This window comes from Sphingobium sp. FW305-3-2-15-F-TSA7, from assembly GCF_058787155.1.
Genome location: NZ_JBYSZM010000037.1, coordinates 1 through 57,671 on the forward strand (window position 1 = coordinate 1; position 57,671 = coordinate 57,671).

The following is a 57,671-nucleotide window of genomic DNA, read 5'->3' on the forward strand; positions in this document are numbered from 1 at the left end:
TATCCCGCCCCACCCTTCGCCCAGCCATCCACCGCCGCGTCCATCACCGACATCGGCATCGGCCCTGCGGTCAGCACCAGATCGTGGAAAGCCCGCAGGTCGAAACGCGTACCCATCGCCCTGCGTGCTCGTTCACGCGCGGCATGGATCGCATTTGCCCCCACCTTGAAGCTGCACGCCTGCCCCGGATAAACCGAATAGCGCGTCACCTCGCGATCGGTCGCTTCGCGCTGCTCGCCGACATTATCGACCATCCAGGCCACCGCCTGCGCCTTGGTCCAGCGATGATGGTGCAGGCCGGTATCGACGACGATGCGCGCGGCGCGGAACAGTTCGGACTGGAGATAGCCGATCCGGCCGAACGGATCCCCGGCATAGACGCCGAGTTCATCCGCCACTTGCTGGGCATAAAGCGCCCAGCCCTCGGTATAGGCGGAGAAGCGCACGATCCTGCGGAACAGCGGCAGCGCCGGTGCGCGCCGCAGCACGCTATATTGGAAATGATGCCCCGGAATGCCTTCGTGATGCGTCAGCGTCGGCAGGCGCCAGGTGACATGTTCGCCCGGCGTCTTCAGGTTGAGCGAATAGATGCCGGGCTGGCCCGGTGCGCCCTCCGAGTAGAAGGCGCCAGGTGCGCCGGCCTCGATCGCCGGCGGAATGCGGCGCACCACGATCGGGTCGACGGCGGTGATGCCGAACGCACCGGGCAGCAATTTGGTGACGGCGTCGAGATGCCCCTTCGCCAGCGCGATCAACTGTTCGCGACCGCCATCGTCGGGAGCCACGCGGAACCGTGGATCCGCATTGAGCGCGCCGATCCGCGCCATCACGCTACCCTTGGAAAGACCCTGCTTCTTCAGCAAAATGTCGATCTGCGCGAGCAGTGCCTTGCATTGCTCCAGCCCGATGCGGTGCAGTTCAGCCGGCGGCGTATCGACGGTCGTGTTGGACCGGACCGATGCGGCATAATAGGCGTCGCCATCGGGCAGCTTCCACACGCCGGCGCGATCATCGGCCTTGGCCGCCAGCGCCTTCAGCGCCGCCGCCTGCCGTTCGAGCGCGGGGGCGACGGCGGAGCGGAACGCATCCGATGCCCGCGCCGACCAGTCCCCCATTCCCTTTTCCGCGATCCGCTTCAGCGCCGGCGCCAGCAGCGCGGAGCCGAGCGGATCGCCGTCGCGCAGCCCTTCGATCTGGGCAACGGTGCGCGCGATCACGAAATCGGGCGGGATCACGCCGATGCCGGCGTCGTGGCGGATGCGGTCGGTTTCCTGGTCGACCGCGACCGCCAATGCCGATACCCGCGACAGCCAGGCATCGGCGTCGGCCCGGCTCTCGATCGGATGGCGCGTGCCGATGAAATCGGGCAGCCAGTAATAAGCGCCGTTCATCTGACTGACGACATAGGGGCTCGGGCGCAGATTGCCGTCGACAAAGCCATAACGCCCGAGCAGATCATCGAGCGTCTCATAGACATAGCGGGCGACACGCAGGTCGAGCGCGGCGCGCGAAGAAAGCGCGGCGGCATCGACACCACCCAATTCGCTCAGCGCCGTACGGATCGCGGCCCGGTCGTCCGATCGCGCCGCCAGCGAACGATCGTCGAGCCGGCTGCGCAGCGCCGCATTGGGCCCGATATCGAAATCATTGGCGGTCGCTTCCTCGGGTGACCGGCGAAGATAAGCCTCGCTATGCCGCTGGAGCAGCGCCGCGCATGCCGCATCGGCCGATCCCGCCGCAACTGCCGGCCGAACTGCCAGACCGGCCAGAACGGTCGCCGCCGTCCCTTCGAGAAACCGACGGCGATCCATCACACTCTCCACTGCTACGATATCAAGGCCTTGTCGGCCGCTCCCGAGATCAGAACTTATACCCCACGCTGACGCCGAAAGTCCGGAAAGACGGTTCGACCTGAACGCCGCTGTAGAATGCCTTTTCATAGGCATTGGCGAAATATTTCGCGTCGAACAAATTCTCCACATAGACGACGGCCCGGAACGCATCGGTTTCCACGCCCGCACGCAAATTCACATTGTGATAGCTGGGCGAGATGAAGGGATAGACCGGATAGCGATAGGCATAGGGATTGGAGATCATCGCATCGCGGAAATTCCATTCCGCCCGCAGGAAGCCCTCGAACGCGCCGGAGATCGGCACATTATACTGCGCCTGCGCACCCAATGACCATTTTGGCGCATTGACCAGCGCCTTGCCGGTCACGTCGATCACCACGCCGTCGATCAGCGCGTTCGGATAATCCTTGAAGCGCGTCTTGTTGTAGCCGACCTGGCCGCTCAGCTTGAACTGCTGGGTGATACGCGCGTCGAAGCTTGCTTCCACGCCATAGCTTTCCGCCGCCGCCGCATTGGCGATGCCGCTCACGCCGCGCAGCAACCCGGTGACCGGATCGATATATTGGAAACGGATCGTCTGCTGGACGTCCTTCCAGTCCATATAGAAACCGGTGATGTCGACGCGCAGCTTGCCGTCGAGCAGGTCGAACTTGGTGCCGAGCTCGTAATCCCACAGAGTCTCGGGCTTGAATTCATTGAGAAGATTGACGTTGTTGCTCGTTTGCGTGCCGCCGGACTTGAATCCGCGTGATGCCGTCGCGAAGATCATCCAGTCGGGATTCATCTTGTAGCTGAGCGTGAGCTTGGGCGAGACGTCGTCGAACTTGGCGATACGATTGTTGACGCCCGTCAGGATGGTGTTGGAACGCGTGACCGAATTGTTCTTGGTGGTCTCGCGCGAATAGCGCAGGCCGACGGTCGCGGCGAAGGCGTCGGTGATGTTGAACGTGCCCTGGCCGAACACCGCCCAATAATCGGACGAGCTCTTGCCGTCGGCGCCCGTCACTTCCAGCCCCGAACAATTGCCGGCTTGTGCCGCCGGGCAGATCGGGCTCGCCGCGCCGTGATAGGTCGACTGGTCGGAAACGCCCGTATCGCGGCCCGCCGAAATGCCGACGCTCCAGTCGAGGAAATTCTTGCCGGTCGACTGGACACGCAGTTCGCCGCTGGTGGATTCGCGCTTGAGCAGCAGATCCTCGTAGAAATAGTCGCGGCTGCCACCATCGACATCGCCATAATTGAACAATGTCGATTTGAGCTTGCCGAGCACGCCGGTCACCGAAACCGTACCGATGTCCCAGACCGCACGGCCGCTGAGATATTCGAAGGTGCTGCCCACACGCTGCGGGCGATTGAAGTTCACGCGATTGTCGTTGGTTGGGAAGAAGCCAACGCCGTCGGGATTGCCGATCATGCCTGCGGTCCTGCCGTAATAGACTGACGCCCAGGTCGATGTGACGAAGCCGGTCGGCACGCCGTTGCGCATGCCCAGCGTCTCGTCCGAATAATTATATGTGACGTCGAGCGTCAGATTGGGCGTCGGCGTCAGCCGCCCCTGGATGCGATAAGTGTAATATTCACTGTCATTGCCGCCACCGATCGAATTGATATTCTTGATATATCCGTCGGATTTTTCGTATTTTCCGGATGCGCGGATGGCGAGCAGCCCGTCGATCACGGGCACGTTGATCACGCCCTCGCCCCGGAAGGTCTCATAGCTCGAATAGCCCAGCTCGACGCTGCCTTCGAACCGGTTCACCGGCTTCTTGGTGATCACGTTGATCGCGCCGCCCACCGAGTTGCGGCCGAAATAAGTGCCCTGCGGCCCGCGCAGCACTTCGATCCGCTCCAGGTCGACGATCTGCGGATTGCTGGTGCCCGCCGCGACGTTGAACTCGTCGATGTAAAAGGCATAGGTCGCCTGGCGGACATCGGCATAAGGATTGAGCTGGTTGGAGATGCCACGGATCGACAGATCCTTGCGGTCGCGCGAACCGTTGCTCTGGAAACTCACATTGGGGGTCAGCGCGAAATAATCCTCGACGCTCTGCACATTCTGGTCCTGCAGCGTCTCGGCGGTGACCGCGGTGATCGCGATCGGCACATCCTGCAGGCTCTGCTCGCGGCGCTGCGCGGTCACGATAATGTCGTCGCCGGCCGGTGCCGCCGTTTCGCCCGCGGGCCGTTCCTGGGCCGCCGCCGGCGTGGCGACGATCGCCGCGGCAAGCACCGCCAATGCCGCATGGCCCACCAGGTGGCTGCGTCGATATCGTCCGATTGTCTCGCTCTTCATGTCAAAACCCCCTCGTCAGCCGGTGGCCATTGCCATCGGCTCGATGTTTTCAAACCTCTCCGGTGCGACCGCTCTCAGGCGGTCATTTCGTCCAGCATTGCGGGTCGAGCGGTCCCTTCTTGGGATCCAGCTCGCTCCGCACGAGGACGATGGAGGCGATCTTGCCGTCTCTCAGCACCGCATGTCCGGCCGCCAGCGAGCAGCCGACCTTGCCGTTCCGACGCGATCGGATGACATGATAGGTGTAGATCATGCCGTCCTTTTCGAAGACGTCCTTGAACGGCACGACGATCTCGACATCGCCGCCGCCGGACTGGATCCGCTGAAAATGCGTCGCCCACTGGTCGACGCCGTTGATCGCGGTCCGGCCTTCGAGCACCAGCGTGGCGTCGGGCGTGAAGAATTTGGAGAAATTCTTCGCCGTATAGGCGCCGGGCGTCTTGAAGGCCTGGTTCCACCAGACGAACATCTGTGAAAGCATGTCTGTCGCCGGGCGTTCGGCGATGGCGGGTGACGCAGTGGCCAGGCTGAAGGCGGCCGCGAGCACACACGCCAGGATCGGTTTCTTCGTCATGGACCCCCCTGATCTGATCTTTCGAAGGGTCTTATGTCCCCTCGTTGCGGAAATGAGTGTCCGTCAGTTGCATTGTTGTTGCAACGACATTGCAAACTCACATTCGTTGCGTTGAACGCAAAATAACCGAAATCACCGATCGATCTTTGCGTTCGGCGGAACGGTGGCGTCGTTGCGGATCACCTTGCCGCCCTTCATCACGAAACCGATGGTGCGCAGCGCGCGGATATCGCGGCCGGGATCGGCATCGACGGCGACGATGTCGGCATAATAGCCGGGCTTGAGCTGGCCGACCTCCTTGTCGACGCCCAGCATCCGTGCGGGCTCCACCGTGGCGGCACGCAATGCCTGGGCTGCGGTCATGCCCGCATCGACATAGAGTTCCGCCTCCCGAACTGTGGCCGTCGTTCCCTCATTGGGTTCCCAGGGATATTGATCGGTGCCCAGTGCGATATCGACACCGGCCGAGATCGCGTCGCGCAGCGCCTTGAAATGCGCCTTGCCCACCGAATCCACCCGCGCCAGATACCAGTCGGGCGATCCGATCTTGGCATAGAAGGCGCGCGCGCCGCTCTGGCTGACGACGATGGTCGGCACATACCAGACACCCTTGGCCTTCATTTTGGCGAAGACCTGCGGCGTCAGGAAATAGCCATGCTCGAAACAGTCGATGCCTGCGTCGATCGCCGCATCGGATGCGATCGGCGAGCCGGTATGGCCGGTCACTTTCACCCCGTTGCGGTGCGCGACCTCGATCGCGGTCTTCAACTCCTCGTCGGTGAAGGGTGATGCGCCGATATCGCCATGCGTGTCGGAAATACCGCCCGATATGCCGATCTTGATCCAGGTCGCGCCGCGTTTCACCTGTTCGCGCACCGCCTTGGCGAAGGCGGCGGGACCATCGACCTCGGTCTTGCCATGGCCACCGGTCGCAACGATCGAAGAGCCGGCGCTATGGATGCGCGGTCCGTCGAAGGTCCCCGCGTCGATCGCCTTCTTGACCGTGAAATCCACACCGGCATCCGATCCGGTCAGGCGGATGGTGGTGACGCCCGACCAGAGCGATTTGCGGGCGTTGTCGAGCGTGCGCAGCGCCATCGAATCCGGCGTTTCGTTGTGGATACGTGCAGCGCCGGGCAGGTTGAGCGCCAGATGGACATGCATGTTCATCAGTCCCGGGATCAGCCATTTGCCGTGCATCGGCACGATCTTCGCGTCCGCGGGAACCGGCGTGCTCGCGACCGGGCCGATCGCGGTGATGCGCTCGCCGTCGACAAGCACGACCGCGTCGCGCAGCGGCGCCTTTCCGGTCAGGTCGACGACATTGCCGCCGACCAATGCGGTCACCTGCGCCAGCGCGGGCGACGCGGCGAGCATCGATACCAGCGCCGTTGCAGCGAGCATTGCGTGCTTCATGACCAACCCCTTCCCTGTCGTCGGATCAGCGCGATATGGTCGCGGGATCGGTATCGTTGCGGTAGATCGCGCCGCCCTTCATCACGAAGCCGATCGTGCGCAGCGCGGCGATGTCGCGCACCGGATCGGCGGAAACGGCGACGATGTCGGCATATTGCCCCGGCACGATGCGGCCGACCTGCTTGTCGATACCCAGCATCTTCGCGGGCTGGATCGTCGCGGCCTGCAGCGCCTGAAGCGGGGTCATGCCCGCCTTCACGTACAGCTCCGCCTCGGCCACGGTCGCAGTGGTGCCGCCATTGGGCTCGAACGGGAACTGGTCGGTGCCGAGCGCCACGTTCACGCCCATGCGGATCGCCTTCTGCAAGACTGCCCAATGGTCCTTGCCCGTCGATGCGACGCGCTCCAGATACCAGTCGGGCGATCCGATCTTCTTGTAGAATTCATAGGCGCCGGGCTGACTGACGACGATGGTCGGGACCAGCCAGACGCCCTGTGCCTTCATCTTGGTCAGCACTTCATCGTTCAGATGATAGCCGTGCTCGAAACAGTCGATGCCGAAGCGCAGCGCCTGGAGTGCGGCCTCCGAAGACCCGTTATGCGCCGTCACCTTCACGCCGTTGCGATGCGCCACCTCGATCACCGTCGACATTTCCGCATCGGTCATCGGCGCCGCCGCGATGCTGCCATGCGTGTCGGAAATGCCGCCCGAAATCGCGATCTTGATCCAACTCGCGCCGCGCTTGATCTGCTCGCGCACCACTTTGGAGAATTCGGCGGGGCCGTCGGCCTCCAGCGAACCATGGCCACCCGTCGGCACGATCAGTTCGCCGGCGGATTCGATCCGTGGGCCGACCGCCTGCCCCTTCGCGATCGCGCGCTTCAGCATGAAATCGATGCCATGATCCTCGGCGGTCAGGCGCACCGTCGTCACGCCGGCCAACAGGCTGCGGCGCGCATTGTCGGCCATGCGCAGCGCTTCCTCGCCATCCTTCTCCTCGAGCAGTTCGGCGCCCGCGGCGCCGGGCAGTTTCAGCCCGAAATGGACATGCATGTTCATCAGGCCCGGGATCAGCCACTTGCCCTGCATCGGCACGACCTTCGCGCCGGCAGGAACGCTGACCGAAGCAGAGGGGCCGACCTGGAGGATGCGATCGCCCTGGACGATCACCGTCGCATCCTCGATCGGCTTGCCGCCGTCGATCGCGACGACTGTCGCGCCGACCAGCGCGGTGGTCGCGGGTGCCTGCTGCGCTGTAGCGGTTCCCGCCATAGCGATCGATGCCGCAGCCGCGACGGTCCAGTGCCGAAATCTCATGATGAAACCCTCCCTCCGGTTCTGACCGGTGTCTTTTCCAGACTGCGGGAAAGGCGGGAGAAAACAATGTGCAAAGTGACGCAAACTCTTTGCGTAAAACGCAACGCAAACTCAAATTCGCATCAAAAAAAGCAAGGATTGAGGCTGAGAATGACGGAAAACTGCGGCCCCATCCATATATTTGCCGCCACGTCCGTCCGGCGCGCGGCAGTTGCATTCTCGCCATGGCGCGACACCATCGGGTGAAGCGAAATAAGGGGCAACCGATGATCGACGGGCGAGGCATTGTATCGCGGCGACTGATGCTGGGGATGTTGGCGGCGACGGCAATGACGCCCGTTCTTCCGGCTTTTGCCCAGGCGGACAGCGCCGCGACGCGTCTTCGTGCCCTGCTCGAACGCAGCGAGGCCGCCGATGCCGCGCTCGATCCGATGGGATCGGTGCGCAAGGGCAAGGCGAATGCCGGCCCCCTCTTCGTCGACCCGCTGAGCGACGGCTATGCCCGGACACTCGGCGCCAACAAGCGGCGCGACCTTGCCGAACTCGCCGCGATCCCGCGCGACGCGCTCGGCCCGGTCGATCGGATCGCTTATGATGTGTTCGACTATCGGACACGCCAGACGATCGAACAGTTCGACACCGGCCTGTTCGACGTCCAGCGCAAGGCGCCGCTCAATCCGTCTTTCGGCCTGCAGGTCGAATTTCCCGACTTCGTTTCCAGCGGCGCGGCGCCCTTTGCCGATATCGGCGATTATGAGAACGGCTTGAAGCGCCTCGACGGCTTCGCCGGCTATCTGGAGAACAGCGTCGCCTGGCTGAAGCGCGGGCTTGCCGATGGCTATGTCCAGCCCAGGATCATCGTGACCAACATTTTGGCGCAGGTGGACGCCATGCTGGCGCTGCCGGTCGAGAACAGCCCATTCTATGCCGGTGTGCGTCGCATGCCCGAAAGCATCGCCGCGGCGGATCGGGATCGCCTCGCCGCCGCCTATCGCGCGAAGATCGCCGGCCCCGTCTATTCCGGCTACCGGCTCTGGCAGAGCTATCTGCGCGACATTTATCTGCCCAAGGCGCTCGAAGCGCCGGGCTTGTGGGCGATGAAGGACGGTGCGGCGCTTTATGGCTGGGATCTCGCACGGCACACGACGACGCGGCGCAGTGCCGCGGACATCCATGCGCTCGGCCTTTCCGAAGTCGCGCGGATCCGTGCCGCGATGGAGGATGTCCGCGCGAGGATCGGCTTCAAGGGCGACCTGAAAGCCTTTTTCGAACATGTCCGCACCGATCCCGGATATTATTACAAGACACCCGACGAGCTGCTTGCGCGCTTCGAGGCGATCGAGGCGAAGATCTGGCCGGGCATTCCCAGGCTGTTCCACGAGCGGCCCAAAGCCCCGTTCGAGGTCCGCCCGCTGCCCGCGCTCGGAGACCAGCGCGGCACCGGCTATTATCGCCCCGGCCCGCCCGATGGGGTCTCCCCAGGCATATTGTTCTTCAACATGTCGATGCTCAACACCCGCCCGATCCCGACGCTCGAAACGCTGACTTTGCACGAGGGCATTCCCGGCCATCATTTCCAGATCACGCTGGCGCGCGAGAATGAAAAGCTGCCGCCACTGCTGCGCTACGGATCGTCAACCGCCTTTTCCGAAGGCTGGGGACTCTATGCCGAATCGCTGGGCCCCGAACTCGGCATGTTCGGCGATCCGATGCAGTTGTTCGGCCATCTCGATATGGAGATGCTGCGCGCGGTGCGGCTGGTGGTCGATACCGGCATCCACGCCATGCGCTGGGATCGGCAGCGCGCGATCGACTATATGCTCGACAACACCTCGATGGCGGCGCGCGACGTCGCGGTCGAGATCGACCGCTATATCGCCTATCCCGGCCAGGCCTGCGCCTACAAGATCGGCGAGCTCAAATTCCGCCAGCTTCGCGAAGAGGCCAAGGCGAAGCTGGGTGCGGCGTTCGATATCCGCGACTATCATCATCAGGCCATCGGCACCGGCGCATTGCCGATGGACGTACTCGACGCGAAGATCCGGCGATGGATCGATGCAGGCGGCGGCAAGGGGTGAGCCCGGCCCGTGAAAATGAGGATTCCCGAATGACACCCCCCGCAGAAACCCCGCCCCGCCGCCGGCCGCATCGCTGGCTGCTGCTGATCCCGTTCATCTGGCAGGTCGGCATGGTTCCCTTCGTCAACGATATTGCCTGGCGGCCATTTTCGCTGCCTTTCCCGATGGTCTGGCAGATGGTGGGCATCGTCATCGCCTCGATCGTCATCGCGATCGTGTTCGCGATCGACAAACGCCATCCCGAATTTCCGGAAACCGGGTACGACGCGGTGGAGGACAGGCATTGATCCTCGCGCTCACACTCTCGATCGTGCTCGGCACCATGGCGGGCGCGCTGCTCTACAGTCGTCGTCAGGCGCGGGCACGCACCCTGGCGGACTGGGCGGTCGGCGGGCGCCGTTTCGGCGTGCTCATCTTCTGGTTCCTCAATGCCGGAGAGATCTACACCACCTTCGCCGTTCTCGGCATTTCGGGTTTCGCCTGGGCACATGGCGCCCCCGCCTATCTCGCCTTCACCTCGGTCTCGCTGTCGGCGACGCTCGGTTATTGGCTGATGCCGCGCATCTGGGATGTCGGACGCCGGCGCGGGCTGGTGACCCAGGCCGATTTCTTCGCCGATCATTACCGTGCGACCTGGCTGGGCGTCGTCGTCGGCATCGCCGGCATCGCGGCGCTGGTCGTCTATGTCCAGATCCAGATCGTCGCATTGAGCCTGATCGTCAGGCTGACATTGGGGCCGGAGGTTTCGCCGCTGTCGGCGGCACTGATCGCCGCCGCGGTGATGCTTGCCTTCGTCTATTTCGCCGGACTGCGTTCCGCCGCTTTCGCGGCCGGCGTGAAGGACGTGCTGATGCTGCTGGTCGTCGCCGGGCTATGCCTGACCGTCGCGAGCAAGGTCGGCGCGTCGTCCATGCTCGACGTCTACCGGCTGACGCAGGACACCCATCCGGGCATCGGCAGCTTTCCGGGGCTTCAGCCCGACGCCGGCATGTCGACGACCTGGCTGATGACCGCGGCGCTCAACGTCGCGCTGGGCAACTGGATCCTGCCACATATGTTCCAGCTTTGCTTCTCTGCCGGAAGCGAGGCGACGATCCGCCGCAACGCGATCTGGCAACCGATCTACTCGCTCTCCTATTTCTTCATCATCCTGATGGGCTTTGCCGCGCTTCTGGCGGGAACCGTGCCCGAGGGTGGCGATACCAATGCGGTGCTGCTCCAGTTCGTGGCGGACCGCTATCCGCCATGGGCGATCGGCATCTTCGCCGGCACTGCCTGCCTGCTCGCGCTGGTGCCGGGTTCGGTGCTGCTGCTGACCGCCGGATCGATCTTCAGCCGCAACGTCGTGCTGCCGCTGAGACCGGCTATGAGCGATCGTGCCGGGCTGCTGGTGTCGCGCGGCGCGATGATCGTGTTCGCCGGGATCGCGATCTGGCTTACCCTGGGCGGCTCCAGGTCGCTCGTCGAGATCGGCCTGTCGGCCTATGCCGCGATCGGCATGCTCGCGCCGGGCGTCTATTTCGCCTTTCTGTGGAAACGCGCGCACGCCGCCGGCATTTTCGCGGGCATCGTCGCGGGATATCTCGCATTGCTGCTGCCCCAGGCACAGGCGCTGTGGAATGAAATCCTGCCGCAATGGGATCACGGCCTGATCGCGATGGCGATCGACGCCGCGGTGGCGGCTGCGGTCTGCCTGGCCTGGCCGCGCCAGACACTGGCGCGTGAGCCGCAAATCGCCTGATGGCCGAGTCGGTTATACCCAGGTCTTCAGTTTCGCTTCCAGGATAGCGAGCAACCGCGCCGGTGCGCCTTCCAGCTGCCGGCCAAGCCGATGGATCAGGCTGACGGTGCTGTGCTCCAGCTCGTCGTCGAGCAATGGGCGCGCGACCAGCGAGCCTTCCTCGAGCTCGGCCAGCACCGAGATGCGCGGCAGGATGGTGAGTGCGCGTCCGGCCTTGGCGATCTCGCGCATCATCTGGATCGACGTCGTCACCAGCCGCGGCTCCAGCCAGACATGCGCGCGCTTCTGCGCGTCGTTGAGCGTGCTGCGGATGCGGAAACCGCGCGGTGGCAGGCAAAGCTCATAGTCCTTCAGGTCGGCGATGGTCAGCGCTTCCTTTGCCGCTGCGGGGTGCTGGGGCGCGCACAGCACCACCAGCGGCTGCGCAACCGCGGTGCGCGTGCGGATCTTGGGTTCGCTGGTCGTGTGCAGGATCATGCCGATATGCGCTTCGTCATCGAGCACCATGCGCACGATCTCCGAACTGGGGCAGCTCGTCACCGTGATGGCGATGCCGGGATTGCGGCGCTGGAATCCGTCGATCGTCCTCGTGAAGGGCGGTCCGAAAAAGCCCTCGCCGATTGCCAGGTCGATGCGGCCGGTCTTCACCTCGCGCAGTTCCTGAAGCTGGTTCATCAGCGCTTCACGGTCGGCGAGCTGGTTCTTGTGATATTCGAACGCCAATTGCCCCGCCTCGGTCAGCCGGATCGACCGGCGGCCGCGCTCGATCAGCGCGATACCCATCTCGTTTTCGAGCTGCGCGATCTGCCGGCTGATCGAGGAAACCGCGACGCCGATCTTATCGCTGGCCAGCCGCATCGATCCCAGGCTGGCGGCTTCGTAGAAATATTGAAGTGCGTTGTCCCACATCCGCGTGACGCTCCATCCTGCCCCAGGATTCCACCATGGCGACAGTGTTGCGTATTTCGCAACCAAATTCGCCTTTCGTTGCCCTTGCTGCCAATGCACCTTGCCGTATCGAAGCGTCCGGGGTCCATTGGACCACGCGTCGCAAGCAAGGGGGAAAGCCGATTTCAACCACCAAAAGATCGCGCGTCGACTGGCGCGGCTATATCCCTGCCATCACCACGCCGTTCGATCAGGCGCATGAACTCGATCTCGCCGCGCTTGGGCGGTTGCTCGAATGGCTGCATGCGGAGGGCATGCACGGGCTGCTGATCGCGGGCACCACTGGCGAATGGCCGAGCATGTCGGCGGCGGAGCGCAAGCGCCTGTTCGACGCGGCGGGCAATCAGCTTTCGGGCAAGCTCCATCTGCTGGCCGGGTGCAGCGCCTTCACCGCCAAGGAAGTGATCGACCTGGCCGAACAGGCCGCATCGAGCGGCTTCGACGGGATCATGGTGACGCCCCCACCCTATTTCTGCCCCTCTCCGTCGGAGATACTGGGGTTCTATTCGGACATCTCCAACGCCTCGCCACTGCCGATCTGCGTCTATAACTGGCCACCGGGCACCGGGATCGACATGTCGCTCGATCTGCTGGAGCAGTTGGCCGATCTCGAGAATGTCGTCGCGATCAAGCAGTCGACGGGCGATCTCCGCCGTTTCGTGAAGACCTTCTTCGCCTTGAACGAGCGCGTCCGCGTCTTCGGCCATTCGATGGACGAGCATGGCCTGGCGTTGCTCCAGGCGCGGGGCGGCGACGGCACGATGGGCGCGGGCGGCGTGCTCGGCCGTATCCATCCCGATTTCTACAACCATCTCTGGGCGGGCGACATCGACGCGGCACGCGAATGCGGCCGCAAGGATCGCGTGATCCTCGATGAATGGTACACCTCCGATCTGGTCGGCCGTTTCGGCTCGGGACCGGCGATCCTCAAGGCCGCGCTCAACGTCCAGGGTCTGCCCGGCGGCCATGTCCGCCCGCCGCTGCAGGACGTCTCGGTCGAGGACATGGATCGAATCAGGGAGACTTTGGTCGCGCTCGGGCGCATCTAGCTTTTATGAGGCGGGTGGACGTGGCGATCGTGGGTGGCGGGCTGGTTGGCTGCGCGACCGCATGGCGCCTCGCCGCGGCCGGCGCCTCAGTCGAACTGGTCGAGGCAACCGACATCAACGCCGGCGCATCGGGCCAGAATGCCGGGTCGCTGCATTTCCAGATCGAGCGCCGCTTCCTCGAGAATGGCGAGGCGCTGGCGGAGCAGGCCGCCGATATCGTCGCGCTCAGCCGGATCGCGGTCGAGGATTGGCGCGGGCTCGAGACCGCGCTGGGCGCCGATCTCCATGTCTCGATACAGGGCGGGCTGATGGTTGCGGAGACGCCCGATCAGGTCGCGCTGCTCGAACGCAAGGCGGTGCGCGAACAGGCCGAGGGATTGAAGGTCCGCACGATCGATGGCGACGCGGCGCGAGCAATTGCCCCTTATCTGTCGCCCTCGGTTCTGGCCGCCAATCACAGCGGCGACGAGGGTCATGCCGATCCGCGCACGGTCACCCCTGCACTGGCCGCCGCGGCCCGCTCGGCCGGCGCGACGATCCGGACACAAAGCGCAGTGCGTTCGATCGATCGCCGGGCAGGTGGCGGTTTTTCCGTCACCGGCGACGGTTTTTCGCTGCATACTGATCAGATCCTGATCGCGGCCGGTGCCTGGACGACGGCGCTGTGTGCGCTCGCCAATCTCCATATGCCGCTTTATCCGGTCGCGCTGCTGATGAACGCCACCGAGCGGACTGCGCCGATGGTGCCGCATCTCGTCCAGCATGTCGGGCGCCGGCTGTCGCTCAAGCAGACCCATGCCGGCAATCTGCTGATCGGCGGCGGATGGCCGTCGCGGCTGGCGCAATCGCCGGGCGGCGGCTTCGACCTGTCGCGCCGTGCGACGATGATCCCGGACTCGCTGTCGGGCAATCTGCGCACCGCGATCGATGTCGTTCCCGGCCTGGCGCGGCTCAACCTGATCCGGAGCTGGACGGGCGTCACCGCCATTTCCGCCGACCAGCTGCCGATCGTCGGGCAAGTGCCGCGCATGCCGGGCCTTTGGGTCGCGGCCGGCGGCTCCGCCTTCACGCTCGGCCCGACCTTCGCGCGGCTGATCGCGGCCGCGATGGCGGGCGAGTCCGCCGATGCCCTCGCCATCGTCTCGCCCGCCCGCTTCGAGCATCTCAACGGGTTCATGGGATGAGCGGTTCGCGCATCTCCGGCGAAACGCGCGGCGCGGCGATCGCGATCGTCGTCGACGGCGCGTCTGTTCCCGCCTTTACCGGGGAAACGCTCGCGGCAGCGATGCTCGCCGCCGACCGGACGGCCTTTCGGCGCGACACGCACGGTGCGCCGCGCGGACTGTTCTGCAACATGGGCAGCTGCTCCGAATGCCTGGTCACGCGCGTCACCGACGGACGGCGCATCCGCGCCTGCCTGACCGAAGCGATCGACGGGCTGGAGATCCGCACCGATGGCTGACATGCTCGATGTCGCGATCGTCGGCGGCGGCCCGGCCGGCCAGGCAGCGGCGCTCGCGCTCGCCGGCCGGGGGCTCGACATCGCCATCCTCGACGAGCAGCCTCGGCCCGGCGGCCAGATCCTGCGCCAGCCGCCCACTGCCTTCACGGTTCGCAACTGGCTGCAGGGGCGCGGCTATGCACCGCTCAAACGGCTGCTCGCACGGTTCGAGGCACTTGAGGACGTCACCTGGTTCGGTGGTCATTCAGTGCTAGACCTATCCGCTACGGCCGCTGGCCATGATCTGCTCGCCACAACCGGAAATGGCGTGCGTCAAATCGCCGCGCGCCATGTGCTGATCGCGACAGGCTGCCAGGATCTCGCCGTCCCCCTCCCCGGCTGGACATTGCCCGGGGTCCAGCCTGCAGGCGGTATTCAGGCCTTCGTCAAAAGCCAGCGTCTTGTACCCGGCGAACGGATCCTGCTGGCCGGCACCCATCCATTGCAACTGATCGTCGCAGAGCAGATCGTTCGGGCCGGCGGCAGTGTCGCCGCGGTGCTGTTCGCGCAGCCGCGCGACGCGATGATCGCCACCGCGATCCGCCATCCGCTCGCAGTGCTCCGCCGGACCACCGATCTTGTCGCAGCCGCTTCCGCCATGGCGACGCTGCGGCGTGCCAAGGTAGCCATCCAGTTCGGTGCCGCACTGCATGCGATCATCGGTGATGACGCGGTGACTGGTGCGGCGACGTCGAACGGCATGATCGCCTGCGACACTGTCGGCCTGTGCTACGGTTTTGTGCCGCAATCGGCATTGCCGCGTATGGCGGGCGCGCAGATGCGTGCCGCGGGCCCTGCCGGCGGTTGGGCATGCACGCACGATCGGTGGATGCGCGCATCGGTGGCCTCACTCTCGGTCGCTGGGGAGACGATAGGCGTGGCCGGCGCGGCAGCGGCGGCGGCGAGCGGTGCGATCGCTGGGATCGGCATCGCGCTCGACCTGGGCCTCATCGCGGAGGGCGAAGCCGGACGCCGCGCCACGCCGTACCGCAAGTCTCTTGCCGGTCACCATGGCTTTGCCGCGATGCTCGACGCTGTCGCCGATCCCACGGACTATCTACCCGCACCCGACGCGGAAACGCTGCTTTGCCGCTGCGAGGATGTGGCGTTCGGCGCGGTGCATGACGCGATCCGACAAGGTGGTTCCGCCAATGCGATCAAGCTCGCCACACGCTGCGGCATGGGCGCGTGCCAGGGCCGTAATTGCGAGCCGATATTGCTGCGGCTGCTCGATGCGGCGGGTCGCCATGACGATCCCGGTTTCACCGCGCGTTTCCCCGCGCGTCCGGTCGCGATCGGCGATCTTGCCGCGCCCGATTGATCCATTGCGTTGCGGGCAACGATATTTGCGGGATCGTTGCGTTGCACGCGCAATCCATGCCCGACACATTGCACGGGTCATCCATCGGAGTTTGCCATGAGCGGAGCCCCCGAAAAGCCCAATTTCCTGTCGGTCGATCATATCTCATGGACCGTGCCCGACCTGGAGGCCGCGATCGCCTTCTATCGTGACGTGATCGGTGCAGAGGAACTGTTCCGCATGGGGCCGCTCGATGCCGCGGACATCCCCGTCGACGAACAGGGGCGCGACTGGATGGAGACGCATGTCGGCGTCAAAGGGGCCAGGCTGACGCTGGCGATGCTCAAGCTCACCGACAATCTCAACTTCCAGCTGGTCCAGTACGACAAGCCCGACGATCGCGGACAGACGCTGCCGCGCAACTGCGATCGCGGCGGCCATCATCTGGGGCTGAAGGTCGACGATGTCGACAAGGCGATCGCCTATCTGGCCGCCCATGGCTGCACGCCGCTCGAGACGATCCATATCGACGCCGGGCCGTTGGCGGGCAAGAAGAACGTCTATGTGCTCGACCCGTTCGGCCATCAGCTCGAAATCGTCGACTGACCATTTTTCCGGAGACCAAAACGCCATGACGAACAGCAAGATCAATCCCGCCGGCCTGTACGACGCGGTCGGTTACGGTTTCTCCCACGCGGCGCTCCAGGAAAGCGGCCGGACGCTGCATCTGGCGGGCCAGGTCGCATGGGACAAGGACTGCAATGTCGTCGGCGGCGATGACCTTGCCGCGCAGACGCGCCAGGCGCTCGCCAATTTGAAGACCGTGCTGGCCGAGGCCGGCGCGACCCCGGCGAATATCGTTCGGCTCAGGACCTATGTGGTGAACCACAGCCCCGACAAACTGGGGGTGGTGCTGCCCGAGATCGGCGCATTCTATGGCGATGCGACGCCAGCGCCCAACACCTTCCTCGGCGTCGCGGCACTCGCGCTGCCCGATTTCCTGATCGAGATCGAGGCAACCGCAGCGCTGGATTAAAAGGTCGCTCCCGATCGGGCGGATCGATGCGTCCGATTGTTACGAAGAGCTTGGTGTTTTGCGCGGAGTTCGTCAGGAAGCCTCGAACGCCCTGACGAACCATATCCGCCGCCTTTCGGCCCACCAAGAAGGACGACTATTGGAAACCATCACGATTGTCCTGCTGCTGCTGCTCGCCGTCATCCTGAGCGGCATATTCTCGCGCATGGTGCCTCTGCCTCTGCCGCGCCCCTTGTTCCAGATCGCGCTGGGCGCTCTGATCGGATTGGCCGCAGACTGGCGCGTGACGCTGGATCCGGAAATCTTCTTCCTTCTTTTCCTGCCGCCTTTGCTGTTTCTCGACGGCTGGCGCATCCCGCGCGAGGAACTGTTCAAGGATGGCAAGACCATCGTCGAACTGGCGCTCGGCCTGGTCGTGTTCACCGTCATCGGCATGGGATTCCTCATTCACTGGATGATCCCCGCCATGCCGCTGGCCGTGGCGTTCGCGCTGGCCGCGGTGGTGTCGCCGACCGATCCGATCGCGGTGTCGGCGATCGCCCAGCGCGTGCCGATCCCCAAGCGCATGATGCACATCCTGGAGGGCGAATCGCTGCTCAACGATGCGTCCGGCCTCGTCTGCCTGCGTTTCGCCATCGCGGCAGCGCTGACCGGCGCCTTTTCGGTTCAGGACGCCGCACTCAATTTCGCCTGGGTGGCCTTGGGCGGCATTGCAGTGGGCGCCGGTGTCACCTGGGCCGTGAGCCGGGCGAAGCAGTGGATATCGCGCCGCTATGGCGAGGAAGGCGGATCGCAGATCCTGATCAGCCTGCTCATTCCCTTCGGCGCCTATCTCATCGCCGAACACCTCCATTGTTCGGGCATCCTGGCGGCCGTCGCAGCAGGCCTCACAATGGGCTTCGTCGAGGCCCGCGGCGAGCTTGAGGCGGCGACACGGATCAGGCGCAACACCGTCTGGGACGTCATCCAGTTCACCGCGAACGGGATCATCTTCGTGCTGCTCGGCGAGCAATTGCCCGCGATCCTCGCCAGCTCGGCGGAGACGGTGCGCATGACCGGTCATCATGAACCATGGTGGCTGGCGATCTATGTCGTCACGATCAATCTGGGGCTTGCCGGCCTGCGTTTCCTCTGGGTCTGGCTGTCGTTCCGGATGACGCTGTTTCGGTCCGGTCAATGGCGCACCAAACCAAACTGGCGGATCGTCGCCGCCATGTCGTTCGCGGGCGTGCGCGGCGCGATCACATTGGCGGGCGTTCTCACCTTGCCGCTGGCGATGGACGACGGATCGGCCTTCCCGGCACGGGATCTTGCGATCTTCCTTGCCATGGGGGTCATCATCACCTCGCTGATCGTTGCCAGCATTGGATTGCCCTGGCTTCTCAACGGCCTCGAAATGCCGGCCGAGCATGACCTGCAGGCCATTGAGGACGCCGCCCGGATCAGGGCGGCGGAAGCCGCCATCGCCGAGATCGAGAAGGTTCAGCACAGCCTGGCCGAGGGGCGGAATGACGCCGACCTTTACGTCTCGGCGGCCGCCCGGCTCATGGACGCCTATCGCCAACGGATCGAAAGCCGCGCGGGCAATGCCGAGAGCAACGCCCTGGAGCGGCGATCCGAAGAGATCGAGCGAAACCTGCGCCTCGCCGCGCTGAAGGCCGAGCGCACCCAGATTTTCCGGATGGTTCGCAAGCGGGAGTTGGGCAGCGAACTTGCCCGCAAGCTGATCCGCGAACTCGACCTGCTCGAAGCGCGCTACGCCATGGCGACCTGAGCCCCTTATCGCGCCTTTGCCACGCTCCGGTTCGCACGGATGAAATCGACGATCGTATCGACCAGGCCCGGTGCCAGCGGAAGATCGGGGTTGGTGTAGGTGGCGTGGTTCGCCGCCGGATCGGCGGGCGCGACTTTCAGTACATGGTTCATGCCGTCGATCAACGCGACCTTGATACCGGGCCGGGCCTGCCCGAGCCGCTCGGCATCGGCGACCGCGGTCTGGAGGTCGGTGGTGCCCTGAACGACCAGGATCGGGCCGGGATAGGCGGTCGCCAATGCGGGCGGGTCGGCGGCGAGCATGGAGATCAGGAAGGGCTGGACGCTGGGACGAAAGATCGGCAGCAACCCGGGGTTCATGCCGTCCGCCGACACGGTTCGCCCCGCTTCCAGTTCGGCAAGGATACGCGTCGCTTCGTCGAGCATCGGCGCAAACGCTGGAAGCGATCGGAACTGCGCGCGCAAGATCTCCCCCAGCGGCCGGCCAACCGGAGAAACCAGGATCAGGCCGCAAATCCCCTCGCTCTCCTGTGCGGCGATCAGCGCGTGGAGCGTGCCTTCGCTATGACCCAGCAGCCAGACGCAGCGCGCGCCGGTGCGTTCGCGCAATGCCTTGGCCCAGGTGCGGGCATCGGCTGCATAGGTCTGTACGCGCAACGCGTTTTCCGATGTCATCGCCGCGGCGCTGGCGGCAATGCCGCGCTTGTCGACACGCAATGCGGGAATTCCGGCGCTTGAAAGCGCTTCGGCCAGCAATCGATAGGGCGCGGCGCTCACGCCGAGCGGGCTGTTGCCGTCGCGATCGGTTGGCCCCGAACCCGCCAGGATCAGCACCGCCACGCCGCCGGTCCCGGGCTTGGTTGGCGACAATAATGTGCCGTGAAGCTGCCCGGTTCCCTCGCCGACCGTCATGTCGGCCGGTGGTGCAACCGTGGCGGCGGCGGCGAGCATCGCCAAAGACGAGATCATCGACATCATATTTCCCTCCCGAAATCCGGCACAGCGGATTTGCCTGCAAGAATCATGATATCATAATTATATCACCATACGGTCCGCAAGCGGAATCGGAAGCGTGATCAGAAAGGCGGTTGTTCCGGAACGGCGGCGCCGTCGGTCCGAGGGTCGGAGGCACCGTAATGCACGGCCTTGCCGTCGCGTGTCTCAACGGCATTGCCGCGTCCCATGCCTTCGAAATAGCGCGGCCAGACCTTGATCTGGTGCCCCTGCCCATTCAGCGCCGCGACGGTCTCCGCCGGAATACCGTCCTCCATCCACAAACCGCAGCCTTCGAAATCGAGCTTTGTGAAGCGCGCGGCGTCGAGCGCACCCTGGATGTTCATGCCGAAATCGACGATGTTCGAGACGAACTGCGCATGCGCCTGGGCCTGGTTGAAGCCGCCCATGATGCCGAAGGCGATGTGGCGGTCGCCCTTTTCCATATAAGCCGGAATGATGGTGTGGAGCGGCCGCATCCGCGGGCGCAGCGAATTGGGGCGGCCGGGCTCGAGCGCGAAGCTCTTCCCGCGATTGTGGAGCGCGAAGCCGGTGCCGTCGGCGACGAGCCCGCCGCCAAAAGCGCTGGCGACGCTCTGGATCAGCGAGACCTGATTGCCCTCCTTGTCGACCACGGTGAGATAGGTCGTGTCGCTCGACTGTTTCGCCAGCGCCGCCTTGATGTCGGAGGGAAGCACATTGCACTGGGCGCGCTCGCCGATCGTCGCCGCGCGCTGTTTCGCCAATGTCTTGGAAAGCAAGGCCTCGACCGGGATCGTGCTGGCGCGCGGATCGCCGATGAATTGCTGGAGATCGGCATAGGCGAGTTTCTTCGCCTCGATCATCGCATGCAGCGCACGCTGGCTGTTATGCCCCCAGGAAGCGAGCGGAAAGGTCTCCATGATATTGAGCATCGACAGCGCCGCGATGCCCTGACCGTTGGGCGGCAGCTCGTAGATCTTCCAGCCGCGATAATCGGTGCTGATCGGCGTGACCCATTCGGGCTCGAAACTGGTCAGATCCTCGGCGGTCATGAAGCCGCCCAGCTTGCGCTGCAGCGCCAGCAACGCATCCGCGGTCGCACCGCGATAGAAACCGTCGCGGCCATTCCGGGCGATCCGGCGTAGCGATTCCGCCATGTCGGGATTGCGGACCAGATCGCCTACGGCCGGTGCCTGCCCGCCAGGCAGGAAGGCTTTGGCGAAAGCGGGATCGCCGGCAAAGGGCATGCCGGTGTTCTTCCAGTTCAGCGCGTCGTTCTCGGCAACGCCGAAGCCGTTTTCGGCCAGTGCGATGGCGGGCGCGAGGCTCTGGGCCAGCGGCAGCTTGCCCCAGCGTTTGGCCAGCATGTCCCAACCCGCGACCGTACCCGGCACAGTCACCTGATCGATGACCCGAAGCTTGTCGATCTTCCGCTTCTTTAGCGCGTCCAGGCTCATCGCCGCGGGCGTCCAGCCGCTGGCGTTCAGGCCGTAGACCTGCCTGGTCTTGGCGTCATAGACGATCGCGAACAGATCGCCGCCGATGCCGTTCATCATCGGCTCGATCACGCCCAGCGCCGCATTGGCGGCGATCGCGGCATCGACCGCGCTGCCACCCTTTGCGAGGATCGCGGCACCGGCCTGTGACGCCGCCACCTGACTGGTCGCGACGATGCCATATTGGGAGACGACCATCGATCGCGACTGGGTGCGTGCAGGCTGGCTGGGTGCTGGCCGTCCATCCGGCGGAAGCTGCGCCACAGCCGGCATCGTCGCAACAAGCGACACGATCGCCAACCCGCCTGCAAGCCACCGTTCCGCCATTTTACGGCCGCCGCCCATCACGCATCCTCCCGTTGAACCGGGGGCAATGCTAGGGCCGGCAACATCCTCGTCAAGATCGAATTTTCCATTTGGAAAATCCGCTGCGACGAGTCCTATTTGACGAGCAGGATGCGGCTGTTCGCGGGATACACCCATTCGAGGCCACGTTCGGTGACGACGCCGTCATCCTCCAGCGGGATCTTGATCTTGCGGCTGCCCCATTCGGGCACGACGGTGTAGACGAACAGCTCGACGGACAGGAAATTGCTCGGGCGGAGCTGATAGGTCATCCGCAACGGATTGAAGTCCGCCATCGATGGTCCCGATCCATGGCCGAAATCGCCGACCGAATGGCTGCCGATCACGACATCGGTCGCCTTGGGATCGTTGCCGGGATTGTCATAGCCCGGCGCGAGCACGAAACCGGGCGTTTCCGCGACCCGCTTGTTGACCGTCGCCAGCGCCTCTCCCGCGGTCACCCCGGGCCGGATGACATCCAGGATCATCCGACGGACCTGCAATGCGCGGTCGAAGGCGCGCTGGACGCCGGCGGGCGGCGCATTCTCGCCAGGCTTCAGCACATAGGCCATGCGCTTCATGTCGGTGTAGCTGAGCAGGTAATTGACGCCCCAGTCCATGGTGATCAGGTCGCCTGGCTGGATGACATGATCGCCGGACACCGGGCCGCGTTCGCCGGGACCGAGGATATAGACGCTGGGCAGACCGAACGAATTGCCCAGCCCTTCCTTGTGGAGCTGTTCCATCATCCACCAGGCGACGTCGCCGGTGGTGGTATGGCCGGGCTTGATGACTTCGTTGGACAGTGCGCGTTCGGCGATGGTGCGCGAATATTCGCCGGCTTTCGCAAAAGCCGCGATCTCCGTCCCGGTATGGCGAGATCGGAATTCGGAGACCAGTTTCTCGGCCGACACCAATCGCGCCGAGAGATCCGGGCCCAGCGCCCCGCGCAGCTTCTCATGAAGCGAATGGCTCAGTCCGTCGGCGGTACCGATCTCGGTCGCGACGTTGATGCCGATGCGCTTCGGCGCCCGCGCCTCGACAAAGGCGCGCAGCGTATCGGGCGACGCCTTGATGTCATAAAGCGGGCATTGGTCGAATGCGGCACCGCCGATGCCGAAACTGGCGCGCTCGATCCGGCCGCCGCCGCGATCGGTGAAGACATAATAGCCGATATCGCCGACATAACCGCCGCCGAGCATCTCGGCATTGGGGTCGGGATGCCCCTCCCGCATCGCGACGATCCACATGTCGATGCCGTTGCCACGCATCGCCTCGGGCAGGATCAGGTCGAACTTGTCCTTGCGGATCTGGCAGAGCTGGTCCCAGCGGCGCTTCGCTTCCTGTGCGGGAGCAGCCTGGGCCAAGGCGGCAAGCGCCAGCACGAACAACAGCGGCTTGCCGACGCGACGTGCCATCACAAACTCCCCCTATGGATTCTCGCATAGAGGGGTAGCGCTGCCCAGGGGCGGATGGCAAGAAATTAGGTTAATAATCACACGATTCTATTCGACATTCCGCCAGCGCCAACCGCCCTACTCGATCAAGCCGCCACCCAACGCGACGTAGAGCGCGACGAGATTGTCGGCCTGGGCGCGACGGATCTGGATCAGAGCCTGTTCGGCGACGAACAGGTTGCGCTCGGCATCGAGCACTTCGAGATAACCGGCAACGCCTTCGCGATAGCGTGTACGCGCCAGATCGGCGATGCGGCGGGTGGCGAGCGTACCGCGTTCCTGCGCAGCGACCTGTTCCGCCAGATAATGACGCCCGGCCAGCGCATCGGCCACTTCGCGGAAAGCGCCCTGGACGGTGCGCTCATAGGTCGCGACCGCGATATTCTCGCGCGCCTCGGCGACGGTCAGATTACCCTTGTTGCGGCCGAAATCGAAGATCGGCAGGCTGATCGCCGGGCCGAAGCTCCAGCGCAGATTGTCGCCGCCCAGGAGATTGCCGAGATCGGCCGATGCGAAGCCCAGCGCGCCGGTCAGCGATATCGACGGGAAGAAGGCGGCCCGCGCAGCGCCGATATTGGCGCGTGCGGCGCGAAGCCGCTCCTCCGCCCCCATGATGTCGGGACGCGCGACGAGCAGATCGGACGGCAGGCCGGCGGCAAGCGCCGGCGACTGGGTCTGCTGCGCCAGAGGCAACGCGTCGGGCAAAGCCTCGGTCACCGGACCGCCGGTCAGCACCGCCAGGAAATTGGCGCTCTGCGCCCGCGTCAGTCGCAGGGCGGCAAGCTCGGTTTCGGCCTGGGTTAGCAGCGTTTCGGACTGCCGATAATCGAGCGCGGAGGTCACGCCCGCGTCGAGCCGGCGCTTTGCGATGCGAAGCCCGTCCTGGCGGCTTTTCACCGTCGCTTCGGCAAGCGCGGTTCGCTCGCTTGCCTCGCGCAGCGCCAGATAGGTGCTGGCGACGTCGCGGACCAACGTCAGGCGAAATGCGCGTTTCGCCTCGACCGTCGAGAGATATTGGCGTCGGGCCGCTTCGGACAGGTTGCGTACCCGTCCCCAGAAATCGAGTTCGAAACTGGTGACGCCAACGCCGACAGAATAGCTGTTGGCAGTGACGGCGTTGGGAAGGCCGGTGACGCCCGCCGGCGTGCGGCTGCGTGTCGCATCGGCGCTGCCGGCAAGCGTGGGCAGCTGATCCGCGCGCTGGATGCGATAAAGCCCCCGTGCCTCCTCGATCTGCGCGACCGCGACGGCCAGGTCGCGGTTGCGCTTCAACGCCTGGGCGACCAGCACTTCCAACTGCGGATCGGCGAAGAAATCGCGCCATCCGATTTCGGTCGCGCGCCGGCCGGGAACGGAATCGCCCGAGAATTCGGCAGGATAGTCTCCGGCCGTGGGCAATGCAGGCCGCTCATGCGGCGGCGCGAGATTGCATCCGGCCAGGATCAGCGCGGCGCCGACGGGAACGAACTTACGCATGACCCGGCTCCGGTTCGTGATGGCCCTTTTCACCCGGCGCGGGCGGACGCCGCTTCGAAATCCAGCGGCGGACCGCCAGGTAGAAGAGCGGGATGAAGAAGATGCCGAAGATCGTCGCCGCGATCATCCCGCCCATCACGCCCGTGCCAACGGCGCGGCGGCTGGCGGCACCGGCTCCGCTGGCGATCACCAGCGGCACCATGCCGAGGATGAAGGCGAGCGAAGTCATGATGATCGGGCGCAGCCGCAGCTTCACCGCTTCCATCACCGCATCGAGCGTCGATTTGCCTTCGGCTTCCTGCTCGATCGCGAACTCGACGATCAGGATCGCGTTCTTTGCGGCGAGGCCGATGATCGTGATCAGGCCGACATTGAAATAGATATCGGCATTGAGCCCGCGCAGCATCGAGAACAGCACCGCCCCCAGCACGCCCAGCGGCACCACCAGCAGCACCGAGATCGGCACCGACCAGCTTTCGTAAAGCGCGGCAAGCAGCAGGAAGACGACGACCAGCGACAGGCCGAGCAGCAGCCCGATCTGACCCGCCGATTGCTGTTCCTCGTACGAGATGCCCGTCCATTCGAAGGTGAACCCGTCGGGAAGCTGGCTTGCCAGCCGCGCCATTTCCGCCATCGCCTCACCGGTTGAGCGGCCGGGTGCCGGCGTGCCGGAGATCGTCATGGCCGGATAGCCGTTATAGCGCTGCAGCTGCGGCGGCCCCGCCGTCCAGTCGACGCTGGTGAAGGCACCGAACGGCACCATCTCGCCCTGCGCGTTACGGACCTTGAGGTCGAGCACGTCCTGCGGCGTCATCCGATATGGCGCGTCGGCCTGGAGCAGCACGCGCAGCACTCGGCCGTCACGCGTGAAGTCGTTGGCATAGGCGCTGCCGAATGCGAGCGCGAGCGTGGCGTTGACGTCGCCGACCGACAGGCCCAGCGCGCGCGCCTTGATCCGGTCGATATCGACGCGAAGCTGTGGCGCATCCTCCTGCCCTTCCGGCCGGACGCCGGTGAGAACCTGGCTCTGTGACGCCATGCCCAGCATCTGGTTGCGCGCCTGGAGCAAGGCTGCCGGCCCGTTGCCGCCACGATCCTCGAGCTTGAAGGTGAAACCGCTTGCCGTGCCCAGTTCGGGAATGGACGGCGGATTCAGCGTGAAGACCATCGCTTCCTTGATCTGCATCAGCGCGCCCAGAGCCTTGCCCGCCAGCGTGTCGGCGCTGTTGTCCTTGCCCTTGCGCTCGTCCCAGGGATGGAGCGAGATGAAGCCCATCGCGTTGTTCTGGCCCTGGCCGAAGAAGCTGAAGCCGCGCACGAACACCATGTTCTTCACCTGCGGCTGACTTTCGAAGAATTTCTTCGCTTCGCCGATCGCCACGTCGGTGCGTTCGCGCGTCGCGCCGGGCGGCGCCTGGATCACGGTGATGACATAGCCCTGATCCTCCTGCGGCAGGAAACCGCCCGGCAGGCGCTGGAACAGGATGAAGGTGATGCCGACGAGCGCCACGAACACGACCAGCCAGCGCAGCGGCGCCGACAGGATCTTGCCAACACGCCCCTGGTAGCGATCGGTGATCCGCGCAAACCAGTCGTTGAAGCGACCGAAGAAACGATTGGTCGCCGCCTGGAACCGGTTCGAAGGCTCCGCATGGTCCGGATCGTGCGGTTTCAGCAGCGCCGCGCACAAGGCAGGCGTCAGTGTCAGCGCGAGCAGGGCGGAGAATGCGATCGAGATGGCGAGCGTGACCGAGAACTGCCGATAGATTCCCCCCGTCGATCCCGGGAAGAATGCCATCGGGATGAACACCGCGATCAACACCAGCGTAATGCCGATGATGGCCGAGGTGATCTGCCCCATCGCCTTCACCGTCGCTTCATAGGGTGACAGCCCTTCGTCGCGCATGATGCGTTCGACATTCTCGATTACGACGATCGCGTCATCGACGAGGATGCCGATCGCCAGCACCATGCCGAACAGCGTCAGCACGTTGATCGAGAAGCCGAACAGCCAGAGCCCCAGGCACGCGCCGGCCAGCGCAATGGGCACGACCACCGTCGGGATGATGGTGGCGCGGAAATTCTGGAGGAACAGGAACATGACCAGGAAGACGAGCGCCATCGCCTCGACCAGGGTCTTGACGACTTCCTCCACCGAAATGGTGATGAACGGCGTGGTGTCGTACGGAATCGACCAGGTGATGTCGGGCGGAAAGCCCTTTTCCAGCTCGGCCATGCGCGCTTTCACGCCTTCCGCCGCCTGCAGCGCATTGGAGCCGGAGGTGAGCTGGACAGCCAGGCCCGCCATCGGCTTGCCGTTGAGCTCGGTGCCGAACAGATAGGATTGCGCACCCAGTTCGACACGCCCGACATCGCCGAGCGTGACGGCCGAACCATCCGGATTGGCGCGCAGGATGATCGCGGCGAACTGCTCGGGCGTGGTGAAGCGGCTCTGCGTCTTGATCGTCGCGTTGATTTCGGTGCCACGCGCGATCGGCTGGTCGCCAAGCTGGCCGCCGGGCGACTGGCTGTTCTGTTCCTGAACCGCGCCGAGCGCCTCGGCGGCAGAGAGATTATAGGTCGCGAGCTTGGCCGGATCGAGCCAGATGCGCATCGCATATTCGGACGAAAAGGCCTGGATATTGCCGACGCCCTCGACGCGGCGCAGTTCGTCGACGATCCGCGTGCTCGCGAAATTGCCGAGCTCAAGCGTCGGCGTGCCGCCGCTCTTCGACGTGATCGCGACGATCAGCAGGAAGCCGGGATTGGCCTCGTTGACCTGGATACCCTGGCGACGGACCTCCTCGGGCAAGCGCTGCTCGACCCTGCGCAGACGATTCTGCACGTTCATCTGCGCGATATCGACGTCGGTACCGGCGTCGAAGGTGACGGTGATCGTCGCGGTGCCGTTCGAATTGGACGTCGACGCCATGTAGAGGAAACCCTCGACGCCGTTCAATTCCTGCTCGATCACCTGGGTGACGTTCTGCTCGAGCGTTGCCGCGTCGGCACCGGGATAAGTGACGGTGATCGCCAGCGACGGCGGCGCGACGGTGGGATATTGCTCGATCGGCAGGCCGCGCAGCGCGATGATGCCCGCCAGCAGGATGCCGAGCGCGATCACCCAGGCAAAGACCGGGCGATCGATGAAGAAGCGGGGCGCCATCATCGGACCGGACTCAACGCTTGGCCGGTGCGGCGATGGTCACCGGCTGGCCGGGCATGACCTTTTGCAGGCCTTCGACGATCACGCGATCGCCGGCCTTGAGCCCGTCGGTGATCACCCATTGGCTGCCCTGAAGCCCACCGAGCTTCACCGGCCGGGCAACCGCGACATTCTTGGGGCCCACCACCATGACGCTCGCGCCATCGGCCGAGACCCGCACGGCGCGCTGCGGCACCAATATGCCGTTGGGCCTGACGCCGGCCTCCAGTCGCGCGCGGACGAACTGGCCGGGCAACAGGAGCTGGCCTGGATTGGCGAATTCGGCGCGCAGCGCGGCGGTGCCGGTCTGCTCGTTGATCGACAGGTCGAGGAAATCGAGATGGCCGGTGATCGGAGAGACGCTGCCGTCCTCGAGCACGAGCTTCACTTCAACCCGGCCCAGCGCCGGCACGGTGAGCTTGCCTGACGACATGTCGCGCCGCACGGCGAGCAGATCGGAGCTCGACTGCGAGAAATTGACGTAGATCCGGTCGATCTGTTCGATCGTGGTGAGCAATGTTCCCGCCGCAGCGCTGACCAGCGCGCCCTCGGTCACCTGGGCACGCCCCACCCGGCCCGAGATCGGCGCGGTGACGGTGGTGTAGCCCAGGCTGAGCCTGGCCGAATCGAGCTGCGCGCGCGCCTGGGCGACATCGGCCTGGGCGGTGCGCAGCCGCGCGACGGCGGCGTCATATTCCTGCTTGCTGATCGCCTGATCCGCGATCAGCCCCTGATAGCGCTGAACATCCTGCTGGGCGTTGGCGGCGGTCGCCTGCGCGCGGGCAAGCTGCGCCTGCACGGCGTTGAGGCCGGCGCGCAATTCGCGCGGATCGACCTGGAACAGCGGCTTGCCGGCGCCGACGTCGCTGCCCTCCTCATAGAGTCGCGCCTGGACGATGCCGTCGACGCGGGCACGGACCTCGGATGTGCGATATGCCTGCACACGACCGGGGAGTTCGATGACGTTCGACACCGACTGGGGCTGGATCGTGACGATGGACACCTGCGGCGGCGGTGGCGTGGGCGGCGCTTCCTGTCCGCACGACGCGAGCGCTGCCGCGGCGAGGGCAGCCGCCGCGATCCGGAGTGGGAAAACACGCTTCATCAAACTTCCCCTGTCGGCACGTCACGCAATGTTGCGTTGCAACAAGATTGGACGGGCGCTTTAGTGTAATGTACATTACAGTCAATGACCAATCCGATCAAAGCCATATTTTCGTGACCGTCGTCGCGCCCCTCCCCGCCTCTTCCGCCGATAATCGGCGTGAGGAACGCCGGCTCGCGATCGTCGAGGCTGCCGAGTCGCTGTTCCTCGAGCGCGGCTATGAGCGGACCAGCCTGGCCGCGATCATCGAGCGCTCCGGCGGATCGCTGGCCACGGTCTACGAATTGTTCGGCAACAAGCAGGGGCTGCTTCATGCGGTCGTCGAACGCCAGAGCGGCCCGGATCTCTGCCGGATGGAAGAGGGTACCGATGGCGGCGAATCCACTGCCGTGCTGCTGATGCGTTATGCGCACCAGCTTTACGAACATATGATGATGCCGCACGTGATCGCGCTGATGCGCGTCATCATCGTCGAATCGATGCGCGATCCCGATTTCTCGCGCGCATTCCATCGCGATTTCCATGTGCCGGTGGTCCAGGAGATGGCGGAGATCTTCGCGCGCTGGACCCGTGAGGGCCGCGCCGACATCGATCGCCCCGAAGCGGCGGCGGAGCTTTTCTGGGCCACGATCATCAGCGACGCCCAACTTCGCGCGATGACCGCGATCGCGCCGCCGCCGCTGATCGAGGCCGGGTTGGATTGGCGCCTGGCGCCCTTCCTCGGCCATTTCAGATTCCGCTAGAGCGATTTCCAAAAAAGGCAGGGACCGGTTTTTCGGCCGGGAAGCGCTCAAGATATGGCGCCGAGAGCCTTTCCCCTTCACAACTCGAATCGGACATTTCCGGGCGATTGGACAAGATTCGTCAATCACGCCGATTGAGCCCGGTTCGATCCGGGTCTAGCGAGACCGGATGACCGATCTTTCCAGCCTGATCCAGCCCGACAAGGGCCAGTCCGCCCGCTTCATCCATCTCGTCGATCCCAAGGGCTATGACGAATGGGTGAAGGCCCAGCCGCCACGGCATCGCGCCGCGATCGAAGCGCAGAGGCTGAAACCGACCGGCTTTGCCAGCGCGATCCTGCCGGGAGACAAGGTGGAGGATTGGTCGGTCGTCAGTGTCGTCGCCGATGTTGCAGCGCTTTCCCCCTGGTGCCTTGCCAGGCTGGCGGAAACGCTTCCCGAAGGAAAATATCGGCTGGCGCACGGTGAACCGGGCCCCGCCATGCTGGGTTGGCTGACCGCGCAATATCGGTTCGAACGCTATCGCAAGGACGACAAGGCCACCGGGCCGCGCATTCTGCTGACCGGCGATGTCGCACGGATCGAGGAGACCGTACGCATTGCCGCCGCAACCGCGCTGGTCCGCGACATGGTCAACAGCGCGGCGGCCGATTTGGGGCCTGCCGAATTGCAACATGCGACCGAAGCACTTGCGAAAACGCATGGCGCGACGATCGGCGTCACCAAGGGGCATGACCTCGAGACCGGCTATCCGATGGTCCATGCGGTCGGCAAGGCCGCGGACAAGACGCACGCGCCGCGCCTGATCGAGCTCGAATGGGGCAATCCCGCGCATCCGCGTGTCGCGATCATCGGCAAGGGCGTGTGCTTCGACAGCGGTGGGCTCGACATCAAACCGAGCGCCGGCATGCGACTGATGAAGAAGGATATGGGCGGCGCCGCGCACGCACTCGCGCTCGCACGGCTGGTGATGGAACATCGCCTGCCCGTCCGGCTTCATCTGCTCATTCCCGCGGTTGAGAATGCCATCTCCGGCAATGCCTTCCGTCCCGGCGATGTGCTTCGCAGCCGCAAGGGATTGTCGGTGGAGGTCGCCAATACCGATGCGGAGGGCCGGCTGATCCTCGGCGACGCGCTGACCAGGGCGGCGGAAAACGATCCCGCGCTGATCGTCGATTTCGCGACCCTGACCGGTGCCGCACGTGTCGCGCTGGGCCCCGATCTTCCAGCATTGTTCGCCAATGACGATGCATTGGCCGATGCCCTGCTCGCCGCCGGCACCGCCGAGGACGACCCGCTCTGGCGCCTGCCGCTCTGGCCGGGCTATGCCGAAATGCTCAAATCCGACATCGCGGATCTCAACAATGCGCCCGATGGCGGCTTTGCCGGTTCCGTGACGGCCGCGATGTTCCTCGAACGCTTCGTGCCCAAGGATACACCTTGGGCGCATTTCGATACGTTCGCCTGGCGCCCCGCCACCAAGCCCGGCCGACCAAAGGGCGGAGACGCTCTGGGGCTGCGCGCCGCCTGGGCCATGATGAAAGCGCGTTACGGATAAGCATTTCTCCCCCGAAACGAGACTGCTGCGCGATAAAAGCAACCCGATCGGGAAACCGCAGCGCCAGTAGCGCGTTATGCCATGACGTAGCCGTTCCGATCGGCGCGACAGGCAGAGCGAGGTGATGGCTCGGTGGTTTACGAGGCGATTCTGACAAGCTGGATGAGGACGCTGACGGATTATGTCCGCTCCGGCGAACCCGATCTGACCAATCGACAGATGGCGCTCTTGCTCGTCGTCTACCTGAAACCGGGACCGCATACGGTGCGCGGGCTTGCCCGTATCCTGAATGTTTCGAAGCCGGTCGTGACGCGCGCCTTGAATAAACTGGGCACGCTCGGCTATCTGCGCCGCCAGCGCGATGATGCGGACCGCCGCAACATCTTCGTCGCGCAGACGCGTGAAGGGACAGAATTTCTTGAAGGCTTCGGTGAACTCATCGACAACACGAACGGAGCGCGCTCACGCGAAACCATGTGACCGGTTCGGCCTGACCGGCCCTTCGGTGATCCTCGATCGCCGGATCAACGCCGTGCGCGGCGACGTCGCCGACATCGCGCTCGCCGGCACGCTCTTTGCCCCCCACTATGCCTGTCCAATGAGCCGGAACTGCGCCGTGCCGTCAACGCCGGTGCGCGAGCGGCCGAGCGACGATGCAGCGCGGGTGTCGGAACTGCTCTATGGAGAGGCGTTCGAAGTGCTCGACCTCAATGGCGGCTGGGCCTGGGGCTATTGCCGCGCCGACCATTATGTCGGCTATGTGCGCCAGGATGCGCTGACCACTGCGCATGACGGGACCTGGCGGATCGCGGCTCCCGAAACCCGCGCCGATCGGGGTGACGTCCTGTTCATGGGCTCGATGATCGAGGGCACCGTACAAGGCGATGTGATCGAGACCCCGCTTGGCGCGATCGCGCTCGGCGACGTGGCGGCCCCCGACGCGACCTTCGATCCCGTGGCGGTGGCCGAACGCTTCCTGGGCGCTCCCTATCTGCTGGGCGGCCGCACCCTGCGCGGCATCGACTGTTCGGGGCTCGTGCAGCTTGCATATGCCATGGCGGGCGTTGCGCTGCCGCGTGACAGCGATCTCCAGGCCGCTATGGGGACTCCGCTTGCAGTCGGGGAGAACGCTCAGCGCGGCGACCTGGCTTTTTTCCCCGGCCATGTCGGGATGATGATCGATGGAGATCGCATGATCCACGCCACCGCACATAGCGGCAACGTCACTATCGAGCCGTTGGCCGATGTCGAGGCGCGCACGAGCGCGGCGACGGTGCGGCGGCCATGACGCGCGTTTTCATCGATGGCGCCGCGGGCACGACCGGGCTGGAGATCCGCGAAAGGCTGGCAGGACGGAGCGACCTGTCCGTCACCGTGCTTTCCGATGCGGATCGCAAGGATGCCGCGGCACGGCGCGGCGCGCTCAATGATGCGGACGCCGTGATCCTCTGCCTGCCGGACGATGCTGCACGCGAAGCGGTTTCGCTGATCGAAAATCCCGCGGTCAAGGTGATCGATGCCTCGACCGCACACCGCACGGCTCCGGGCTGGGCCTATGGCTTTGCCGAGATCGAGCCCGAGCGCCGCGCCGAACTGTCCGGGGCAACGCGCATCTCCAATCCGGGCTGCTACCCTACCGGTTTTCTGGCGCTTGTCCGCCCGCTTGTCCGCGTCGGGCTGATCCCGGCGGACTGGCCGTTCACGGTCAACGCCACTTCCGGCTATTCGGGTGGCGGCAAGTCGATGATCGCGGCCTTTGAGGATGCAGCGGCGCCGGACGCGACCGATACCGCGTTTCGCATCTATGCGCTCGGGCTGGGGCACAAGCACGTCGCCGAAATGCAGGTACAGGGCGGCCTCGCCCACCCGCCGCTGTTCATGCCCGCCGTCGCGCGCGCCTATCGCGGCATGCTGGTCGAAGTGCCGCTGCAATTGTGCGCCATGGCGAACGCGCCGAGCGCCACCGCGCTGCGCGCTGCGCTTGCCGAGGCCTATGCCGGCAGCCGGCTGGTCTCGGTGCATCAGGACGGCGATCCCTCGCTGCTGACACTGGAGCGTTCCGCAGGCACCGACCGGCTGGAGTTGTTCGTCTTCGTCAATGAAGCGGCGGGCCAGGTGCGCCTGGTCGCGGCGCTCGACAATCTCGGCAAAGGCGCCGGCGGTGCCGCTGTCCAGAATCTCAACCTGGCGATCGGGCTCGACGAATATGCCGGGCTGCGGCTGTAGAGGGATCCAGCGATCTTGAAATGCTCGTTATTGCGAGCGGGGCGACCGATGCCGGGTTGCTTCGCCGCTTGTGCGCTTCGCAATGGCGATCGACTTTACCGGAGCTTGCCTTGATCGCGGCTTAGGCGCATTTTTCCCTGCCTTGGGCAACAAGGGGGGATATCATGAATGAAGCCGCCATCGTCGCGCCGACATGGTTCTGGATCGTTGTCGCCGTCTTCATCCTGTGGGGCCTGATGGGATGCTGGGCCTGCTATAGCCAGATGACGATCGCGCCCGAGAAGCTTGCAGCCCTTCCCGAAGCGCAACGCGATGCCTGGACCGCCCAGCCTGGCGTCATCAAGCTCGCTTATGTCGTTGCCGTCGGGGCCGGGCTTGCCGGGGCGGTGCTGCTCGCGATGCGCATGGATGTTGCGCGATGGGCGTTCGTCATATCGCTGGCCGCAGTGGTGCTTCAATTCGGCTGGTTCTTCGGCCCTTATCGCGGCGGCCAGAAGCTCGGCTGGGGATCTGCGGGTTTTCCGCTGTTCATCGTGGCGATGTGCGTGATCCAGATCTGGTTCACCTGCTTCGCCGCGGCGAAGGGCTGGATCGGCTGAACATCATCCGGCCCATCGACGATGGGGAGGAATATCACATTTCGCCCTTGGATCGGCGCAGCGCATACCATTTCTGCACATTGGCGTTGTGCTGGGCCAATGTCTCGGCGAAGACGTGGCCGCCGCTGCCGTCCGCCACGAAGTAGAGCGCCCGGCTTTGCTCGGGATCGAGCACCGCGGCAATGGATTCGGCGCCGGGGTTCGCGATCGGCCCTGCGGGAAGGCCGGCCATCGCATACGTATTGTAGCCGTTCATGGCATTCAGCTCGGAACGCAGGATGCGCCGGCCGAGCGGCTTCCCCTTCGTCACCGGATAGATGACGGTCGGATCGGCCTGCAGCTTCATCCCCGTGCGCAGGCGGTTGCCATAGACCGAGGCAACCATGCGGCGTTCGCCCGGCACGCCGGTTTCCTTCTCGACGATCGAGGCCAGGATGATCGCTTCACGCGGACTCGATACCGCGCTGGTCGGCTTGCGCGTCGCCCAGAGCGCAGCGAGCTTCTTGGTCATCGCATCCTGCATCCGCTTGAGCACCGCGGCGCGGGGCTCGCCGCGCTCGAAGCTGTAGGAATCGGGCAGCACCGACCCCTCGGGCGGAACCGGCACCGATCCGGTCAGCAGCTTCTCGGCCATCAGCTTTTCCTGGACCAGGATCGAAGGCATGCCCGGCGGCACGGTCACGAAACGCTGCAGCGTCTTGCCGCCCTGGAGCATCTTGAGCACGTCGGACGCGCTGGCGCCCTTGGGCACGCGATATTCGCCGGACTGGATCGGGGCATCGTCCCCGAACAGCTTGGCAAAGGTGAGGAACGTGTCCGCGGAACGGATCGCCCCGGCCTGCTCGAGCGTCCGCGCGGCGCCGGTCAGCGACGATCCGTCCTTGATGATCACGGTCAGATTCTGCTCGGCCGGCCCCGGGCCGCCCCAGCTGCGCAACAGGTAGAGCCCAGCCAGTGCGACCGCGATCGCGACGACGAGGCCGAGGCAGCCGGCCTTCTTCACCTTGTCAGACCGCCCGCATCACCAGGCTGGCGTTGGTCCCGCCAAAGCCGAAGCTGTTGTTGAGGATCGCCTTCACCCGACGCTCCTTCGCGACATGCGGCACCAGATCGACGCCTTCGCAGCCGTCGCTGGGATTGTCGAGATTGAGAGTCGGCGGCACGATCTGATCGCGCATCGCCAGGATGGCGAAGATCGATTCGACCGCACCCGCGCCACCGAGCAGATGGCCGATGGCCGATTTGGTCGAACTCATCGACAAGCCGGAAATATCGCTGCCGAACAGCCGCTTGACCGCCCCCAGCTCCAGCTCGTCGCCGAGCGGCGTCGAAGTGCCGTGCGCGTTGATATAGTCGATGTCGGACAGCGACAGGCCCGATTTGCGCATCGCCATCTCCATCGAGCGAAAGGCGCCCGAGCCCTCGGGATGCGGCGCCGTCACATGATAGGCGTCGCCCGACAGGCCGTAACCCAGCACTTCGGCATAGATTTTGGCGCCGCGCGCCTTGGCGTGCTCATATTCCTCGAGGCAGACGATGCCCGCGCCCTCGCCCATGACGAAACCGTCGCGTTCCTTGTCCCAGGGGCGGCTGGCCCGGGCCGGCTCGTCGTTGAAATTGGTCGACAAGGCACGCGCCTGCGCAAAGCCAGCGATACCCAGCGGGCACAGTGCACCCTCCGAACCGCCCGCCAGCATGATGTCCGCGTCGTCCATCGCGATCATCCGTGCCGCGTCACCGATGGCGTGCGCGCCGGTCGAGCAGGCGGTGACGACCGCATGATTGGGGCCCATCAGCCCATATTTGATCTGAACCTGACCGGTGATGAGGTTGATCAGGCGGCCATGGACGAAATGTGGGCTGACGCGGCGCGGCCCCTTTTCGTGCAGGACGATCGATTCTTCCTCGATGCCCGGAAGGCCGCCGATTCCCGATCCGATCGAACAGCCCGCGCGATAGCGCTGCGCCTCGGTCAGATCCGCAAGCCCCGCATCCTCATAGGCCTGGCCGGCGGCGTCGATGCCATAGATGATGAAGGGATCGACCTGACGCTGGACCTTGTGGTCGACGCGCTTGCCAGGATCGAAGCCATATTCATGGTCCGCAGGCTTCACTTCGCATGCAATGCGGCAGACATAATCGGTCGCGTCGAAACGCGTGATCTGTCCTGCGCCGGATTTACCCGCGATCAGGTTCCTCCAGACGGTTTCGACCTCCGCCCCGAGCGGCGTCACGAGGCCCAGTCCGGTTACGACGACGCGGCGCATAGTCTCACTCCGATAGAAATTCCAAAGCAAAACGGCTCCCCGGCCCTGATGAACCCGGGTCGGGAAGCCGCTTCTATATCCTTGGGCGGCCGAACGGCCAGCCGATCAGCCCTTGTTGGCGTCGATATAGGAGATCGCGTCCTTCACGGTCGAGATCTTCTCGGCCGCGTCATCGGGAATCTCGACACCGAATTCTTCCTCGAAGGCCATGACGAGCTCGACGATATCAAGGCTGTCCGCGCCCAGATCGTCGATGAAGCTCGCGTCTTCGGTCACCTTTTCGGCCTCGACGCCGAGATGTTCGACGACGATTTTCTTCACGCGGTCGGCGGTCTCGCTCATGAGGTCATCCTTTTCTTAATGGGTGTTCAGCTTCAGGACGCACCTAATGTGCCACTGCGCCGCTGGCAAGAGGGCCGCGGAGCAGCTTCACGGATCGCGCTAATTCGCAATGAATTTCGCACGATCGACTTCAGCCACCGCAAGCAAAGCCGCGAGAATGCCCAGATGCTCGCCATGCATTTCGGTTTCCACCTTCAAACCCGCCGCTGCGACGGCGCCCATATAGGCGGCGATCGTCGCATCGGGAATCGGATCCTGTTGAAAGCTGGCACGCATATCGTCGGGCAGAGCACGGAAAATGCGCGTCACCGTGACCGGGTCGAATCCGTCGCCGGCCAGTGCGCGTTCGGCACCCGGGACAGTGAGCGCTGCGATGACGTGGCCGATCGCCGCCTCGAACGCCACGTCGGACCAGCCATGTTTCTGTTTGCAGGCGGCTGCCTGCGCGGCGACGGCCTCGACCGCTTCATCTCCGGGCGGCCGTGCCGTCTCCGCGTCGATCGATTGAAACAGATCGTCGGAAAGCTGCCTGGGAATCGATGGATCGAGCCCGTCCGCAATGCAGCCCAGCGTTGCGGCGTCAGCGGCCAGCGCCGGCACGGGCGACAACAACAAGGCAGCCAGGGTCGCGCCGGCGAGCAACTTGATCCTCATCGCGCTTCCCTTCGATCGATCGCCCGGCTTGGGGGACGATCAGAGCATGGCCATCCCGCCATTGACGTGCAAGGTCTGGCCGGTGACGTAAGATGCCTCACGACTGGCCAGATAGACCACCGCCGCGCCGATATCGTCACCTTCGCCCAGCTTGCCCGCCGGAATCCGCCCGAGCAGCGCATCCTTCTGCGCTTCGGGCAGAACATCGGTCATCGCCGAGCGAATGAAGCCGGGCGCGACGCAATTGACGGTGACGTTGCGACTGGCCAGCTCCTGCGCCACCGCCTTGGACATGCCGACCAACCCGGCCTTCGACGCGGCATAATTGGCTTGCCCGGGATTGCCCGTCGCGCCGACGACCGAAGTGATCGAGACGATACGTCCGAATCGCGCCTTCATCATCGGTTTCGACGCGGCGCGGACGAGGCGGAATGCGGCCTCGAGATTGACGCGGATCACGGTTTCCCATTCCTCGTCCTTCATCCGCATGGTCAGGTTGTCACGAGTCACGCCGGCATTGTTGACCAGGATATCGAGCTGCCCCAGCGCTTCGACCGCGCGCGGCACGAGTCCGTCCACCGCCGCGCCATCCGAGAGATCGCAGGCGAGCGCGACATGATCGCCGCCGAGTTCGGCACGAAACGCCTCCAGCTTCTCCGCATTGGATCCCGAAAGCGCGAGCCGAGCGCCCTGCCCGGCCAGCGCCTTCGCCACCGCCGAGCCGATTCCGCCCGAAGCGCCAGTCACCAGCGCGGTCATTCCCGTCAGATCGAACATCTTCCGTTTTCCTTCCTGTCGCTCCAGCGAAAGCTGGAGCCCATATGATGCATTCGCCCGCACCGTAGATCGCATGGATGCCAGCTTTCGCTGGCATGACGTCGGTGGGAACGGCGACGCGCGAAACCTAAAGCGTCTTCAGCAGGGCCTCGATATCGTCCATCGACACCAGGCTCACCGCCTCCACGTCACCGACCGCGCTGCGCTTGACCATCGGGCCGAGCACCTTGCCGCCGAACTCGACGAACTGCGTGACGCCGGCAGCCTCCATCGCCACCACCGATTCGCGCCAGCGCACGCGGCCGGTCACCTGTTCGACCAGCAGGCCGCGAATGATATCGGCATCGGCCGCCGGCGCGGCGGTGACATTGGCATAGACCGGGACCAGCGGGGCGCGGATCGCGGCGACGGCAAGCGCCTCGGCCATCGCATCGGCGGCGGGCTGCATCAGCGGGCAGTGGAAAGGCGCGGACACAGGCAAGAGGATGCCCCGCTTGATGCCGTGATCCTTGACCAGCGCGACGGCGCGCTCGATCGCGCCCTTATGGCCTGAAATCACCACCTGTCCGGGATCATTGTCGTTGGCGACGGTGCAGACCTCACCCTCCGCGGCCGCATCGGCCAGCGCCTGGGCTTTTTCGATATCCGCGCCGAGCAAGGCCGCCATCGCGCCGATGCCCACCGGCACGGCGGCCTGCATCGCCTGTCCGCGCAGTTTGAGCAGCCGCGCGGTGGTCGCGACATCGAAGGCATCGGCCGCGCACAGCGCGCTATATTCGCCCAGGCTATGGCCGGCGACGAACTCCGCCTTGTCGGCCAGCCTGACTCCACCTTCCTTCTCGACCACGCGCAGCGTTGCGATCGCGTTCGCCATGATCGCCGGTTGGGCATTCTCGGTGAGCGTCAGCTGATCCTCGGGGCCCTCGGTCATCAGCCGGAACAGATTCTGCCCAAGCGCCTCATCGATTTCCTGGAACAGCTCGCGCGCGACGGGACTCGCATCGGCGAGTGCCTTGCCCATGCCGACCGCTTGGCTGCCCTGCCCCGGGAAAATGAAGGCCTTCATCGCAAATTTCGCTCCTGTTACAATTCGCGACACAAAATAATTTGGCGCGTAAAACCGGTTGCGGCAGGGACTAGAGAGAGGAATGACGGCACGCAAGCCGCATGAATTTCATTTCCCGTTCAGGCGGAAAACGGAGTCAATCCACGGGTGCGTAGCAAGCTGATCCTTTCACTGAGCCTCGCCCCGCTGATGGCGGGGTGTGCGGCCGGGCCCGATTACCGGCCGGCGGCTCCCACGCAATTGGGCGTTCCCGATGCCTATAGCCAGGGCGCCGGGCAACCGCTGTCGCCCGATGCGATGGCAAGCTGGTGGACGCAATTGGGCGATCCCACCCTCGATACGCTGGTCGAACGTGCGATCGCGGCCAATCTCGATCTTGCCCAGGCGACGGCACGATTGCGCCAGGCGCGCGAAGCGCTGGTGCAGGCACGCGCGGGGCTGCTCCCCACGCTCGATGCGTCGGCGGGAACGGGGCGCAACTTCAGCAGTCCGGGCACGGATCGCAGCAGTTTCTCGCTGGGCGGCGACGCTGCATGGGAGATCGACATTTTCGGCGGTATCGGCCGCTCGGTCGAAGCGGCGCGCGCCGATGCCGAAGGCGCCGGTTATGATCTCGCCAATGTCCGCGTCGCGATCGCCGCCGAGGTCGTCACCAATTATATCCAGGCCCGCCTGTCGCAGGAACAGCTGCGCATCGCGCGTGAAACGCTGACCAACGACTCCGAGAATCTCGATATCGCCGGGTGGCGCGTCCAGGCCGGGCTGGTCTCCTCGCTCGATCAGGAGCAGGCGCGGGCCCAGCGCGCGCGGACGGCAGCCTCGATCCCGAGCCTCGAGACCCAATATCGCGGCGCGCTCAACCGTATCGCGGTGCTGACCGGCGAAGCACCGGGTGCAGCCACCGCCTCGCTCGAGGCACCCGCACCGATCCCGTCCGCGCCCACCGACATCGCCACCGGCATCCCCGCCGATACCTTGCGTCAGCGGCCCGACGTCCGGTCCGCGGAACGCGCTCTGGCCTCTGCGACCGCGCGGATCGGCGTCGCGCAGGCGGACTTGCTGCCGTCGCTCAGGATCACCGGCAATATCGGCACCAGCGCTTTCTCGCTCGGCGGTCTCTTCGACACCGTCACCGGCGGCCTGTTCGCCAACATCGCCCAGTCGATCTTCGATGGCGGCCGGCGGCGTTCGGTGGTCCGTTCGCAGCAGGCAGCGGCCGACGCGGCCTTTGCCGGTTACAAGCAGACCGTCCTCACCTCGCTGGAGGATGTCGAGAATGGCGTGAACGCGCTCAATGCGTCGCGGATCCGCGCCGGCGAGTTCACGATCGCGCTCGACGCCGCCAGCAATTCGGCGATCCTGGCGCGCAGCCAGTATCGTGCCGGCCTGACCGATTTCCAGACGCTGCTGCAGACCGAGCAATCCCTGCTGTCGGCGCGCAACAGCATCGCCTCCAGCCGCGCCGACCAGGCGCTGGCGGTGGTCCAACTCTATCGCGCGCTCGGCGGCGGATGGCAAAGCATGGACGGAATTGCCCGATGAACGACACGACCAATGGCATTGGCAACACCGCCGGACTCGACGATTTCCTGGGCGTCCAGCCCGGCAAGCCATGGCGCAAATGGGCGGTGCGCGGCGGTGCCCTGGCACTGCTGGTCGTCCTGGTCCTGCTCGTCGCGCGCTGCTTCGGCGGCAGCGAAGAGCCGAACTATACCACCCGCGAGGTGCGCAAGGGCGACCTGACCGTCACCGTCTCCGCCACCGGCAATCTCAAGCCGATCAACCAGGTCGATGTCGGCTCCGAACAGTCGGGCCTGATCACCAACGTCTATGTCGACGTGAACGACCGCGTCACCAAGGGGCAGTTGCTCGCAATACTCGATCCGTCACGGCTGAACGATGCGGTGACGCAAAGCCGTTCGCAGCTTTCGGCCTCGCAGGCCGGGGTCGCGCAGGCACAGGCGCAGGAAGCGCTCGCGCGTGCCACGCTCGCTCGTCAGGAGGAAGTCTTCAGGCTGTCGGGCGGCAAGGTGCCGTCCAGGACCGAGCTCGACACCGCGCGCGCCAATTTCCGTCAGGCACAGGCCCAGATACGTTCGGCTCAGGCCCAGGTCGAAGTGTCGCGCGCGCAGCTTTCCTCCGCCCAGTTCAATCTCAGCCGGGCGCGGATCGTCTCCCCGGTCAACGGCGTAGTCCTGTCGCGCGATATCGAGCCGGGTCAGACGGTGGCGGCATCGTTTAACGCGCCCGTGCTGTTCACCATCGCCGAGAATCTCCAGCAGATGGAGGTCGAGGTTTCGGTCGACGAAGCCGATGTCGGCCAGGTCAAGGACGGCCAGGAAGCCACCTTCACCGTCGACGCATTTCCCGGCCGCCACTTCCCCGGCCGGATCACCCGCGTCAATGTGGGCTCCAATGCCGCGAGCAGCAGTTCATCATCGTCGTCGGCGGCTTCATCGAGCACCGGCACCGTCGTCGCCTATACAGCCGTCCTGTCGGTGCAGAATCCCGACGAGACGCTGCGGCCGGGCATGACCGCGACCGCGGACATCGTCACCAAGCAGCTCCAGAACGTCGTGCTCGTTCCCAATTCCGCGCTGCGCTTCAATCCGCAACAGGCCGGCGGCAGTCAGCGTGGCGGCATCACCAGCCAGATCGTTCCAGGGCCCCGCCGTTTCGGCAATCGCGCCACGCGCGAAGTGAGTTTCGGCGCAGGCAGCCGCCAGACCGTCTATGTGCTGGGTGACGACGGCAAGCCCAAGGCGATCAATGTCGTCATCGGCGACAGTGACGGCAACCGTACGGTCGTCACAGGCGGCGACCTCAAGGAGGGCATGAAAGTCATCACCGGCCAACTCGCGGCCGGCCAGCAGGCGCCCGAGACCGATCGCACCGATGAAAAGAGCGGTCAGCGCAATGGCGCCGGACAAGGCAAGGCAGACAACGCCGCGACGCCGGCGGCCAGCTCCGCCACGTCGGCGCCCAGCACGATCTCGCAGCGCGACAGTGGCGGCACCGTTGCCGCCGCGCCCGGCACGCCCCCGGTACAGGGCGGAGCCGCCGTTCCAGACGGCCAGCGCCTGCGCGACATGACGCCCGAGCAGCGTCGCGCCTTTCTGGACAGCCTGACGCCCGAACAACGCGAGGCATTCCGCAAAAAGCGGGAGGAACGCCGCCAGCAACGCGGGCAATCCGGTGGAGCGGCCGCGTCCGATGGAAAATGATCCGATCATTCGTCTGCGCGGGGTCACCAAGACCTATGGCAGCGGGCCGACCGCCTTTCAGGCGCTGAAGGGCGTCGATCTCGATATCCAGCGCGGCGATTTCGTCGCGGTCATGGGCCCGTCGGGATCGGGCAAGTCGACGACGATGAACATTCTCGGCTGCCTCGATGTGCCGAGCGGTGGATCGTTCGAGTTCAAGGGGCATCGCGTCGAAGCGCTCGACCGCGATCAGCGCGCGCTGCTCCGCCGCAAATATCTCGGCTTCGTCTTTCAAGGGTTCAATCTGCTGAGCCGCACCACAGCGCTCGAGAATGTCGAGCTGCCTTTGCTCTATCGCGGCGAGGACAAGAAGACGCGCTACGATTCAGGCATGGCTGCGCTCGACAAGGTCGGGCTGAAACCATGGTGGGACCATACTCCGGCCGAATTGTCGGGCGGACAGCAACAACGCGTCGCCATTGCGCGCGCGATCGTCACGCACCCGGACGTGCTGCTCGCCGACGAACCCACCGGAAATCTCGACAGCGAGCGCTCGGTCGAGATCATGGAATTGCTGACCGACCTCAATCGCAACAGCGGCATCACCGTGCTGATGGTCACGCACGAGCCCGATATGGCCGCTTTCGCGCGCACCATCGTCCATTTCAAGGATGGGTTGGTCGAGCGCACCGAAAAGGGGAAGCGGGCATGATCCTCGGCACCACCGTCACCCTCGCCTTTCGTGCGATCCTGCGCCACAAGCTGCGGTCTTTCCTGACGACGCTCGGCATCATCATCGGCGTGTCCGCGGTCGTCACCATGACCACGCTCGGCAATGGCGCGACCGCCGCGGTGCGCGAGCAGATCGCAAGTCTCGGCGCCAATATCCTCCAGCTTCGTCCCGGCCAGGGTTTCGGTCGTGGCGGCGGCGGGCCGCGACCGCCGGACTTCAAGCCCGAGGACGTCACCGCCATCGCCAACCAGATCACGGGTGTCCGTGCGGTCGCGCCGCAGGCGCAGAGTTCCGGCACCGCGATCTACGAAGGCAATAACTGGTCGACCACCGTCAACGGCACGACCGCATCCTATTTCGAGGCGCAGCAATGGCCGCTGGAATCGGGCCGGCTGTTCATGCCCGAGGAAGAGGAGGCTGGAAAACCGGTCTGCATCATCGGCAGCACGCTGCGCAAGAATCTGTTCAAGCAGGCCGACCCGGTCGGCCAGCGTTTCCGTATCAAGGGCGTGAGCTGCCAGGTGATCGGCGTGCTCGCGACGCGCGGTCAGGGCGGCTTCGGCCAGGATCAGGACGATGTGGCGGTGATGCCGATCAAGTTCGTCCAGCGCCGCTTCACCGGCAATCGCGACCTGGGGTTGATCATGGTCGCGGTCGACGATGCCTATGACTCGGCAGCGGTCCAGGCATCATTGGAAGGATTGATGCGTGAACGGCGTCGGATCAAACCCGGCGACCAGGACAATTTCAACGTGTTCGATACCAAACAGATCTCGGACACGCTGACCGGCACCACCACCATCCTGACCCAGATCGTGGCCGCCGTCGCCGCCATCTCGCTGCTCGTCGGCGGCATCGGCATCATGAATATCATGCTGGTCTCGGTGACCGAGCGGACGCGCGAGATCGGCATCCGCCTCGCCATCGGCGCGGTGGCGCGCGAAGTGCTGCTTCAGTTCCTGGTCGAGGCGATCGTGCTGTCGTGCCTGGGCGGGTTGATCGGCATATTCCTCGCGCTGATCGCTTCGATCACGATCGCGCCGCTGATGCAAGTTCCCTTCATTTTCGATGTGAAGATCAACCTGTTGGCCTTTCTCTTTTCTGCGGCGATAGGTGTGGTCTTCGGCTATTTTCCGGCGCGCCGCGCTGCTCAACTCAACCCCATCGATGCGCTGCGCCATGAATAGGCAAGCGATTCGCACCCGAAACGACCGGCGGCTGGAAACGGTCCGATTCGGGGCTTTGAGTGATTATTCAGTATTTTCAGGTGGATGGCTGATTTTTCGGTCCCGCTTCGGTACGCTTGATCGCGAAGGCCTCGCGGAAAAACTTGCGAAATTACATGGTTTTCGGCAAGATGATCGAAGTTAGCCGTTCGATGCTGTCCGATTGGCTCCGTGACATTCTACCCGGTTCTTCGGGTGGCCGGCCCTGTCGGGATGGGTCGGGCTTGACCGGCATGATTTAGGGGTTTGAGAATGATCCGATCAGAACTCGTCCAGCGGCTTGCCGGCGAAAATCCCGACCTTTCGATCAAGGATGTCGAGCGCATCGTCGACGTGTTCTTCGACGAAATCACCGCACGCCTGGCCGAAGGCGGTCGCGTCGAGCTGCGCGGCTTCGGTGCCTTTTCCACACGGTCGCGCACCGCGCGTGTCGGGCGCAACCCGCGTACCGGTGAATCGGTGGATGTCGACGCCAAACGCGTCCCCTATTTCAAGCCGGGCAAGGAAATGCGCGAGCGCCTGAACGTCTAGAGCTGGAGCGGATTAGTCCAGCGAGCTGATCCAACCCACGTCATGCCAGCGAACGCTGGCATCTATGCGCGATCTGGTCAGCAGACCCCAGCCTTCGCTGGGGTGACGCCTTGGTTCGGACTCTTTACTGCGCCCCTCAGTTCTTCAGCCGATACCCTGTCCGGAACATCCAGCCGACCACAGCCAGGCAGATCGCCAGGAACGCGAAGACCGCGATCAGGCTGACCTCGATCGCAACGTCACTCTTGCCGAAGAAGGTCCAGCGAAAGCCGCTGATCAGATAGACGACCGGATTGAACAGCGTCACCGTCCGCCACGCGGCGGGAAGCATGTCGATCGAATAGAAGGCGCCGCCGAGAAAGGTCATCGGCATCACCACCAGCATCGGCACGACCTGAAGCTGTTCGAAGCTCTGCGCCCAGATGCCGAGAATGAAGCCGAACAGGCAGAATGTGACCGCCATCAGCACCATGAACCCCACCATCGCCAGCGGATGCGCCACCTGCACGTCGACGAACAGATGCGCCGTCGCGAAGATGATCGTCGCGATCACCAGCGACTTGGTCGCCGCTGCGCCGACATAGGCGATCACCGTTTCGATCGCCGAGACCGGCGCCGACAGCAATTCGTAGATCGTGCCCGACCATTTGGGCATGTAGATGCCGAAACTGGCGTTGAAGATGCTCTCGGTGAACATCGTCAGCATCATCAGCCCGGGCACGATGAACGCGCCATAAGGCACGCCGCCGATCTCGGTCATCCGCGACCCAATCGCCGAGCCGAAGACGATGAAATAAAGCGAGGTGGTGATGACCGGCGTGATCAGGCTGGTGAGCACCGTCCGCCCGAAGCGCGCGACCTCGAACTTGTAGATCGCCCAGACGCTGTGCGCGTTGAACCCCATCACTTGCTCCCCGCCGTGTCGTCATGGACGAGGCTCACGAAAATCTCCTCGAGCGAGCTTTGCCGCGTGTTGAGATCCTTGAAGCCGATGCCGAGATCGCTCATCCGCCGCAGCAGCGACGGGATGCCCGTGCGCTCGTCATGCGTGTCGAACACATATTCGAGCTCATGGCCGTCGTCCTTGAGCTCCAGCGCCCAGTCGGACAGTTCGGCGGGCAACGCGGTCATCACCTCGGACAGGTTCAGGGTCAGCGTCTTCTTGCCGAGCTTCTTCATCAGCGCGCGCTTTTCCTCGACCAGGATCAGCTCGCCCTTGCTGATCACCCCCACCCGATCGGCCATTTCCTCGGCCTCCTCGATATAATGGGTGGTCAGGATGATGGTGACGCCCTTCTCGCGCAGCTCGTGGACGAGCCCCCACATATCGCGGCGCAGCTCGACATCGACGCCCGCCGTCGGCTCGTCGAGGAACAGGATCTCGGGCTCGTGGCTCAGCGCCTTGGCGATCATCACGCGGCGCTTCATGCCGCCCGACAATTCCATGATCTTCGACTTGCGCTTGTCCCACAGCGACAGGTCGCGCAGGATCTTCTCGATATAGGCCGGGTTCGGCGCCTTGCCGAACAGTCCGCGCGAGAAGCTGACCGTGGCCAGCACCGTCTCGAACGCGTCGGTATGCAATTCCTGCGGAACGAGACCGATCTTGGTTCTGGCCGCACGATAATCGCGGACAATATCGTGGCCGTCGGCGATCACGACGCCGGAGCTCGGCCGGACGATGCCGCAAACGATGTTGATCAAGGTGGTCTTGCCCGCGCCGTTCGGCCCGAGCAACGCGAAGATCTCACCCTTGCGAATCTCCAGGTCCACGCGCTTGAGCGCCTGGTGGCCGGATTTGTAGGTCTTGGTGAGATCCGAGATCGAAATGATCGGCTGCATCGGACGCTATCTAGGCGCTCCGCAGCGGCGCTGCAACGGCATGTGGCATATCGCAAGCAAGGTCGAACCCGTTGGGGGGCCAAGGCCGAACGCCCGCCCGCGCTTGTGCGAGGGAAGCCAAGGCGACGGACGTCGCCGCGGGCGCCCGAGGCGAAAACAAGCTGGTGCCCCCTCCCGGACTCGAACCGGGACGCCATCAGGCCCGGCATTTTAAGTGCCGTGCGTCTACCAATTTCGCCAAGGGGGCGCCGGCGGCTCTCATGGAGCGTCGAGCCGCTCAAGCGCAAGAGGGCAACACAGATTCACAGGCGTCATCGGGCATATGTGCTTTGCGCGAACAGCCGATGGGCGTAGGAAGGTGCATCGCCGCACCGACGGGCCCGCAGGCACGCGACGACCGAGAGACACGCCGCTCCCGCTTGCAAGCGGGAGACTTGCGTTGATCCACACCGATATCACATCACCGCCGCGCAGCCGGCCAGCCGGCGCCAATGACGGCGTAACGGCCGAACCGCAGGCCGCGCCATTCCTGTTGGAGCGCACCGAACCCGGCCGGTTGGCGGTTGAAGACAAGGTTTCTGCCGGTATAGCCGGCGACGGCGGATTGATCGGCCAATATCCCTGGAGATCCGTGCCGCTGCACGTATCGAACGATCTTTCACCACCCTATTTCGATATATTCCGCGCCCAGGAAGTGAATCTCACGACGGTCCTGCGAACCGGTGGGGACTGGCGCTGGCGCTTCTGTACCGCCAGTGGCGCCGTGCTGGCAGCAGGTGCCGGCTATCGCACCGAAAATGCCTGCGTCGCAGCGGTGGACGCATTGCGGCAGGCGGCGGGATCGGCGGAGATACGACGTCGCCCGCAAGGACCATCGCTACCGCGGGACGCCTGAGGCGCGCTCCATGCGGCAATCATCTTCCGGACGGACGCCAAAGCGCCCGCCCGGAAGGCTATGTTCGACCTGGCCCTGCGGCGTCGGAAACGCGCGCAAGGCCGATCGAAATCAGAGGGACTGGAGGTTGACGGCGGACTGCTTGCCGCGCTGATCGGCCTCGACGTCATAGCTGACGCGCTGGTCCTTGTTCAGCGTGCTCATACCCGCGCGCTCGACGGCGGAGATGTGGACGAAGCTGTCATTGCCGCCATCTTCGGGCTGGATAAAACCATAACCCTTGTCGGCATTGAAGAATTTTACGGTACCAATAGGCATATGTCTTCCCTTCAGGAAAATAGAAAGAAGCCTCGGAAAACTCTTTCCGAAGCGCCAGTAGCGTGAAAAGGAAGATTGAGCCCAAGGGGATAATTTTCCGTCGCAGGCGACGATAGCGTCGTCTTATATATCAGCGACATATTATTTTAGCAATGCTGGAAGGAGCGCGGATTTATTTCCGCGCTTCGAAGCGAGCCGATGCATATTTCTCGCCAGATCGTATCATATCGGATAGGATGACATATCGCCGGTCTTCGGATGCAAGCGCCCGGCGGCAGAGAGACCAAAGTGCTCCCGCTTGCGATCAAGGGTAACCACCCGTGTCGCCTGAAGACGAAAACGAGGATCTTGCCCAAGCCGCGCCCAGCCCGGCAAACGCGACGTCCGACGCAAGCGATGCGCCAGATCCCGCTGCGCGAATGAAGCTGGTGATCGCCTATCGCGGTCGAAAGATCGAAATGGGGCCGGACACGGATTTCGAGCGGATCCGCGGATATCGCGAAAGTCAGGCAAGCCACCCCCTGCATCTGCCAGACGATGGCGGATCGCCAAGCACCTGATTCGCAATCTCTGCGGCCCCCGCGGCGATCGCCATGGATGAAATCGGCGGCCCCATTCGTTGACGGAGCGTGTCGATGTTTGGCACGGTTCGAACAAAGGTAGCGTATCATGAGGCATTCAGCCGTGGGATGGCCCCGCGTCGATGGCGATGGCGGCGCCAAGATCCTCGTTGGCATCCGCCTCGAGCGGGAACTCATCGACGCACTGGATGACTGGATCGCGCGTGAAGGCGTCGCGATCACCCGGCAGGAAGCCATCCGGCGAATGATCGTCAGCCGCCTAGGCTGACCGGCGCGAGCGCCCCCCATCCGCCATTTGCCGCGATGGCGGGGTTACGGTAACCCGGTGGCTGCAACCAAACGGCCCACAGGTGATCCAGCGGTGACAGTTCATGCGTAGTCGCGCCCGGATTCATAAGCATCTCCCCGGAAGATCTTGTCTGCTGTGCGCGCGAAAGCCGATCGACTGATGACGCGTGTCCGAATCATCCACGGGATCATCGCAGCGTCCCTCGCCATATTGCTTGCGGGTTGCTGGAATCAGGGCGAGCTCGACGGGCCCGTCCGCGTGAGCGTTATTGGCCCCGCCCCCGAACTCAAGCTCATCGGGCGCGACGAGGCCAAACCGCCCCAGGCGGTGCTGCTGCTCGCAGTGGCGCAAGGGCTGGTCGCGCTCGATGCCTCAGGCCGGATCGAACCGGGGCTGGCGCAGCGCTGGATCGTTTCGGATGACGGGCTGAGCTATATATTCCGCCTGCGTCGTGCCGAATGGCGCTCGGGCCGTCCCGTCGTCGCAGAGGAACTGGCACACAGCCTGCGCGCCGCGGTAAATCCGGGCGAAGGCAACCGTTTCGCACCCTATTTCAGCGCGGTGGACGAGATCGTCGCGGTCACGCCGGAAATCCTGGAGATTCGGCTCAGCCGCCCGCGCCCCCATTTTCTCGATCTGCTGACCCAGCCCGAAATGGGCTTTCTGGCCCGCAAGCATGGCACCGGGCCGTATCGCATCGCGAACCAGAGCCATGGCGCGATCGCGCTTACGCCGATCGCCGATCCCGATTTCCCCGAAGAGCAACAAGCGCGCTATCCCGTCGCATTGCGCGCCGAACGCGCCGCGCGCGCGCTGGCGCGCTATGGCCGCGGGCAAGCCGATCTTGTGCTCGGCGGGACCTTCGCCGATCTCGCGGTCGCGCGCGCGCTCGATCCGCCGGCGACGCAACTGCGCTTCGATCCGGCCCGCGGCCTGTTCGGGCTGGCGGTGACGAGCGAGAAAGGCTTTCTGGCGAGCGCCGAAAATCGCAGCGCCATCGCCATGGCGATCGACCGTGACGCGCTGGTCGCGGCCTTTTCCGTACCGGGCTGGCGGCCGATGCTTTCCATCGTTCCGGACCGGCTGGAAATGCGCGCCGGCCCCGCACTGCCCGAATGGGCGGCAATGGCGATGCCCGAACGCATTGCGCTTGCACGCGCACGGGTCGCCGCATGGCGGGGCAATAATGCGGAATTTCCACGATTGCGTATCGCACTGCCCGATGGACCGGGCGCACGATTGCTGTTCACGCGGATCGCCATCGATCTCGGCCGCATCGGCATCATCGCGCAGCGCGTATCGGTCGATGCTCCTGCCGATCTGCGCCTGATCGACTCGGTCGCGCCCAATGACAGCGCAACCTGGTATCTCACCCGCCTGTCCTGCGAGATCGGCCTGCCCTGCGGCGAGACCGGCAGCGCGGCGCTTGCGGCCTCACGCGCGGCACCGACGCTGGCGGAACGCGCCGCCAGACTCGCGGAGGCGGATGCCGCCTATGCCGTAAACGCGCCCTTCATCCCGCTCGCGTCACCGTTGCGCTGGTCGCTCGTGCGTCCGTCGCTGCGCGGCTTCCGCACCAACAACCGTGCCGCCCATCCGCTGCACCACCTGTTGAAGCATTGAGCGCCGTCCCCATATCGAGCGTTGCAGGAGAGGAGCATCGCATGCGCGTTTCGCCCGATCAGTTCGAACGTATCGCCCAGGGATTGCCGCAACTGGGCCGCGACCCCGCCGCGATCCGGCAGCGTGTCGAGGCAATGGAAGCGGTGCTCGAACGCGTTTTCGTCATTCCCGGCATCAACCGCCCGGTCGGGCTCGACTCGATCGTCGGGCTGGTGCCGGTCGTCGGCGACATAGTGACCGCGGCGATGGGCGCCTGGATTGTCTGGGAAGCGCGCAATCTGGGCATGTCCAAGCTTCAGATCACGCGGATGGCGGCCAATGTCGGCATCGATACATTGCTCGGCGCCATCCCCGTCGCGGGCGATCTGTTCGACTTCCTCTTCCGCTCGAACACGAAAAACCTGCGGATCATCAAGCGGCATCTCGACAAGCATCATCCCGCGACGGTGACGATCGAAGGGTAAAGCTGCCCCTATGTCGCGGCGCATTCACGGCGGCGCAGCGCTAGCCCGAAAACGAGCAGGATGAGCGCGGCGAAGATCGGCGGCACCGCGACCACCATGAACACTTCGCCGACGGGCCTGCCCGCCGCCATCAGCGCACCGCCCGCGGTTGGCCCCACGATCGAGCCGATACGCCCCACCGCCAGCGCGGTGCCGATCCCGGTCGACCGCAGATCGGTGGGATAGAGGTTCGTCGTGAAGGCGCTCAGTCCGGTCTGCGTTCCGATCGTGCAAAAGCCGGCGACAAAGGCGATCGGCAGGATCAGCGTGGCGACCGCGCCCGACGCACCGAGCGCGACGATCGCAGCCGCGCCGACGATATAGGCGACCGCCAGCACGGCATATGGCGCGAATTGATCGATCATCCGGCCCAGCACGACACCACCGACCGCACCACCAAGGTTGAGAGCAATCGCCGCCGTTATGGCCATGTCGATTGGCAGCCCCCGCTCCTTCACGATCAACGGCAGCCAGCTCATCAGGAAATAGATGATGAGCAGGCTCATGAAGAACACCGCCCATAACAGCGACGTGCTCAACGCGCGTCCGTCGCGGAAAAGCGCGGCGAACCCCGAATGCGACACGACCGGCTCGTCCGCGACAAAACGCGTTCCAGGCGCTACGCCACCGGGACGGATCGCGTCCATCACCCGTCGCAACGCGTGTTCTTCGGTATCGCTCCGCAGCAGGAAGCGAGGCGATTCCGGAAGCAGCCACAGCAATATCGGCACCAACAGCAATGGAGCGGCCCCGCCCGCGATGAAAACCGCCTCCCAGCCGAAATCACCGATCAGCCGGATGCTCAGAAACCCGCCAAGCACTGCGCCCAATGGGAAGCCGCCAAAGGCAATGGCGATCATCATCGACCGCACACGGCGCGGCGCGAATTCCGATGTCATGGCCATGATGTTCGGAATCGCGCCGCCCAGCCCCAGGCCCGCCAGAAAGCGCAATGTCAGCAAGGTCCACCAATCCTGGGCAAAGGCGGTCGCCAGTGTCAGCGCGCCGAAGATGGCGGTGCTCAGGATGATCGTCTTACGCCGCCCGATCCGGTCTGAAAGCCGGCTGAGAACCAGTTGACCGATCATCAATCCGGCAAGAGCGGCGCTGAAGACGGGACCAAAAGTCCTGCCGTCGATCCCCCAATCGGACGCGATCACCGGTACGACGAAGGCGATCGACTGGGTGTCGAAGCCGTCGAGCATCGCGACCAGTGCGCAGAGCAGGAAAACCCGGATCTGCAGGGCACCGATCGGGGCGGCATCGATGGCCTCGACCACGTCGAGGGTGGATGGTGTGCCGGTCGTCATTTCGCTTCGGCTCCGGGCTTGGCCAGCAATTCGGCAAGCGCAATTGGCTGCCCATCGCGAATGACCGTGTCGACTTTGAGCAGGTCGCGGATATCGGCGAGCGGATCGCCGTCGATCACCACCAGATCGGCGAGCTTGCCCGGTTCGATCGTGCCGAGCTGCGCATCGGCGCCCAGGATGCGCGCGCCCTCGATGGTTGCCGAGCGCAGCGCCTTTTCCGCGCCATAGGCCTCGGCAAGATGCATGACCTCCGCGATCTCGCCAAAACCATAGCTGACTGTGCCGCCGTCGGTGCCGGCGCCGATGACGACGCCCCGATCGCTGAAGGTCTTGAGTGTCGCCAGCTCGTCGCGCGCAGCCTCCGCCGCGCGATCGCCATGCGCCTTTTCGAAATAGGCCATCGCGCGCTTATAGGCCGCGATATAGCGCGGCGGGAAAGCCTTGAGCTGAGGCAGGTCGAGCAGCCCGGGCAGCTTGCGCATCTGATAGGTGAAGCTGGTTCCAGGCAGTCGCCCGCCCGATGTCGGGCTGATATACATGCCCGACGATGTCATGAGCTTCACGACATCGTCATAGGCGCGATTGTGCATCGAGATGCGATCAGCGAACTGCATACGATCGCGCGTGCCCATATGTTCGATCGCATCGACGCCGAAGGTCGCGGCGGGATAGAGCTCATGCGAGGCGACCATCAGACCGTTGCGATGCGAGAAATCGACGATGCGGCGCTGCACTTCGTGCGTCATCGTCTCATAGGTCTTGATGAAATCGTAATCGAGCGTCAGCGCGCGCTGCAATTCCATGTCGAGCTGCGCGTCGGGCCCGACGCCGATATTCATCCAGTAATAGAGCCGGTCGCCCTCCAGGATCACCGAATAGAATTGGCGCGGGCCGAGGCGACGGCCGCTGGCCCAGGCCTCGCGCCGTTCCAGCGCCTCATAGGGTTCCGCCCCCGGCTCGCGGACCGAGGTGACGCCGAACGACAGCCAGGTCCGTCCAGGCCCCTCCCCGTCGCTGACGAAATGATGGACATGCGTCTGGATCAGGCCAGGAATGACGGTCTTGCCCACCGCGTCGACGATGCGTGCGCCCGGCCAATCGGCGCGGCGCGGCACGATCTCGGTGATCCGGTTGTCGTCGATCACGATATCGACATCGCGGCGATACCCCGCGCTGACCGCGTCGAACACGCGCCCGGCCTGGATGACGGTGCGCTGCGCCTCCGCCTTCCGGCTCCAGCTCAGCTCGAACGGGATATTCTCGATCGCGCCGTCGACGAGCGAGATGCGTTTGAACGCGGTGCCGTCGAGATAGACGATCGATCGAGAATCCCCGCTCCAGCTGGGATAGCTGGCATAGTCGCGCGTCAGTTGCACCGGCGCCTCGACCATGTCGCCGCGCGCGTCGACCGCGACCGTCCACAACACGCCCTGGTGCAGATAGGCGATCCTGCCGCCATCGGGCGACCAGGCGGGTGCGGTCTGGCTACGCGCCGAGACCGACCGGTTCTTGTCGGGCGTCGAGAAGCGCGTCGCACCGGTCGCGACGTCGATCGTCATGAACTGGTTGTAGCCCTTGCGGAATCTCTTGCCCGGCGTGCGCAGCGCCAGCGTGACGATCGCCTTGCCGTCGGGCGACCAGGTCGGCGTGGAAGGCAGGAACAGGCCGTCATGGACCTTGCGCAGCGCACCCGTCGCTGCATCGACGATGTGAAGCCGCGCGGCATGCCAGTCATTGGCATCGCGCATGAACACCGCGATGCTCCTGCCGTCCGGGGACCAGACGGGCTGCATCAGATCGTCCGAGGTTTCGGTGAGCCGGCGTTCCTTGCCCGTCGCGACATCGCGCAGATAGAGATCAGTCGTCCCGACGCCGCGGCGATCGGACAGATAGGCGATCGTCCGGCCGTCAGGCGACCAGGCGGGATCGACGTCGAGATAGGCGTCGTCGGTCAGCTTGCGGGGTTTGGGATTGCCGATATCGAGCTGCCACAGATCGCCGAGCGCGGTGAAGAGGATCGCCTTGCCGTCGGGCGACACGCGCGGACGCATGATGCCTTTCACCGCCCGCGGTCCCGTCGAGCTCAGATCGAAACGGCGCTTGGGATAGTCGGGCCGCGACACCACGTCGAAGCGCGCGCGGAAGGGCACGGCCGAGGCATCGCCGCCGATACGGCGAATCTTGATCCGCCCGTCGGCAGCGTAAGCGAGCCGATCGCCGTCCAGCCAGGAGGCCCCGGTCGGAAACAGGTCCTCACGAGCATCGTCACCGCGTACGACCGCACCGGTCGCGACATCGACGATCTGGAGCGCGCTTTCGGCGCGATCCTCATTGTAGCGATTGATGGCGATGCGCGCGCCATCGCCGCTCCAGCGCGGCAAGGCGAGATCGTCGCCCTCGACCGTCAGCAGCGTGCGTGCCTGGCCATCGGTCTCGACCACCAGGCTCTGCCCGCGGCCGGCAGCGGCGATATAGGCTATGCTGCGGCCATCGGGCGAGGCATCGGGATAATATTCCTCGCGCGCGGGATCGCTCGACGCCGGGCTGTATTTGGCGATAACACCGGTCGCCACATCGACGCGCCAGATGTCGAAGCCGTCGGCGCGATCCGATCCGAACAGGATCGCGCGGCCGTCGGCGCTCCAGCGCGGCTCGCGATCGTCGCTGGTGCCGAAAGTGAGCTGGCGCTGATCGCTGCCGTCGGGGCGGCTGATCCAGATATGCCAGCCGCCGTCACGATAATATTGATAGGCGAGCCATTTGCCGTCGGGCGACCAGGCGGCGAAGCGCGCCTCGTCCATCACCGGCGTGATCGGCCGGGCGGTGCCCCCCTTGAACGGCAGCACCCAGATCCGCCCCTGCAGGTCGAGCGCGATCGCCGAACGATCGGGCGACGCCGCGACCGCGAAATTGGTGCCTTCGCGGGCTTCGAACGAAACCGGCTTTGCCAGTGCGGGGCACGCCGCCATCGCGATCAGGCTCGGCAGCAGCAGCTTGAATGTCTTGCGCATCATCGCCCCCTTCAGCGCGGTCCGGCCAGCAGCCGGTCGAGTGTGTAGAGTTCCCCGTCCCGAACGACGGCGGAGACGTTGACGAGATCGGTGATGCGGGCGAGCGGATCGCCCGACAGGATCACCATGTCCGCCAGCTTGCCCGGCTCGATCGAGCCGAGCAGATCCTCGACATGGTTGAGTTTCGCGGATTCGATCGTCGCCTGGCGGATCGCCTGCGCCGGTGTCAGCCCGGCATCGACATAATAGCAAAGCTCTCCGAACACGCCGAAGCCGATATTGTAAAAAGCGGTATCGGTGCCCGTCGGGATCGGCACGCCTGCGGCGATCAGCGTGCGAAGCGCGCCCGTCGAACCCGCGAGCAGCTTCGGATCGAAGGTCGACTTGCCCGGTACGACCGCGCCCGCGATCTGCGGCGAATTGCGGAAACGTTCGGGCAGCAGCCGCATCTGCGGCAGATCGAGCATCGAGCGCCCCGCCTGCTGCAGATAATAGCCGCCGGTGCGCATCGAACCGCCGATCGCGGTCGGCACCACCGCCATGCCCGACTGGGCGTAGATCTGCGCGACGTCCTTGTAGATGTTACCGAGCGCCGACTGCCGGTCGCCGATCGATGCACGGTCGCGCGCGCCGAGATGCTCGACCGCGTCGACGCCGAAGCGGGCCGCCGGATAGGCGTCGTGCGAGGTGACCGGAATGCCCAGCCCATGCGCGAATTCGATGGTGCGCTTGAGGAACGGCGCGTCGAGCTGCTCATAGGTCTTGATGAAATCGACATCGAAGCGCGCCGCGCGATCGAGCTCCAGTTCCAGCGCGGCGGGCGAGCGCACCGGGAAGGACATGGGATAATAGACCCGCCCGCCCTCGATCAGCCCGGTGGTGAACAGCCGCGGCCCGACGCGGCGCCCGCTTGCCCAGGCTTCCTTGGACTCGCGCCCCTCGCTCGGCTCGGTGCCGGGCTCGCGGATCGCGGTAATGCCGTAGGACAGAGCGACGCGGCCGGTGATCTCGCCGTTGATGATGAAATTATGGATGTGATTCTCGAACAGACCGGGGATCACCGTCTTGTCCGAGGCATCGACGATCTCGGCATCGTCCCAGCGTTCGCGGCGCGGGACGATCTCCTTGATGACATTGTCTTCGACAAGGATATCGACATCGGTGCGATAACCGCTCGCGACCGCATCGAACAGACGTCCGGCGCGGATCACCTTGCGCCCCTTGGCGCGACGCGGCGCCCAGTTCAGCGTCAACGGAATCTCTTCGATCGATCCGTCGTCGATGTTCAGGCGCCTGAGCTTGTCGACCGATGCAAAAACGATCGATCTCGAATCCCCGGTCCAGCTCGGATAATCGGCGACATCGCCGGTCAATCGCCGCGGCGTGCCGATGAAGCCGCCATCGGGCGACGTCGCGACCGACCATAGCGTCCCGTCCTCGACGAAGGCGGCCTGGCGACCGTCGGGCGACCAGGTGATGCCGTTCGCCGAACGGATGCCGAGCGCGACGCCCGGTGTGGGGCTGACGAAACGCGCGGGCGAACCGTCGAGCGGCACCATGCGGACCTCGTTCAGCCCCTTGCGATAGCGCTTGGAAATATAGTCGAGCGCGACCGAGGCGATCGCGCTGCCATCGGGCAGCCAGCGCGGCCCGCTGGGCTTGAATTGCGGATCGTCGAGCTTGCGCAAGCCATGCGTCGCGAGATCAAGGACGTGGAGCGTGTTGGCGTGCCAGTCGCCATGATTGAGCATGGTCACCGCCAGGCTCTTGCCGTCGGGGGAGAAGGCGGGCGCGGTCAGGCTTTCGGCGGTGTCGCTCACCCGCTCCTCGCGACCCGTCTTCATGTCGCGCACATAGACGTCCATCGTGCCCGTGCCGCGCCGGTCGGACGCGAAAGCGAGCTTGCTTCCGTCGGGCGACCAGGCCGGGTCGATATCGACCCAGGGATCGTCGGTCAGTTTTTCGGGCTCGGCCTTGCCGATGGTGAGCAGCCAGATATCGCCCAACGCGACAAAGGCGATCTGGCGGCCATCGGGCGAGACCACCGGCGCCATGATACCCTTGGCCGGCTGCGCCGCCGCCGACCGGAGATCCTGGCGCTTGAAGCGATAGGGCGCCGGGCGCTCGACCGTGAATTGCGCGGTGAAGGGAATGTCGCGCGCCCGCGCATCTCGGCGGAGGCGGATCTTGCCGTCGGCGGTATAGAAGAGCTGCCCGTCCGGCGCCCATTGCGGCCGGCCGACGAACACGTCCTCGCGCAAAGCGCTGCCGCGCGCCACCTTGCCCGTCGCCGGATCGACGAGGTTGAGCACGCTCAGGCCGGCATCGCGCCCCTCGTAGATCTCGCGATATTCGACATAGGCGAGCCGGTCGCCCGCGGCGTTCCAGTTCGGGCCGACCAGTTCGTCCTTCGACGACAGGATCACCCTATCTTC

Annotated in this window: 49 protein-coding genes and 1 tRNA gene (1 of these 50 running past the window's edge); 25 read left to right on the forward strand and 25 right to left on the reverse strand. The window is 64.8% G+C overall.

The features are described from left to right. The 5 genes from AC3WN8_RS24270 to AC3WN8_RS24290 all read right to left on the reverse strand — a co-directional run. Positions 1-1,811 (reverse strand): DUF885 domain-containing protein (locus tag AC3WN8_RS24270; protein ID WP_492672077.1); only part of this gene is annotated, 1,811 nt, incomplete at its 3' end. Between the two features lie 49 nt (positions 1,812-1,860). Next, complete coding sequence (locus AC3WN8_RS24275; RefSeq protein ID WP_492672078.1) at positions 1,861-4,146, reverse strand: TonB-dependent receptor; 2,286 nt, start codon at positions 4,144-4,146, stop codon at positions 1,861-1,863. Between the two features lie 82 nt (positions 4,147-4,228). Next, the gene (locus AC3WN8_RS24280) at positions 4,229-4,720 is read right to left on the reverse strand and encodes an RNA-binding protein (protein WP_492672079.1); all 492 of its coding nucleotides are present in this window, start codon (positions 4,718-4,720) and stop codon (positions 4,229-4,231) included. 132 nt (positions 4,721-4,852) lie between these two features. Further along, positions 4,853-6,136, reverse strand: coding sequence for an amidohydrolase family protein (locus AC3WN8_RS24285; protein ID WP_492672080.1), 1,284 nt, complete (start codon positions 6,134-6,136; stop codon positions 4,853-4,855). 25 nt (positions 6,137-6,161) lie between these two features. Beyond that, positions 6,162-7,454 carry an amidohydrolase family protein gene (locus AC3WN8_RS24290; protein WP_492672081.1) on the reverse strand — a complete coding sequence of 431 codons (1,293 nt, stop codon included), beginning with the start codon at positions 7,452-7,454 and terminating at the stop codon, positions 6,162-6,164. Between the two features lie 329 nt (positions 7,455-7,783). On the opposite strand from AC3WN8_RS24290, the gene AC3WN8_RS24295 reads away from it, so the two are divergent. Genes AC3WN8_RS24295 through AC3WN8_RS24305 form a run of 3 tightly spaced genes read left to right on the forward strand, consistent with a single transcriptional unit; the run spans position 7,784 to position 11,273 of the window. Continuing rightward, the gene (locus tag AC3WN8_RS24295) at positions 7,784-9,532 is read left to right on the forward strand and encodes a DUF885 domain-containing protein (RefSeq protein ID WP_492672082.1); all 1,749 of its coding nucleotides are present in this window, start codon (positions 7,784-7,786) and stop codon (positions 9,530-9,532) included. A 29-nt stretch (positions 9,533-9,561) separates the two neighbouring features. Then, a complete protein-coding gene (locus tag AC3WN8_RS24300; protein WP_492672083.1) occupies positions 9,562-9,819 on the forward strand; it encodes a DUF3311 domain-containing protein in 258 nt (85 codons plus the stop codon). Beyond that, positions 9,816-11,273 carry a sodium:solute symporter family protein gene (locus AC3WN8_RS24305; protein ID WP_492672084.1) on the forward strand — a complete coding sequence of 486 codons (1,458 nt, stop codon included), beginning with the start codon at positions 9,816-9,818 and terminating at the stop codon, positions 11,271-11,273. Before AC3WN8_RS24300 ends, AC3WN8_RS24305 begins: the two co-directional genes overlap by 4 nt. 12 nt (positions 11,274-11,285) lie before the next feature. On the opposite strand, the gene AC3WN8_RS24310 is transcribed toward AC3WN8_RS24305, so the two are convergent. Continuing rightward, positions 11,286-12,182 carry a LysR family transcriptional regulator gene (locus AC3WN8_RS24310; protein WP_492672085.1) on the reverse strand — a complete coding sequence of 299 codons (897 nt, stop codon included), beginning with the start codon at positions 12,180-12,182 and terminating at the stop codon, positions 11,286-11,288. A 35-nt stretch (positions 12,183-12,217) separates the two neighbouring features. On the opposite strand from AC3WN8_RS24310, the gene AC3WN8_RS24315 reads away from it, so the two are divergent. The 7 genes from AC3WN8_RS24315 to AC3WN8_RS24345 all read left to right on the forward strand — a co-directional run bounded on the left by AC3WN8_RS24315 (position 12,218) and on the right by AC3WN8_RS24345 (position 18,881). Next, positions 12,218-13,270, forward strand: coding sequence for a dihydrodipicolinate synthase family protein (locus tag AC3WN8_RS24315; RefSeq protein WP_492672086.1), 1,053 nt, complete (start codon positions 12,218-12,220; stop codon positions 13,268-13,270). A gap of 20 nt (positions 13,271-13,290) precedes the next feature. Continuing rightward, on the forward strand, positions 13,291-14,454 hold the full coding sequence (locus tag AC3WN8_RS24320) for an NAD(P)/FAD-dependent oxidoreductase (protein ID WP_492672087.1): 1,164 nt from the start codon (positions 13,291-13,293) through the stop codon (positions 14,452-14,454). Next, the gene (locus tag AC3WN8_RS24325) at positions 14,451-14,732 is read left to right on the forward strand and encodes a (2Fe-2S)-binding protein (protein WP_492672088.1); all 282 of its coding nucleotides are present in this window, start codon (positions 14,451-14,453) and stop codon (positions 14,730-14,732) included. Before AC3WN8_RS24320 ends, AC3WN8_RS24325 begins: the two co-directional genes overlap by 4 nt. Next, positions 14,725-16,092, forward strand: coding sequence for an FAD/NAD(P)-dependent oxidoreductase (locus AC3WN8_RS24330; protein WP_492672089.1), 1,368 nt, complete (start codon positions 14,725-14,727; stop codon positions 16,090-16,092). Before AC3WN8_RS24325 ends, AC3WN8_RS24330 begins: the two co-directional genes overlap by 8 nt. Positions 16,093-16,188: 96 nt before the next feature. Next, positions 16,189-16,677: a VOC family protein gene (locus tag AC3WN8_RS24335; RefSeq protein WP_492672090.1), complete on the forward strand. Its 489-nt coding sequence runs from the start codon at positions 16,189-16,191 to the stop codon at positions 16,675-16,677. A 25-nt stretch (positions 16,678-16,702) separates the two neighbouring features. Further along, positions 16,703-17,107, forward strand: a complete 405-nt coding sequence (locus AC3WN8_RS24340; protein WP_492672091.1) for a RidA family protein — start codon at positions 16,703-16,705, stop codon at positions 17,105-17,107. A 139-nt stretch (positions 17,108-17,246) separates the two neighbouring features. Beyond that, entirely contained in the window at positions 17,247-18,881 is a 1,635-nt protein-coding gene (locus AC3WN8_RS24345; protein WP_492672092.1) for a Na+/H+ antiporter, read from the forward strand. Positions 18,882-18,886: 5 nt separating this feature from the next. On the opposite strand, the gene AC3WN8_RS24350 is transcribed toward AC3WN8_RS24345, so the two are convergent. The 6 genes from AC3WN8_RS24350 to AC3WN8_RS24375 form a co-directional block, all read right to left on the reverse strand. Continuing rightward, on the reverse strand, positions 18,887-19,858 hold the full coding sequence (locus AC3WN8_RS24350) for an alpha/beta hydrolase (protein ID WP_492672093.1): 972 nt from the start codon (positions 19,856-19,858) through the stop codon (positions 18,887-18,889). A gap of 98 nt (positions 19,859-19,956) precedes the next feature. Continuing rightward, a complete protein-coding gene (ggt, locus tag AC3WN8_RS24355) occupies positions 19,957-21,696 on the reverse strand; it encodes a gamma-glutamyltransferase (protein WP_492672094.1) in 1,740 nt (579 codons plus the stop codon). A 95-nt stretch (positions 21,697-21,791) separates the two neighbouring features. Then, positions 21,792-23,114, reverse strand: coding sequence for a M24 family metallopeptidase (locus tag AC3WN8_RS24360; protein ID WP_492672095.1), 1,323 nt, complete (start codon positions 23,112-23,114; stop codon positions 21,792-21,794). A 117-nt stretch (positions 23,115-23,231) separates the two neighbouring features. Continuing rightward, complete coding sequence (locus tag AC3WN8_RS24365) at positions 23,232-24,629, reverse strand: efflux transporter outer membrane subunit (protein ID WP_492672096.1); 1,398 nt, start codon at positions 24,627-24,629, stop codon at positions 23,232-23,234. Continuing rightward, positions 24,622-27,795, reverse strand: coding sequence for a multidrug efflux RND transporter permease subunit (locus AC3WN8_RS24370; RefSeq protein ID WP_492672140.1), 3,174 nt, complete (start codon positions 27,793-27,795; stop codon positions 24,622-24,624). Before AC3WN8_RS24370 ends, AC3WN8_RS24365 begins: the two co-directional genes overlap by 8 nt. A gap of 13 nt (positions 27,796-27,808) precedes the next feature. Beyond that, positions 27,809-28,939: an efflux RND transporter periplasmic adaptor subunit gene (locus AC3WN8_RS24375; protein WP_492672097.1), complete on the reverse strand. Its 1,131-nt coding sequence runs from the start codon at positions 28,937-28,939 to the stop codon at positions 27,809-27,811. Between the two features lie 113 nt (positions 28,940-29,052). Here AC3WN8_RS24375 and AC3WN8_RS24380 point away from each other — a divergent pair, with 113 nt between their 5' ends. From AC3WN8_RS24380 to AC3WN8_RS24405, 6 genes are all read left to right on the forward strand, one after another. Beyond that, entirely contained in the window at positions 29,053-29,682 is a 630-nt protein-coding gene (locus AC3WN8_RS24380) for a TetR/AcrR family transcriptional regulator (protein ID WP_492672098.1), read from the forward strand. Between the two features lie 169 nt (positions 29,683-29,851). After that, entirely contained in the window at positions 29,852-31,240 is a 1,389-nt protein-coding gene (locus AC3WN8_RS24385; RefSeq protein ID WP_492672099.1) for a leucyl aminopeptidase family protein, read from the forward strand. A gap of 162 nt (positions 31,241-31,402) precedes the next feature. Continuing rightward, entirely contained in the window at positions 31,403-31,720 is a 318-nt protein-coding gene (locus AC3WN8_RS24390) for a MarR family transcriptional regulator (RefSeq protein ID WP_492672141.1), read from the forward strand. A 25-nt stretch (positions 31,721-31,745) separates the two neighbouring features. Continuing rightward, entirely contained in the window at positions 31,746-32,528 is a 783-nt protein-coding gene (locus AC3WN8_RS24395) for a C40 family peptidase (RefSeq protein WP_492672100.1), read from the forward strand. Further along, complete coding sequence (argC, locus tag AC3WN8_RS24400) at positions 32,525-33,466, forward strand: N-acetyl-gamma-glutamyl-phosphate reductase (protein WP_492672101.1); 942 nt, start codon at positions 32,525-32,527, stop codon at positions 33,464-33,466. Before AC3WN8_RS24395 ends, argC begins: the two co-directional genes overlap by 4 nt. 164 nt (positions 33,467-33,630) lie before the next feature. Further along, positions 33,631-34,065 carry a hypothetical protein gene (locus tag AC3WN8_RS24405; RefSeq protein ID WP_492672102.1) on the forward strand — a complete coding sequence of 145 codons (435 nt, stop codon included), beginning with the start codon at positions 33,631-33,633 and terminating at the stop codon, positions 34,063-34,065. 34 nt (positions 34,066-34,099) lie between these two features. Here AC3WN8_RS24405 and mltG read toward each other — a convergent pair whose 3' ends face one another. The 6 genes from mltG to fabD form a co-directional block, all read right to left on the reverse strand. Continuing rightward, positions 34,100-35,068, reverse strand: a complete 969-nt coding sequence (gene mltG, locus AC3WN8_RS24410) for an endolytic transglycosylase MltG (RefSeq protein ID WP_492672103.1) — start codon at positions 35,066-35,068, stop codon at positions 34,100-34,102. Between the two features lie 4 nt (positions 35,069-35,072). Next, positions 35,073-36,332 (reverse strand): beta-ketoacyl-ACP synthase II, encoded by a 1,260-nt coding sequence (fabF, locus tag AC3WN8_RS24415; RefSeq protein ID WP_492672104.1) that lies wholly within the window; start codon positions 36,330-36,332, stop codon positions 35,073-35,075. Between the two features lie 105 nt (positions 36,333-36,437). Next, the gene (locus tag AC3WN8_RS24420) at positions 36,438-36,674 is read right to left on the reverse strand and encodes an acyl carrier protein (protein ID WP_222988582.1); all 237 of its coding nucleotides are present in this window, start codon (positions 36,672-36,674) and stop codon (positions 36,438-36,440) included. 99 nt (positions 36,675-36,773) lie between these two features. Beyond that, positions 36,774-37,328 carry a hypothetical protein gene (locus AC3WN8_RS24425; RefSeq protein ID WP_492672105.1) on the reverse strand — a complete coding sequence of 185 codons (555 nt, stop codon included), beginning with the start codon at positions 37,326-37,328 and terminating at the stop codon, positions 36,774-36,776. A gap of 39 nt (positions 37,329-37,367) precedes the next feature. Continuing rightward, positions 37,368-38,105 carry a 3-oxoacyl-[acyl-carrier-protein] reductase gene (fabG, locus tag AC3WN8_RS24430; protein ID WP_492672106.1) on the reverse strand — a complete coding sequence of 246 codons (738 nt, stop codon included), beginning with the start codon at positions 38,103-38,105 and terminating at the stop codon, positions 37,368-37,370. A 127-nt stretch (positions 38,106-38,232) separates the two neighbouring features. Continuing rightward, positions 38,233-39,171, reverse strand: a complete 939-nt coding sequence (gene fabD, locus AC3WN8_RS24435; RefSeq protein WP_492672107.1) for an ACP S-malonyltransferase — start codon at positions 39,169-39,171, stop codon at positions 38,233-38,235. A 147-nt stretch (positions 39,172-39,318) separates the two neighbouring features. Here fabD and AC3WN8_RS24440 point away from each other — a divergent pair, with 147 nt between their 5' ends. From AC3WN8_RS24440 to AC3WN8_RS24460, 5 genes are all read left to right on the forward strand, one after another. After that, complete coding sequence (locus AC3WN8_RS24440; RefSeq protein ID WP_492672108.1) at positions 39,319-40,713, forward strand: efflux transporter outer membrane subunit; 1,395 nt, start codon at positions 39,319-39,321, stop codon at positions 40,711-40,713. After that, positions 40,710-42,395 (forward strand): efflux RND transporter periplasmic adaptor subunit, encoded by a 1,686-nt coding sequence (locus tag AC3WN8_RS24445; RefSeq protein WP_492672109.1) that lies wholly within the window; start codon positions 40,710-40,712, stop codon positions 42,393-42,395. Before AC3WN8_RS24440 ends, AC3WN8_RS24445 begins: the two co-directional genes overlap by 4 nt. Then, on the forward strand, positions 42,385-43,086 hold the full coding sequence (locus tag AC3WN8_RS24450; RefSeq protein ID WP_492672110.1) for an ABC transporter ATP-binding protein: 702 nt from the start codon (positions 42,385-42,387) through the stop codon (positions 43,084-43,086). Before AC3WN8_RS24445 ends, AC3WN8_RS24450 begins: the two co-directional genes overlap by 11 nt. Continuing rightward, entirely contained in the window at positions 43,086-44,294 is a 1,209-nt protein-coding gene (locus AC3WN8_RS24455) for an ABC transporter permease (protein ID WP_492672142.1), read from the forward strand. The genes AC3WN8_RS24450 and AC3WN8_RS24455 overlap by 1 nt, the downstream gene beginning before the upstream one ends. Before the next feature lie 291 nt (positions 44,295-44,585). After that, on the forward strand, positions 44,586-44,864 hold the full coding sequence (locus AC3WN8_RS24460) for an integration host factor subunit beta (protein ID WP_492672111.1): 279 nt from the start codon (positions 44,586-44,588) through the stop codon (positions 44,862-44,864). A gap of 136 nt (positions 44,865-45,000) precedes the next feature. On the opposite strand, the gene AC3WN8_RS24465 is transcribed toward AC3WN8_RS24460, so the two are convergent. From AC3WN8_RS24465 to AC3WN8_RS24475, 3 genes are all read right to left on the reverse strand, one after another. Next, complete coding sequence (locus tag AC3WN8_RS24465) at positions 45,001-45,768, reverse strand: ABC transporter permease (RefSeq protein ID WP_492672112.1); 768 nt, start codon at positions 45,766-45,768, stop codon at positions 45,001-45,003. Then, complete coding sequence (locus AC3WN8_RS24470) at positions 45,768-46,706, reverse strand: ABC transporter ATP-binding protein (RefSeq protein ID WP_492672113.1); 939 nt, start codon at positions 46,704-46,706, stop codon at positions 45,768-45,770. Before AC3WN8_RS24470 ends, AC3WN8_RS24465 begins: the two co-directional genes overlap by 1 nt. 162 nt (positions 46,707-46,868) lie before the next feature. Beyond that, positions 46,869-46,953, reverse strand: a tRNA-Leu gene (locus AC3WN8_RS24475). 192 nt (positions 46,954-47,145) lie between these two features. Here AC3WN8_RS24475 and AC3WN8_RS24480 point away from each other — a divergent pair. Continuing rightward, positions 47,146-47,601 (forward strand): YegP family protein, encoded by a 456-nt coding sequence (locus AC3WN8_RS24480; RefSeq protein ID WP_492672114.1) that lies wholly within the window; start codon positions 47,146-47,148, stop codon positions 47,599-47,601. A 111-nt stretch (positions 47,602-47,712) separates the two neighbouring features. On the opposite strand, the gene AC3WN8_RS24485 is transcribed toward AC3WN8_RS24480, so the two are convergent. Further along, complete coding sequence (locus AC3WN8_RS24485) at positions 47,713-47,919, reverse strand: cold-shock protein (RefSeq protein WP_492672115.1); 207 nt, start codon at positions 47,917-47,919, stop codon at positions 47,713-47,715. 684 nt (positions 47,920-48,603) lie between these two features. Here AC3WN8_RS24485 and AC3WN8_RS24490 point away from each other — a divergent pair. From AC3WN8_RS24490 to AC3WN8_RS24500, 3 genes are all read left to right on the forward strand, one after another. After that, complete coding sequence (locus AC3WN8_RS24490) at positions 48,604-48,768, forward strand: ribbon-helix-helix domain-containing protein (protein WP_492672116.1); 165 nt, start codon at positions 48,604-48,606, stop codon at positions 48,766-48,768. Between the two features lie 180 nt (positions 48,769-48,948). Further along, positions 48,949-50,412 carry an ABC transporter substrate-binding protein gene (locus AC3WN8_RS24495; protein ID WP_492672117.1) on the forward strand — a complete coding sequence of 488 codons (1,464 nt, stop codon included), beginning with the start codon at positions 48,949-48,951 and terminating at the stop codon, positions 50,410-50,412. Between the two features lie 41 nt (positions 50,413-50,453). Next, a complete protein-coding gene (locus AC3WN8_RS24500) occupies positions 50,454-50,876 on the forward strand; it encodes a DUF4112 domain-containing protein (RefSeq protein WP_492672118.1) in 423 nt (140 codons plus the stop codon). An 8-nt stretch (positions 50,877-50,884) separates the two neighbouring features. Here the strand turns inward: AC3WN8_RS24500 and AC3WN8_RS24505 are convergent, their stop codons facing one another. The 3 genes in view from AC3WN8_RS24505 to AC3WN8_RS24515 are tightly spaced (at most 11 nt apart) and all read right to left on the reverse strand, a layout consistent with a single transcriptional unit that may run on beyond the window. Continuing rightward, on the reverse strand, positions 50,885-52,225 hold the full coding sequence (locus tag AC3WN8_RS24505; protein WP_492672119.1) for an MFS transporter: 1,341 nt from the start codon (positions 52,223-52,225) through the stop codon (positions 50,885-50,887). Then, complete coding sequence (locus tag AC3WN8_RS24510) at positions 52,222-55,236, reverse strand: amidohydrolase family protein (RefSeq protein WP_492672120.1); 3,015 nt, start codon at positions 55,234-55,236, stop codon at positions 52,222-52,224. The genes AC3WN8_RS24505 and AC3WN8_RS24510 overlap by 4 nt, the downstream gene beginning before the upstream one ends. A gap of 11 nt (positions 55,237-55,247) precedes the next feature. Beyond that, positions 55,248-57,671, reverse strand: the 3' portion of a protein-coding gene (locus tag AC3WN8_RS24515; protein ID WP_492672121.1) for an amidohydrolase family protein. 570 nt of this gene lie beyond the right edge of the window; the window shows 2,424 of its 2,994 coding nt (coding positions 571-2,994); its start codon lies beyond the right edge, outside the window; its stop codon occupies positions 55,248-55,250.

What these genes read in the sequence shown, in the direction of transcription:
- AC3WN8_RS24485 (WP_492672115.1), bottom strand. Translation starts at nt 47,919, where the DNA reads ATGCCTATTGGTACCGTAAAATTCTTCAATGCCGACAAGGGTTATGGT.
- AC3WN8_RS24280 (WP_492672079.1), bottom strand. Translation starts at nt 4,720, where the DNA reads ATGACGAAGAAACCGATCCTGGCGTGTGTGCTCGCGGCCGCCTTCAGC.
- AC3WN8_RS24375 (WP_492672097.1), bottom strand. Translation starts at nt 28,939, where the DNA reads ATGAAGCGTGTTTTCCCACTCCGGATCGCGGCGGCTGCCCTCGCCGCG.
- AC3WN8_RS24500 (WP_492672118.1), top strand. Translation starts at nt 50,454, where the DNA reads ATGCGCGTTTCGCCCGATCAGTTCGAACGTATCGCCCAGGGATTGCCG.
- AC3WN8_RS24335 (WP_492672090.1), top strand. Translation starts at nt 16,189, where the DNA reads ATGAGCGGAGCCCCCGAAAAGCCCAATTTCCTGTCGGTCGATCATATC.
- AC3WN8_RS24510 (WP_492672120.1), bottom strand. Translation starts at nt 55,236, where the DNA reads ATGCGCAAGACATTCAAGCTGCTGCTGCCGAGCCTGATCGCGATGGCG.
- AC3WN8_RS24340 (WP_492672091.1), top strand. Translation starts at nt 16,703, where the DNA reads ATGACGAACAGCAAGATCAATCCCGCCGGCCTGTACGACGCGGTCGGT.
- fabF (WP_492672104.1), bottom strand. Translation starts at nt 36,332, where the DNA reads ATGCGCCGCGTCGTCGTAACCGGACTGGGCCTCGTGACGCCGCTCGGG.
- AC3WN8_RS24465 (WP_492672112.1), bottom strand. Translation starts at nt 45,768, where the DNA reads ATGGGGTTCAACGCGCACAGCGTCTGGGCGATCTACAAGTTCGAGGTC.
- AC3WN8_RS24365 (WP_492672096.1), bottom strand. Translation starts at nt 24,629, where the DNA reads ATGCGTAAGTTCGTTCCCGTCGGCGCCGCGCTGATCCTGGCCGGATGC.
- AC3WN8_RS24325 (WP_492672088.1), top strand. Translation starts at nt 14,451, where the DNA reads ATGAGCGGTTCGCGCATCTCCGGCGAAACGCGCGGCGCGGCGATCGCG.
- AC3WN8_RS24370 (WP_492672140.1), bottom strand. Translation starts at nt 27,795, where the DNA reads ATGGCGCCCCGCTTCTTCATCGATCGCCCGGTCTTTGCCTGGGTGATC.
- AC3WN8_RS24275 (WP_492672078.1), bottom strand. Translation starts at nt 4,146, where the DNA reads ATGAAGAGCGAGACAATCGGACGATATCGACGCAGCCACCTGGTGGGC.
- AC3WN8_RS24450 (WP_492672110.1), top strand. Translation starts at nt 42,385, where the DNA reads ATGGAAAATGATCCGATCATTCGTCTGCGCGGGGTCACCAAGACCTAT.
- AC3WN8_RS24390 (WP_492672141.1), top strand. Translation starts at nt 31,403, where the DNA reads ATGAGGACGCTGACGGATTATGTCCGCTCCGGCGAACCCGATCTGACC.
- AC3WN8_RS24315 (WP_492672086.1), top strand. Translation starts at nt 12,218, where the DNA reads ATGGCGACAGTGTTGCGTATTTCGCAACCAAATTCGCCTTTCGTTGCC.
- AC3WN8_RS24425 (WP_492672105.1), bottom strand. Translation starts at nt 37,328, where the DNA reads ATGAGGATCAAGTTGCTCGCCGGCGCGACCCTGGCTGCCTTGTTGTTG.
- fabD (WP_492672107.1), bottom strand. Translation starts at nt 39,171, where the DNA reads ATGAAGGCCTTCATTTTCCCGGGGCAGGGCAGCCAAGCGGTCGGCATG.
- argC (WP_492672101.1), top strand. Translation starts at nt 32,525, where the DNA reads ATGACGCGCGTTTTCATCGATGGCGCCGCGGGCACGACCGGGCTGGAG.
- AC3WN8_RS24460 (WP_492672111.1), top strand. Translation starts at nt 44,586, where the DNA reads ATGATCCGATCAGAACTCGTCCAGCGGCTTGCCGGCGAAAATCCCGAC.
- AC3WN8_RS24350 (WP_492672093.1), bottom strand. Translation starts at nt 19,858, where the DNA reads ATGATGTCGATGATCTCGTCTTTGGCGATGCTCGCCGCCGCCGCCACG.
- AC3WN8_RS24285 (WP_492672080.1), bottom strand. Translation starts at nt 6,136, where the DNA reads ATGAAGCACGCAATGCTCGCTGCAACGGCGCTGGTATCGATGCTCGCC.
- AC3WN8_RS24295 (WP_492672082.1), top strand. Translation starts at nt 7,784, where the DNA reads ATGACGCCCGTTCTTCCGGCTTTTGCCCAGGCGGACAGCGCCGCGACG.
- AC3WN8_RS24495 (WP_492672117.1), top strand. Translation starts at nt 48,949, where the DNA reads ATGACGCGTGTCCGAATCATCCACGGGATCATCGCAGCGTCCCTCGCC.
- fabG (WP_492672106.1), bottom strand. Translation starts at nt 38,105, where the DNA reads ATGTTCGATCTGACGGGAATGACCGCGCTGGTGACTGGCGCTTCGGGC.
- AC3WN8_RS24330 (WP_492672089.1), top strand. Translation starts at nt 14,725, where the DNA reads ATGGCTGACATGCTCGATGTCGCGATCGTCGGCGGCGGCCCGGCCGGC.
- AC3WN8_RS24310 (WP_492672085.1), bottom strand. Translation starts at nt 12,182, where the DNA reads ATGTGGGACAACGCACTTCAATATTTCTACGAAGCCGCCAGCCTGGGA.
- AC3WN8_RS24445 (WP_492672109.1), top strand. Translation starts at nt 40,710, where the DNA reads ATGAACGACACGACCAATGGCATTGGCAACACCGCCGGACTCGACGAT.
- ggt (WP_492672094.1), bottom strand. Translation starts at nt 21,696, where the DNA reads ATGGGCGGCGGCCGTAAAATGGCGGAACGGTGGCTTGCAGGCGGGTTG.
- AC3WN8_RS24420 (WP_222988582.1), bottom strand. Translation starts at nt 36,674, where the DNA reads ATGAGCGAGACCGCCGACCGCGTGAAGAAAATCGTCGTCGAACATCTC.
- AC3WN8_RS24300 (WP_492672083.1), top strand. Translation starts at nt 9,562, where the DNA reads ATGACACCCCCCGCAGAAACCCCGCCCCGCCGCCGGCCGCATCGCTGG.
- AC3WN8_RS24470 (WP_492672113.1), bottom strand. Translation starts at nt 46,706, where the DNA reads ATGCAGCCGATCATTTCGATCTCGGATCTCACCAAGACCTACAAATCC.
- AC3WN8_RS24505 (WP_492672119.1), bottom strand. Translation starts at nt 52,225, where the DNA reads ATGACGACCGGCACACCATCCACCCTCGACGTGGTCGAGGCCATCGAT.
- AC3WN8_RS24290 (WP_492672081.1), bottom strand. Translation starts at nt 7,454, where the DNA reads ATGAGATTTCGGCACTGGACCGTCGCGGCTGCGGCATCGATCGCTATG.
- AC3WN8_RS24385 (WP_492672099.1), top strand. Translation starts at nt 29,852, where the DNA reads ATGACCGATCTTTCCAGCCTGATCCAGCCCGACAAGGGCCAGTCCGCC.
- AC3WN8_RS24405 (WP_492672102.1), top strand. Translation starts at nt 33,631, where the DNA reads ATGAATGAAGCCGCCATCGTCGCGCCGACATGGTTCTGGATCGTTGTC.
- AC3WN8_RS24360 (WP_492672095.1), bottom strand. Translation starts at nt 23,114, where the DNA reads ATGGCACGTCGCGTCGGCAAGCCGCTGTTGTTCGTGCTGGCGCTTGCC.